This window comes from Corynebacterium afermentans subsp. lipophilum (genome assembly GCF_030408375.1).
Classification (GTDB): domain Bacteria; phylum Actinomycetota; class Actinomycetes; order Mycobacteriales; family Mycobacteriaceae; genus Corynebacterium; species Corynebacterium lipophilum.
The window spans coordinates 2,262,794-2,320,464 of the sequence record NZ_CP046530.1; the positions used below are offsets into that span (position 1 = coordinate 2,262,794).

Here is a 57,671-nt window from a genome sequence, read left to right on the forward strand (position 1 = left end):
CAAGAAGGTCCACGCGGCCTCCTCCATCTTCGCCGTCGGCGTGCTGCTGCTCATGATCGCCGCAGCTACCGGGCGCATCGACCACTCCACCGCGGACATCGAGTCCTCCGGCAACGCGTTCTACGACGAGCTGTTGATCATCGAGTCCCTGTTCAAGTCCCGCTTCGCCGGCACCGGCATGGCGATCATGGTGCTGTTCGGCTTCGTCGGCTACATGCGCCACATCGGCGCCGACGCCAAGACCGTGGTGGCGCTGTCCAGCCCGCTGCGCCGCTTCCACGGCTCCTACTGGCTCGTGCCCATCGGCTTTGCCGTCGCGACGCTTTTGTCTTTCGTCGTGCCTTCCGCCAGTGCGTTGTCGCTGCTGCTGGTGGCCACGCTGATGCCCGCGTTGATCGCGGCGGGGCTGACGCCGCTGACCGTCGGCGCGATCGTGGCCACCGCCTCCACCATCGCCCCCTCGCCGCTGGAGGCCGGCCTGATCCAAGGCGCGGACCTGACCGGCATGTCGGTGACCGAGTTCACCTTCGGCAACGTGGCCAAAGCCACCATCCCCGCGCTAGTGGTCATCGCGTTTACCCACATGTGGTGGCAGCGACACTGCGACAAGAAAGACCTGGTCAAGTCCGGCGCTGGCGCGTCGGACGCCGAGCTTGAGGCAGCCAGGGACGACGAGTCCGACCGCCGCATCCGCGAAGCCGTGGAACGTGCCGAGGGCCTGCCCGGCTTCTACGCCATCCTGCCGTTGCTGCCGCTGCTGCTGATCATCGTCTCCGCGCTGCTCAACCGCCTCGGCATCATCTCGTTTGAGGCCGGCATCCTGCCGGTGACCGTGGTGTCGCTGATGGTCACCATGATCATCGAGGCGATCCGCCTGCGCGACGTCAACTACGCCGCCGACTCGTTGCAGGAGTTCTTCAAGGGCCTCGGCGAGGGTGCGGCCGGCGTGGTTTCCCTCATCGTCGCCGCCGCCATCCTGGTGGAGGGCATCACCCAGATGGGCGTGATCGAGGGCCTGACCAACCTGGCGCAGGCCTCCTCCGGCGCCGCCGTGCTGATGGTGCTGGTGTTCGTGCTGGCCACCGCCACCATGGCGCTGCTGACCGGCTCCGGCGTGGCGCCCTACTTCGCCTTCTCCGAGATGGTGCCGGGCATCGCGGCGGACTCCGCCGTGTCCGCCCCGCAGATGCTCACCTCCATCTGGGCCGCCTCCAACACCATGCGCCAGGCCTCCCCGGTCAACGCCGCGGTGCTCATCGTCGCGGGTGCGCTTCAGGTCAACCCGATTGACGTGGTCCGCCGCACCGCCGTGCCGCTGACCGCGGGCGCGGTCACCGCCGTGGTGTGCGCCTTCCTGTTCGTGGTTTAGGCCGTAAGGTTGCCGGTATGACCGTTTCAGTGCTCATGATCGTGGAGGGCACCTCGCCCGAAATTTCCCGCTGCGTCAACGTCGAAGAGACCATGACGCTGGGCGAGCTCTCCCAGATCATCGACGCCTCCCTCGGTTTCACCGGCGCCGCCACCCACCTCTACGTCAGCCAGGAAGGCGCGCAGCGCTCCGTCTACACCGCCGCGCCCGGCCCCGGCGAACACCAGGAAAACGAGCTCACCGTCGCCGAGATGCGGCCCATGACCTACGTCTACGACCCGGCGGCCAACTGGAACATCCACGTCGAGGTTCTGGGTCCCTCCAACATCGAGGGGCCTACGCCCATGCTTATCGACGCAGCCGGGCCCGACGTCGTCGAAGCCTGCTCGGGGCCAGAGCTGATGACCACCTTCCGCCACCAGGCCCGCCTTTTGGCCGCCGGCATCGAGCCGGACCTGGAGACCATCACCCTGATGTTTTCCTACCTGCCCGTCATGCCGCCGGAGCGCATGCTCGACCGCATGACACAGGCAGACCCGGTGTCCGTGGCCACCCGCATCGGCAACGTGGCCGAGGAGATGTTCTTCGACGAAGTCGCCGCCGCCGATGAAGGCGCCGATGGCCCCGGCCTGGCTCAGCACTTCGACGACTTCCTCCAGTCCCGCCCGGATCTGCTCCAGATCATCGACATGGACCCGCACCCGGAGCGCAACCCCACCATGATCAACGCCGTGACCGAGTTCTTCGGCGAAATGCTCGGTGGGCCGGACGGGGTAGAGGTTCCCGACGTGCCGAGCATGCCTGGTCCGCCGGCGGTACAGAGCGTGCCGGGCGTGCCTGGCTTCCCCAGCTTCGGGCCAGACTCCTTCGACGATCTACCCGATCTCACCGATGTTTTCGCCGAGCTCATGCGCATTTTCTCCCCCGGGGTGCCGTACGAGCACGGGGGGATGCCTGCCTCGTTCGCCGTGGAAGTGCGCGACCTGACGGAGCTGCCGTTTCCCAACACTGTCGCTGACCTGCTCCTCGACGCCCGCCTGCTGAAAAAGCGCGGCGGCGAGCTGACCCCCACCAAAGCAGGCCTGGCTTTTCTCAACCACGACAACCCTATTCCCAAGGCCGCCGACAACATCCGACTCGGCTTTGAAAAACTGATGGGCGAGGAAATGTGGCGCTCCATCGTGGAGTGGGTCGTCGACGACGAACCGCTTAACCCAGAGGCGGAGAGCTGGCTGTTCTGGCTGGAGGCTTTCGGCATCCTTCGCGAAACCGCCCCTGCCCAGATTTTCTGCACCGAGCAGGGCCTGCAGCTGCTGGAGCTGCACTACGACCACTACACCAGCGGTCGGCGCTCGTAAAAGTTAACGGCTCGTTTTCGCGACCTGGGGGAACGCGGCGCCAAAATCGCCGAGTCGTCAACTTTTACGAAAGCGAGCCCGCTGACACCACCAGGTACAGACCCAGCCCGCCGGTGCCGAGCGTCATCGCGCTCAACAGGAACACGGCTGCGGCGTTGGGTTCGCTGCGCTCGTCGGCAAGCGCGGATGCCTCGAAGCGGTACGCCCGCCGGTTCAGCGCCACGATCACCAGCGCACCCGCGGCCAACGCCACCGCCGCCACCACGATCAGCGCGGGGTAAGCACCGGCCCACCGCAAAAGCGTCGCCGCACAGACGAGCATGGCCAGCGCGGTGCGCGTCCAGCTCATGGCGGTGCGCTCGGGCTGCAGGCCGGGGTCGGCGACGGCGATCATGCGAGCAGGCTCACCGCCACAACCACCGCCGCGACAAACACCACCACGCACAGGACGGGGATGATGGCGGGGGCGGGCAGGGGCTCGTCGTGACGCAAGGCCCGCTCGATGCGCACCCAGCGCACCGCGGCACCTGCGGAAATGGCCATCGCGATCAGGATGACCGCAGCGGCTGCGACTCGGCGCACGCCGGGGTCGATGCCGGGCAGCTCGAACGCCTCGAGCGCGATCCCGCCGGCGAGAAACGCCAGCGCGGTGCGGGTCCAGGCGAGGAAGGTGCGCTCGTTGGCGAGGGTGAAGCGCGGGTCGGGCTCCCCGCCGTCGGGGAAGACCCGCCTGGTAAACCATCCGCGCTCGCTCATGCGCTCAACCCTAGCGCCGCCCACACGGTGAGCACTACCGCGCCAGCCGCCGCGATGCTCCACAGCACCGTTGCGCGATTGCTTTTCGACGTCCCTCCGGCCACCCCGGCCCCCAGCGCCGCCCCGGCGGTGTTGCAGAGCACGTCGTCAGTATCGCTGTAGCCCCACGCGAACATGTACTGCGCGACCTCGATTCCGAGGCTGCAGACAAGCCCCACCAGCACCGCTTTGGGTACGGAGCCGCGGTATGCGATGAATCCGACCGGGGCGAACAGCGCGATATTGCCGAACAGGTTCAGCCACGGCCCCCACCACACGCGCGCGTGCTCGAAGGTCTCCAGCGGGTTCAGGCGTACCTGGCTGAGCTGGTGCGCCTCCGCCGACCACAGCCCAGGAATGGACACGAACGCCTTTCCCACCGTGAACGCGAGCACGACCAGGGCAGTCACGACCACCGCCGCGACGTGGGCGGCGGCGTTGTTGGTTTTGCTCGCTGGTTTCACCCGGCCCACCATAGTGTCGGCCTATGCTGGCGACCATGAACCGCAGCTTGATTGTCACTGAAAATGGACCGGAGATCGTAGAGCCGCAGGCGGCGTTCGCGGGTGAGGGCGACACCCTGATCAACGTGAGCCACTCCTCGGTGAACTACAAGGACGCGATGGCGCTTTCGGGCAATCGTGGCATCCTGCGTGAGCTGCCGACGGTGCCGGGCATCGACGCCGTGGGCACCCTCGAGGACGGCACGCTTGTCACCGTCAACGGCCGCGGCATCGGCGAGCGCCGCCACGGCGGCTACACCCCGCAGATGCGTATCGACGCTAAAGACATCACCCGCGTGCCGGAGCGCTTCACCGCGGAGGAAGCCGCCGCGATCGGCACCGCCGGCTACACCGCCGCCCTTTCGGTCGCAGGTCTGGAGCGGGCCGCACTTTCGCCTATCGACGGCCCCGTGCTCGTCACCGGTGCCACCGGCGGCGTCGGCTCCATTGCTGTGCAGCTTTTGGCCGCGCGCGGATATGAGGTGTGGGCGTTGACCGGGCGCGTCGATAAGCATGGCGCCTGGCTGAAGGAACTCGGCGCCGCCGAGGTGCTCGACCGCGCCGACTTCTCCGAGCCCGGCAAGCCGCTGCAGAAGGCGCGCCTGGCGGGCGTGGTGGACACCGTCGGCTCGACCGTGCTGGCCAACGCACTGACGCAGCTTCGCTGGGGCGGGGTCGCCACCGCGTGCGGCATGGCCGCCGGCAACGACCTGCCCGCCAGCGTCCTGCCGTTCATCCTGCGCGGGGTGCAGCTGGTGGGCATCAACTCCGTCGACGCGCCGAACGACATCCGTGACGAAGCCTGGGCGCTCCTCGACGAGTCCGTAGACACCAACGCCATCCGCACCGAAGAAGTCGGTTTGGATGGCGTCGTGGAAGTTGGGCGTTCGCTGCTCGATGGCGGGTGGAGCGGACGCGCCGTCGTTAAGCTGTAGCTTCTTTGGGCACCGGACCGCCGGAGATCTGGCGGTACGCGTGCGCCGCAGCCAGCGTCGTTGCCGGCGCGGTGACCACAAGGCCGATGAAAAACAGCGCCGCACCAACGATGTTGACCAAAAAGGCCAGCACCACGAAGCCCAAAATCTTCAGGTAGTTCGACGCTCCAGCCTTGAACCCGCCGGAAAAAGCGTTACCGAACGAGCCGTTATTATCCGCCGCGTACCACATCTGGAACATGAAAAACGGCGTGACCAAAAGGCCAATCACGCCCGTGACAGCCAACGCGCCCAGAATCGGACGCACCAGGTTCCACATCTCCTCCGGGGAGACATTATCCGGGTTATCCGGCAGCGTTGCCGGATCAATGGAGGTCAGCGCGCCGAACGCGAGCACCATGAGGAGGATCGTGGAAATAATCCCGGCCACGACGCCGATCAGCGCCGCCACACCCAGCGTCTTGCCATACGCCGGGGCCTTCGCGTCGTTGTAAGTCAGCTGCTTCACCAGCGTCTGCTGCAAGGCCACGCCAAGCATCCACGGGATAAACGCCAACATGCCGATCAGGCTGATCATCGAGCCCGCGCCCGGCAAAAACTGGCCCAGCAACGCTAGCGCCGTGTACACCACGCCCAGCGGGATCCACAGCTTCGCGTTGGAGAACACGGCCTTCGTGCCCCAGGTCAGCGCCTCGATGATCTCGAGCTTGCCCGTGCCCTTCACGTGGAACCAGCCGTTCGACGCCGGGTCGTTGATCGGGTGCGGCGAAGCGCCGTCGCCGGGGAGGTTGTCCGTGAGCTGCTGGCCGTGGAAACGCAGCGCCGAGGCGCCGGCCATCGACGCCGCGGTGTTCACCTCGAAGGCGTCGTAGCCCTGGCCGGGCTGGTTTTGATCAGCGTAGTTGTCGCCGGTGTACTGCGGGTAGTTGGTCGATCCGCGCTGCGCGCCGTAATTTCCCTGGCCGCCGGTGCCGTTTTCCGGGTGGCTGCCCTCCGGATGCTCCGGGTACGGCTCGAAATCGCCGCCGTTGTAAGGGGTAGACATGCACTCATCCTTCGTGATCGTTGGTCGCGTTCACTTGGGATTTTATCAGTCACACCAGTCACAGACCTGGGTGGCGGGCGGGGGCTCCGCGGCAGCTGGGCGGCCAGGGTCCTGACAGATTACGCCAGCCGTTTGCGTCGACCTGGGGTTTGCGGGTCGCCTGACAGATTCAGCCACGATGTGTCAGCGGCGGTGGCGCGGGGCCGTTGGCCCGGGCTCTCGAGGCGAATTTGTTCACCCCGCCGTGAACAAATCGGCGGGGGAAGCTCGGCGACCTGGGGAAAGTGAACAGCTCAACCGCTCAAGGGGGATTTGTTCACCAGGGGAGGCCCGGCGGGTGAACAAATTTGCAGGGGAGGGGCCAGACCCCGCCGGCCCCGGCCCAGAGCCCCTACTTCACCACCAGGTTGACCATGCGACCCGGGATGGCGATCACCTTGACTACGTTCTTGCCGGCGACCAGGTCGGCCACGCGCTCGTCGGCAAGTGCGGCGGCTTCGAGGTCGTCCTTGGTGGCGTCGGGGGTGACGTCGATGCGCGCCTTGACCTTGCCGTTGATTTGGACGGGGACCTCGACGGTGTCGTCAACCAGCCACTGCTCGTCGAACTCCGGGAAGGGCTCGAAGGTGATGGTCTCGGAGTGGCCCAGCACCGACCAGAGCTCTTCGGCGATGTGCGGGGCGAGCGGGGAGACCATCTGCACCAGCGGCTCGACGGCGGCGCGCGGAGCGCCGGAAGGGTACGTCTTGGTCAGATAGTTGACGTACTCGATGAGCTTGGCGGCGACGGTGTTGTCGCGCAGGTGCTCGTAGTCGTCGCGCACGCCGGCGATGGTGCGGTGCAGCGCCTTGAGGTCGTCTTCCGTCAACGAAGCGTCCACCACGGAGACCTCGCCGGACGCCTCAGAGACCACCAGACGCCACAGGCGCTGCAGGAAGCGGTGCGCGCCGACGACGTCCTTCGTCGCCCACGGGCGGGAGGTGTCGAGCGGCCCCATGGACATCTCGTAGACGCGCAGGGTGTCGGCGCCGAAGTCACGCACCACATCATCCGGCGCGACGGCGTTCTTCAGCGACTTGCCCATCTTGCCGTACTCGCGGTTGACTTCGGCGCCGTCGTAGAAGAACTTGCCGTCCTTTTCCTCCACCTCAGCGGCCGGGACGTACACGCCGCGCGAGTCGGTGTAGGCGTAGGCCTGGATGTAGCCCTGGTTGTACAGGCGGCGGTAGGGCTCCTGGGAAGTCACAAAGCCGAGGTCAAACAGCACCTTGTGCCAGAAACGCGCGTACAGCAGGTGCAGCACGGCGTGCTCGACGCCGCCGACGTAGAGGTCCACACCGCCCGGGTCGTTCGCGCCGTGCTCGTCGGGGTGCGGGCCGGTCCAGTAGCGCTCGTTCTCAATGTCCACAAAGGCGTCGGCATTGGTCGGGTCGATGTAGCGCAGCTGGTACCAGGAGGAACCGGCCCACTGCGGCATGACGTTCGTGTCGCGCCAGTACTTCTGCTTGCCGTGGCCCAGGTCCAGCTCTACCTCGACCCAGTCGGTGGCCTTGGCCAGCGGCGGGGCGGGCTCGGAGTCGGCGTCCTCCGGGTCGAAGGCCACCGGGTTGTAGTCCTCTACCTGTGGCAATTCGACCGGCAGCATGTCCTCGGGCAGCCCGTGCGCCTGGCCGTTTTCGTCGTAGACGATCGGGAATGGCTCGCCCCAGTAGCGTTGGCGGGCGAACAGCCAGTCGCGCAGCTTGTACTGGATCTTCTCGGAGCCCTTTTGCCTATCGACGAGCCAAAGGACCGCCTTCTCAATCGCCTCGCCCTTGCCCAGACCATTCAAATCCAGGCCGTCTTCATTGGCGGAGTTGATGTGCTTTGCGTCGCCGGTGAACGCCTCCTCGGAGACGTCGCCGTCGAGCACCGGGGTAATCGGCAGGCCGAAGACGGAGGCGAACTCGTAGTCGCGCTCGTCGTGGGCCGGCACGGCCATAATCGCGCCGGTGCCGTAACCGGTGAGCACATAGTCGGCGATGAAGATGGGAACCTCTTCGCCGCTGACCGGGTTCACGGCGTAGGAGCCGAGGAACACGCCGGTCTTTTCCTTGTTCTCCTGGCGTTCCACGTCGGACTTCGCGGCGATGGCGCGCAGGTAGTTATCCACCGCCTCGCGCGGGGTAGCTGCCCCGCCGGTCCAGCGGCTGTCTACGTCGGTGGGGTAGGAGGCGGTGACCAGCTCGTCGACAAGCTCATGCTCCGGCGCAAGCACCACGTAGGACGCGCCGAACAGGGTATCCGGGCGGGTGGTGAAGACCGTGATGTCGCCGGCGGGGGACTCAAAGACGACGTCCGCGCCGCGGGAGCGGCCGATCCAGTTGCGCTGCATGCTCTTGACCTTCTCCGGCCAATCCAGCAGGTCGAGGTCGTCGAGCAGGCGGTCCGAGTAGTCGGTGATGCGCATCATCCACTGGCGCAGGCGCTTGCGGAACACCGGGTAGTTGCCGCGCTCGGAGCGTCCTTCCGCGGTGACCTCCTCGTTGGCCAGCACGGTGCCGAGCCCCGGGCACCAGTTGACCATGGAGTCGGAGAGGTAGACGAGGCGGAACTCGTCGATAGCCTTGTGCTTCTCCTCGGTGGTCAGGTCGCGGAAGTTGCGGCCGTCCTTCGTCTGACGCGCGCCGGACATGAGGTCTTTGACCAGGTCCTCGATCGGACGGGCCTTCTGCAGGTCCTCGTCGAACCACGCGTTGTAAATCTGCAGGAAGATCCACTGCGTCCACTTGTAAAACTCCGGATCCGTCGTGGCGACGGCACGGCGACGGTCATGCCCCAGCCCCAGCTGGTCCAGCTGGCGGGTCATGTTCTTGATGTTCGCCTCAGTAGTCGTGCGCGGGTGCGTGCCCGTCTGAATCGCGTACTGCTCCGCCGGCAGCCCGAACGCGTCGTAGCCGAGGGTGTGCAGCACGTTCTTGCCCAGCATGCGGTTATAGCGGGCGTAGACGTCCGTGGCGATGTAGCCAAGCGGGTGGCCCACGTGCAGGCCAGCGCCCGACGGGTACGGGAACATGTCCTGGACGTTGAGCTTGTCCTTCGGCAGCTCTTCGCCGGCGGCAAGGTCGCCGACCGGGTTGGGCGCGTTAAACGTGCCGTGCTCGCGCCAGTGCGCTTGCCACTTCTGCTCGATGGTGTTGGCCAGTTCGGCCGTATAGCGGTGCGGGGTCGCCTCAGTCATGGTTAGACAGTGTAGTGAAGGGGCCTTGCCTATCGACGCACCTCCGGCCCTCCCCGCGCCCACCCCTTGGGCGTCGATAGGCTTCGGCGCCGAACTAGCAGATCTTTTGGGCACCGGTTTCGTAAGATCTGACATCCCGGACAGGGGTCCAGATTTAAAGCTGCAGGCCACAGACTTATGCGCGGTTTCGCATGTTAACTGTTACGAGCCGGGCGAAGGCAACCCCGCAAGGCGGCCGCAACCGCTACAGTCGCAAACATGCGGCTCTACACCATCGGCTACAGCAAAAAGACCGCGGAGGAGTTCTTCGACATCCTGCGGGACAACGGCGTGACCCAGGTCGTGGATATCCGGCGGCACAACACGAACCAGCTCGCCGGGTTTACCAAGCAGTCGGACCTGCCGTGGTTCCTCGACACCATCGCGGGCATCGGCTACTCCCACGAACTCGCGCTCGCGCCGAGCGAGGACCTCATGCGCGCGTACCGCAAGGAGGGCCTGCCGTTCGACGAGTTTGCGAAGAAGCTGCGCGCCGAGTTCGCCGAGCGCGAGATGCCCAAGCTTATCGACGGCTCCGCTCTCCTCTGCTCAGAGCCCGACCCCGCCGAATGCCACCGCTCCGTGGCCGCTGAGTACCTAGCCGAGCAGGGCGACGTTGAGGTCGTGCACCTCTAGGTTCTAGCCAGCGAACATCTGCCAGACGGCCACGCACATGATTACGATGCCCAGCACGAACACGAACCAGGTTTCCGGCTTGTTGGCGTAGCGCTGGTAGTCCTTGGCGTAGCGGAACAACAGCATCGGCACGATGTACACCAAGAATGTGATGAACACGCCGCCGACCACGGAGATCAGGTCCAGGATCGACGGGTTGACAATGCCGGCGATCACCGTGGTGACGAAGATGAACACGTAGATGCCCCAGCGCAGCTTCTTCGGGTCCAGCCGCTCTGCGGCACCCGGCGCGACGGCGCGCACCAGGTAGGTGGTGCCTTCCTCGGCGCCCATGACGTGGCCGAAGTAGGACGAGGCGATCGCGCACAGCGCGACGATCGGGGAAAGGACGGCCAAAAACGGCGTGTCGGTCTCGTTGGCCAGGTAGGACAGCACGGGGATGTTCTGCTCGCGGGCGGCGTCCATGCCGTCGGCGCCGAGTGCCAGGGTGCAGGACCACACGAAGAACATGGTGAATACCACCAGCAGCGCGGTGGTGATGAGCTCGGTCTTCGCCACGGCCTTCTTGGTGGACTCCAGGTCATCCGGGTACTTCTTCTGCACGTCCAGGGCGAACTGGGACATCGCCGGCATGTGGTTGAAGGAGAACACGAACACCGGCAGGATCAGCAGCATCGCCTTCCAGAACGGCACGTCGGACTCGTAGGAGCGGAAGCTGGCCAGGTCCCACTGGGGGATGAGGTAGAACGACACCGCGGCCAGCGCGATGATTAGGGGGTAGACCAGCAGGTTGGCAAAGGCCAGGGTGGCCTTCTTGCCTAGGGCGTAGGCGCCGGTGAGCACGCCGACGCACAGGAGGGCCATGAGCCAGCGCGGCACTTCGGGGCCGTTGAGCTGGTTGACCACGAAGCTGTCCATCGTGTTGGTGATGCTCACGCCGTAGATGAGCACGATGGGGTAGATGGACAGCCAGTACATCAGGCCCGTCATCAGGCCGCGGTTGCGGCCGGCGAGCGCGGTGACCACTTGCAGCACGTCCAGGCCCTTGACCGGGGAGGCGGCCACGATGCGGGCGTAGGTGCGGTGGGAGAAAAACACCATCGGGCCGATGAAGAGGGTGATCAGCAGCAGTGGGGCGAAGCCGAAGCTGCCGGCGTCGATGGGAAGGAACAGGATGCCGGCGCCGACAGCGGTGCCGAACAGGGTGATAGCCCAGGACAGGGTGCCACCATCGGGAACGGCGCCGGACCGGTTTTCCTCCACCTGCCGCTTGTCGGCGACGGTGAGGTGTTCCAAATTGAACTCTTTGCCCGCAGTGGTCAAAGGTACTCCTTAACACGTGAGTGGTATAAGCCACACGAATGATAAGGCAACGCGACGCGCAGCGATAACCGGGGAGCTAGGCGCGTTGAGCCCACTCCACAACCGGGTCGAGGAGTGTCAGGTCCACACGGTCCGTGTCTCGGCCGCAGCTGTCCACCATCGCCTGTTCGTTTTCGGTGCGCTGGCGCTTGAGCCGCAGCGCGCGCACAAGCGTTTTCATCGTCCACCGGTGGGCGGTGGTCAGCTCCGAGTAGTTCAGCCTGCCGGGCAGGTAAAAGCGGGTCACTTGCCCGGCGCGGTCACCGAGGAGGGCGCCGGAAGCGTCGTCGTGCCTTGCGACGTCGACAGGCGTCATGCCCACCGTGACCAAAGCCAACGGACGGTCAATCGCTGGCAGTGATTTGATGAAGCGCACGCCCGGATGCGAGGGGCCGTGGACGGGAGAGAGGACGACGACGGGGCCGCCGGTGGCGTCGAGGGCGGCGGGCAGCTCGCGCGCGACGGTGCCGAGGCGGCTGGCCAGGGCCTCGGCGTACTGGCGGGTGGAGCCGTAGAACGTGGTGTAGAAGACGCAGGTCATAGCCTTATTTTACGGCAAATAGACCCGCGCGCCTCCGCGAACCTACATCTGAGGCAGGAACGGGCGCAGCTGATCCACAAGCCACTGGAGCGCGCCGCCCGCCCCGGCGAGCACTGCCGCGAGCAGGCCAAGCACGCCCACCAGCACGCCGCCGGCGAAAGCGCCGATGCTGCTGCCCACGTTGGAGGAGCCGTCGGAAGAACCGTCCTGAGCCTCCGCCGGCTTCGGCTCTGCGGTGACGGTGGTCGGCACTGCCACGGTGGTGGTGGCGGTGGTCGGCGTTCCGGACACGGTGCTGGTGACGGTGGTCGGCACCGAAACGGTGGTCGTCACCGGAGCAGCGGGAGCGGCCGTGGTGGTCGGCGCGGTCGTCGGGGCCGGGGCCTTGCCGCGGGCGGTCAGCCACTGGTCCGGGCCGATCGGGTGGTCCACCATGCGGATCTCGCCAATGTTGCCGAACCAGCCGTCGACCTTGTCGTTGTCCCAGGCGGAGGTGCCCAGAAGCCACTTGTCGCCGTTGCCGCCCATGCCCAGCGGGCCGTAGCCGTCGCGCAGGATCGGGGAGCCGTCCACGTACATGGTCACGGACTTGTCTGCCGGGTCGTTGACCACGGCGATGTGCATCCACTTGCCCTTCGGCACCTCGTGGGTCCAGTTGGAAAAGCCCTCGCCGTTTTCGCCGTAGGAGTACCAGCGCAGCTCGCGCAGGCTGGACACGCCGAGCATCTGGATCGGGTCGCCGTCCTCGTTTTCCGGGTGGGTGATGGTGCCGGAGGCGTCGCGGATCAGGGCGTTGGACCACTTGTTGTTGTCGGCGTTCCAGTCCTCGTCGAGTTTGAGGAAGGCCTCCACGGTGTAGCCGTCCTTGAACTCTTGCGAGTTGATGTCGGCGCCGGTGGCGGTTTCGAACCAGGCGGTGGAGTGCTTGAACTTCGGGTCCTTCCAGCGCAGGGAGCCGCGGTCCGAAGACAGCGGGTGCTTGTCGTCGGAGAAGGTCACCGCGTCGGCGCCTGCCGCGATGCGGTGGCGTGCGCGGGTCATGTCGTCGCCGCCAGCGACGTCGGGGATGACGGCGCCGGCGGGGGCGGCTTCGCCGTCGTTAAGCAATGTGCCCTCGACCTTCGTCTGGCCGGGGCGCCAGTGCACCACGGTGCCGTCCACGTAGGCGTAGTCTTGCTCGTCCTTCGGCTTGTCCTTCTCTGTGACCTCGTAGGCCTTGTAGCCGTCGGTGATGGTCTGCTTTAGCGCCTCGTTGTAGTCCGGGTCGTTCGCGTCGCCGGCCGTAAACGAGGGCGCGAACCCCTTGAAACGCTCCGCGAAGTCGAAATCGATGGTGTAGGAGTCGCCCTCGCCCTCCATGATCAGGTGGTCGAAGGAGTTGAGCTGCTCGTACTTCTTGGACTTCACCCACGGCGAGTACGCGAGCATCTCGAGCTGGTTGTTGGTCAGGTCGAACTGCAGCTGGCCCATCAGGCCGTTGCCGCCCAGGTAGGCCATCTGGTAGTCCTGCAGGATGTTGATCACGTCGTGACCAGCGTCGTTCTTCTCCACGTGGTAGCCCGCACCGTGGTGGTGGCCGGCGATGGTGAGGAAGATCTGGTCGTTCTTACGGATCAGCGTGTCCCAGAGGTGCTCGCCGTACTCCTTTGTGAAGTAGGTGGAGCCGTCGCCGTTGATGCCAGAGATCTCGTGCGCGGTGAGGATCACGGGCAGCTCCGGGTGCTCGTCGATGACCTGCTGCGCCCACTCCAGCGTTTCGTCGTTGGCGCGGAAACCGAGCGCGAGCACCAGGTACTTCTGCCCCTCGGCTTCAAAGATGTGGTACTCCGAGTCGACGCTTTGGCCCGGGAAGGCGTAGCCGTCACCGCCGTTGTGGATCTCAGTGGAGGCGGTGCGGCCCATGTAGGTGGAGTTCTTCTTCGCGCGCTCCTCCGGGAAGTACTCGGTGAAGGCGGATTTCCCGTCGAACATGGTCAGGTCGTGGTTGCCCGGCAGCACGGAGTAGTTCACTCCGGCATCCTCGAGCGTTTTCATCGCGCGGTCCGCGATGTCCCAGCTGGCGCGGTCTTCCGGCTGGTCCACCACGTCGCCCAGGTGGGTGACAAACTGCGTGCCCAGCTTCTTGTGGTTTTCAGCCAGGAACTCGGTCTGCGCATCAAACGGGTTGGTGCCGTAGCGGTCGCCGAAGATGTCACCGGCGGCCTCGGTGCCGTAACGAGCGTAGAACTGGGTGTCCGGCATGACGCCGAGGGTGAAGCGGGAGGCGAGATCCTCCGCGTTAGCGACGGGAACTGGGGTGAGCAGGGCAAGGGCAGTAATCGCGGCGACGTGCTTGCGCATGGCGGTCCTTCGTTTCGCAGGGTTGGTAGGCAGTTGGAAACGTAGCGCCCTCAGGTTTCGCTGCGGTGAAATTCAGGTGAAACTTAAGCTTATCGACGTTTTGCTCCGCCCTTGCCCTGCTCAACACAAAGCCCGCCGCCCCGGACATGCCGGGCCGGCGGGCTGTGTAGCGCCCTAGGAACTAGGAACGCGCGTCGACGTGCGGGAGCACGGCCAGCGGTGAGAGATCCGTCAGGGACGCGATGCCGCGCTCCTCGTCGCGGAACCATGCGCGGACGTTGTTGATGAAGCCCTTCATGGCTCACCTCCTTTCGTTACCAGGGGAAGGTTGTTAACCTCCCGTTCATGTCGCGGTAACTCTAGGTTCGCGTAAATAGTTTGTCAACACCAACGATTGGCGCGCGTCCACGAAAAAGGACCCTGGCGCGTGCCAGAGCCCTTCGGAAACTAGGGATGAGCTAGAGGAACGGGTAAGGATCCCATCCGGTGAAGTACTCGATGCGCTCGCGGGCGATAAGCAGGATCGCGGCGATAACGGCAACGAACACGATGGCCAGGAAGATCCACCCCAGCACGCGGCGGCCGCCTTGCGGAGCGGAGCCGTCGCTGGCGGGGGAGAGGAAGTGGATGCTCAGGGCGTACAGGGCCGGCAGTCCGGCGCCGAGCAGGATGCCGACGGCGACTACGGAGAAGAGCGATTTCAGCAGTTCAAGCATGCGGGTTGTCCTTTCCGGCTAGCCGCGCGGGTGGTGGTCGTGGGTGACAGCGGTCGATCCCGGCGCGCTGAGGCCACGGGAGGTGTCCACAAAGTCTGCGGGTTCGCCGGAGTCGTGCTGGGTGGACGCGCTCTTGCGGGCGTCGCCGGTGGTGTGCGCCGGCGACTTGGAGTCGCCGTCCCAGTCGTCGTTGACGTTATCCTTGTGCACCGGCTTTTGGGATGCCTGCCAGAACATGTAGCCGCCGCCGAGGAGGATGATCAGCGCCAGGGTGATGCCGCCCCACACGAGGTCGCCGCCGAGCTCAGCAGCCCAGTGGCCGATCCACCACGTGACAAAGGAGACGAACGCGGCGATGGGCAGGGTGGTGATCCAGGCCAGGGCCATGCGGCCAGCCACGCCCCAGCGGACCTCGCCCTTCGGGCCAGTCAAGCCGGAGCCGAGGATGGAGCCGGTGGCCACGTGGGTAGTGGACAGCGCCATGCCCAGGTGGGAAGAGGTGAGGATGATAGCGGCGGAGGAGGTCTCCGCGGCCAAGCCCTGCGGCGGGTGGATCTCCACCAAGCCCTTGCCCAGGGTGCGGATCACGCGGAAGCCGCCGGTGTAGGTGCCGATAGCAATGGCGAGAGCACACGCCAGCTGGATCCAGAACGGCATCGGGTGGTCCGAGCCGAACTGGCCGGCGGCCACCATGGCCAGAAAGATCACGCCCATGGTCTTCTGGGCGTCGGAGGTGCCGTGGGCGAGCGCCACCAGCGAGGCGGTGCCGACCTGGCCCCAGCGGAAGTAGTTGTCGCGGTGCTCCTTGTCGGAGTTGGCGGTGAGCTTGTACACCAGCCATGTGCCAATCGCGGCGATCAGCCCGGCAACGAAGGGGGCGAACAGTGCCGGGACAATGATCTTGTCCAGCACGCCCTGCCACACCACGCCGTCGAAGCCGATAGCGGCGATGGCCGCGCCAATCAGGCCGCCGAACAGGGCGTGGGAGGACGAGGACGGGATGCCGAACAGCCAGGTGAACAGGTTCCACATGATGCCGCCAGCCAGGCCGGCGAACACCACAAGCAGGAGGCGTTCGGAGTCGAGGGTGTCGTTGAGGTCGAAAAGATCGAGCTTCACAATGCCGCTCGCGACCGTCTTGGCCACGGCAACGGAGAGGAAGGCGCCGATCAGGTTGAGTACACCGGCCAGTGCCACAGCGACCTTGGGCTTGAGCGCGCCGGTGGCGATGGAGGTGGCCATCGCGTTGGCAGTGTCATGGAAACCGTTAGTGAAGTCGAAGAACAGGGCAACGACAATGATTAATACGAGGAGGATAGTGATGCTCACGCGGGAGATTATGCGCCTGCCGTAGCACAAACGAGACGTTCAGAAGCTAAAGTTCGCGCAAAGTTCACCTGCGCGTCACCGCCCTACCCAACGAAGATGTTGCGCACCGCCACGCCCATAATCACCAGACCCACCACCAGCACGAAGATGGTGTCCGGGCGGCGGGCGTAGTGCTTGAACGCCGTGGCCTTGTAAAACAGCAACGACGGCATGATGTACACCAAAAACGCCACGAACACGCCGCCGACCACGGAGATCATGTCCAGAATCGACGGGTTCAACACGGCGACGATCACCGCGGTGACAAAGACGAAGATGTTCACGGCGAGGCGAAGCGTGGACGTCGATACGCGAGCCGCGAGGTTCGGCGCCACACTGCGCACCAGGTACGCAGTGCCCTCCTCCGTGCCGAGCAGGTGGCCGAAGTAGGAGGTGATGATCGCCGCGATGGCGATGACCGGGCTGATCCAGGCCATAAACGGCGCGTTGGTCTCATTAGCCAGGTACGACAGCACCGGCACGTTCGCCTCGCGTGCGGCGTCCATCCCGTCGGCGCCCAGCGACAGGGCGCACGACCACACGAAGAACATAGTGAAGGTGACCAGCATCGCGGCGGTGATCATCTCCACCTTGGACACCTCGCGCTCTGTGGCGGCGACGTCGCCGTCCGTCTTCTTCTGCACATCCAGCGCGAACTGGCTCAGCGCCGCCATGTGACTGAAGGAAAACACCAGCACCGGAAGGATCAGCAGCAGGCCCTGCCACACCGAATAGGAAGATTCGTAGTCGCGGAAGCTGGCGAAGTCCCAGCTCGGGATCAGGTTGAACGACACCGCCGCCAGCGCGATGATCAGCGGATACACCAAAACGTTGGCCAGCCACAGAGTGAGTTTCTTGCCAAATGCGTACGCGCCCGTCATCAGGCCTGCCGAGGCCGTGGCCAGCATCCACCGGCTCACCTCCGGGCCGCCGAGCTGGTTCACAATGAAACTGTCCAGCGTGTTAGTGATGGAGATGGCGTAGATCAGCACCGTGGGATAAATGCCCAGCCAGTACACCAGCGCGGAGGCTAACCCGCGCTTGCGGCCGGTCAGCGCCGTGATCACCTGCAGCACGTCCAGCCCCTTCACCGGGGAGGCGGAGACGATGCGCGCGTAGGTGCGGTGGGAGAAAAACACCATCGGGCCGATCAAAAGCGTGGCAATCACCAGCGGCCAAAACCCGAAGCTGCCTGCGTTGATGGGCAGAAACAGGATGCCGGCGCCCACGCCGGTGCCGAACAGCGTGATCACCCAGCGCATGAACGAGCCGTCCGGTTCGTCGCCCTCGCGCTGCTCCTTGATCTGCTCGATATCGGCGTCCGAAAGGTTCTCCCGGTCGAACTCTTGGCGCGAGAGCTCGAGATGCTCGTCGCTGTGTTGCTCAGGTAGCTGGGCGTCAGTCATGGTGATCTAGGTTACGCGTGGTGCTGTTGGGAGCGGTGTTTTGCATTCGCCTATCGACGTTCCTCCGGCCGCGCCCGATGTCGCAGTGTCGGCTGCGGTTCCCGGCGCAACCACGCCAGCAGCGCCGCCGAGCGCGCAGATGGTGAAAGGCTAATGGTGAAAATCCGAATATTTTCGCGGATTCACCATCCTCCATTCACCATCTGTGTAGTTCACCGGTTGATCGGGAGGATCTGCGGTACCCCCACCGAACATCCAGTTGTTTGCCAGGTTTTGGTGATCTAGATTTTTAAATCGTCACCCTTTGGCCTGTGTCCCGAGAGGATCGCACCACCATGTCCCGTTCCCGCATCGCAACCGCCACGCTCGCCTGCGCGCTCGCCGTCAGCACTGTTCAAGTCCCCGTCGCTGAGGCGCAGTCGTCGGGGAGTTCTACCACCACCGTCGACCAGCAAGGATTCGACAAAGCGACCGCAAAGTGGCAGTCGCTTTTTAGCGACGCATCCGCCTCCCTCCAACAGGCCGAACGCGACGCCAAAGCAGCGAAGGCGCAGCGCGACGCTGCGAACGCCGCCGTGCGAAACGCGGAGGCAGCAGTCGGGGAGGCGGAGGCTGCGCTGACCGCGGCTGAAGCTGAGCTCGCGTGGGCGCAGGCCGCGGACCAGGACGCGCTGGCGGCGGCGGTGGAGTCCGCCAGGGAGCGCCTGATCGAGGCGGAGCAGAGTGTCGAGGACGCGTACGAGCTTTCCGCCGCCGAGCAGATGACCCTCGACGAGGCCGAGGACTACGTCGCCGAAGCCGAAGCTGAGCTGGCGCAGGTCAACGCGCAGCGCCCGACTCTGGCGCAGTACACCACCACCGAAACCAACACCGCAGCTGTCGTGCTGGGTGTGCTGGCCGCGCTGGCGGTCGTGGGCATCGGCGTGGTGGCGTTGGCGCCGCGCCTCGGCATCGAGCTGCCCTGGCAGTAGCGGCTCAGACCCAGCGGCAACTGCCAAACTTATCGACGGCTAAAGTTGTCCCACGCCCGGTACGTGTCCTGCAGATTGAGCCACAGCTCTGCCGAGGTACCAAGCGCTGCCCCGACCAGCTCGGCGGACTCCCGCGTAAGCTCCCGCTCGCCCGAGATGAGCTCTTCAACGAAGCGCGTCGGCCGTCCCATGATCGCGGTGAAATCTGCTTCGCTCCAACCGCGTTCTTCCAGTTCCTCCGCGAGGAAATCTCCTACTGGGAACGCTTCTGCCAAGGGTTGAGTAGCCATTGTTCACCTCCGTCAGTGGTCGACCATTTCAATAACAACTGCGATGCGTCCATCTTCGCTAGTTTCAAATCGAATAACAGGGCGATATTGCTTATTCAGCCGTATTGATGAAGTCCCTAAACGGTCTCCCCGTGGCTGCTCCAAGTGCAATGACTTCATTCTCCGCAAATCTCGTTCATCGTGAGCAGTTTGGAGAATCTGAATTTTACGCCGGTAGGACCACGTAAGTTCAGGGCTCCAACGCTTTGAACGAAAATCGGGGTCTTCTGCCAGGCGCGCGAGCACAGCCCCTCACGTGCTCATTGCAGTGGACATCCGCCAATCGACGCACCAAAGGTTGCCACCCTCAAACAGTTGGTCCGCACCCAGTTGTCCGCAATGCGGAGTCCGCAAGGGCGGAAGCCCTCGAGCAGGTGGCGGATTTCTATAAATGAGCTGTTATAAGAGATACCTAAATCACACAACTTATCTGTTTCGCTGCAGGTGAGAGCGCCGTTATAGTGTCACGCGCAAATCCGATAGCAGGGAGGTGTTAGGTGGCCATTAGCGCCCTAGTGACCCTTATGGGCGTGTGGTTCGCGGCGATGGCCTCGCCGGGTCCAGACGTAATGCAAATCATTCGCTTAGGTGCGCACTCTACGCGCGCAGCCGTGTGGGCGGCACTGGGTAGTACCGCCGGCCTTACCATCTGGACCGTGGCCTCCTTGGCGGGGCTGTCCGCATTGATCACTGCGCACCCTGGCATCCTCGTGGCACTGCAGATTGTTGGTGGCTGTTACCTGCTATGGATGGCGTATACCGCAATTACCGACGGCATCAAAGAGCGCCGCGCGCCCGCAACTGTAGTGGGTACCGAAACCCGCGCCCCGCAGCCGCGCGGGTTTACACCGGACGGCATCATCAAGGCGGCCACCGCTTTTCGCATGGGATTTATCTGCAATCTTTCGAACCCCAAGGTGGTCATTTTCTTCGGCGCCATCTTTGCCAATTTCATCGATCCCGGCATGGGCATCAGTGCCAACCTCATGGTGGGTGCCGTATTGATTCTGGAAAGCCTCGTGCTCTTAGTGGGTGTGGCTTTGGCTACCCGCGCGGTTGCGAAGTGGATGGCTAAGAACTCCGCCTGGGTGGATATTTTCAGCGGTGTGGTCTTCCTTCTGCTGGGTGTGATTATCCTTTTTGAGGGCTTACGTTCTCTTTGAGAGCTTTTCACTTTCAACAAGGTCGCACAACTACGCCAGAAGGATTGAACTCGTCGAGCAAAGATGACGAGGCCGTCGTCTTCCAGCCTGTCCAGAGTATTTAGGGCAGTGCCTACGAGGGCGACTACCAAACTTATGCAGTTATCTTCGGTGGTTGCTCACGAACGCCAAACTTATCGACGGCTAAAGCGGTGCCCGGCACAGACCCCCTCACGCCGGTTGCGACCCCCAGCCCGCCAGCCGGTGCGCCCCCACTACCTCCTCCACGGCGTACACCATGTCCCGAAGGGCACCGTACCCGGCGAGTTTCGCCTCGAGGTCCACGATCACCTGCAGGCCATCGACCCACATCTCCATAACCACGCGCGGTTCCGCCGTCCCCGGCGCAAACAACGGCAGCGGGAAGTACGCTGAGCCGGAGTCTTTACCGATTTCGCTGCCATCCACCTCGCTGCATTTGTAGTTCAGGCCCATCTCCGCCAGGCCGTCGCCAGCCAATTCAGCGCTAGGTTCCGGGAACTCAACCTCCCGGATTTCCACCCGCATCGCGCGATCCGCTTCGCCTGCGTGGGAGAGAGGTTGTCAGCGCTCTTTGAAAAGTAGCCCAAAACGCTCCCCGAAAAGTAGCCCATCCGAAAAAGATTGGACGGGTGATTTCTTTGGAACAATGGGCACAGATCCGGTACCTGCGTGGGCAGGGTTTATCGATACGCAAGATCGCCAACGAGGTTGGCTGCGCGAAGAAGACTGTCGAGCGAGCACTCGCTTCGGATTCACCTCCGAAATACCCGCCGCGTCGGGCTAAAACCACAAGTTTCGATGCCTTTGAACCACAAGTACGAGCGCTGCTGGCTGAAACTCCACGTCTTAACGCAAAAGTCATCGGACAACGCGTTGGGTGGACTGGGTCAGAATCGTGGCTGCGCAAAAACGTTGCCCGGATCCGACCCGAGTATCTTCCCGCAGACCCCGTGGACACGCTCACCCATCTTCCCGGACGTGAAATCCAGTGCGACCTGACGTTTGCCGCCGGCGGGTTGCCCGATGCAAATGGTGTGCACCGGCCATTGCCGGTGCTGGTGATGGCGGCATCGCATTCCCGATTCGCCGCCGCCTGTCTGCTTCCGACTCGTAGAACGGATGACCTGATCGCTGGGATGTGGCAGCTCATCGAGCGTGACTTCAAAGCCGTGCCCGACCGGCTGGTATGGGACCGCGAAGCGGGCATCGGTAAGGCCCGTCTGTGTGAGCCAGTCGCTGCGTTCGCCGGTGCAATTGGCACCAAGATCGTCCAAGCCCCGCCGCGAGATCCGGAATCGAAAGGCATCGTTGAACGCACCAACGGCTATATGAAGCGCTCCTTTTTCCCAGGCCGGCACTTCAGCAACCCGCAGGACGTGCAAGACCAGCTCGATGAATGGTTTAGCACCGTGGCCAATACCCGCACCCACGCCACGTTGAAAACCCGCCCGATCGATCTGTTTCACACCGACCAACAGTCCATGCGTCCACTTCCGCCGTATACCCCAACGATCGGGATCCGTCCTGCGGTACGTCTGCCACGCAACTACTACATCACCGTCGATACCAACCAATACAGCGTCGACCCCACCTTCATCGACAGGCTCGTAACCGTGCGCACCTGCCTAGAAGAAATCACTGTCACAGGACCATCCGGCGAAATCGCCGCCTGCCACCGGCGCTACTGGGGCAAACACCACGTCATCACCGACCCCGCCCACCAACACGCCGCACGACGCATGCGACAGCTCATCACCGGAGCCCAACAACACACCCACACACCAGACAACGACGTAGAGGTAGCCGACTTGGCCATCTACGACTCAATCGCCTAGCCCCAAAGAAGATTGGATTCGACTATGCCCCACACACACGCCCACGACACCCAAGCAACGATTGCGCACCTGTCACAGACGCTGAAAGCCCCACGTATCAACACCGTCTACGCCACCATTGCCGAACAAGCGCGCGCAGAATCGTTTACCTACGAGGAATACCTCGCCGCGGTACTTTCAGTAGAAGCCACCGCACGCGCTGAATCCGGAGCACGCCAACGCGTTAAACGAGCCGGCTTTCCAGCAGTCAAAACCATCGCCGATTTCGACTTCTCCGCCCAACCCGGCATCGACCGCGCTGACATCGCCCGACTAGAAACCGGAGCCTGGGTCGCAACCGCTGAAAACGTCGTCCTTCTAGGCCCACCAGGCACCGGAAAAACACACCTCGCCACAGCCCTAGGCATAACCGCTGCTCAGCAAGGCTACCGAGTACTGTTCGACACCGCCGCAGGATGGATCAACACACTCACCGAGGCACACAACACCGGACGACTCGAATCCGTACTCAAACGCCTAAACAGATACCACCTGCTGATCATCGACGAACTCGGATACATCCCCGTTGAAGCAGACGCAGCAAACCTCTTCTTCCAACTCGTCTCACGCCGATACGAACACGGATCCATCATCGTCACATCCAACCTGGCCTTTTCCCAATGGGCCCAATGCTTCGGAGACATAACCGTCGCAACTGCCATGGTCGACCGCATCGTCCACCACGCAAAAATCTTCCAACACCGAGGAGTAAGCCACCGCATCAAAGGACGCGAACTCACTACACCACAAGCAAATCAGGCACAATAACTACGACCACACTGGGCTACTTTTCAAAGAGCGCCAGTGGGCTACATTTCGAAGATCACTCACAGAGGTTTCGGCAACACGCTGGAGATGGTGTCGCAAAACGGCCCCATCATGTCCAGACGGCCGGCGTCGGCGCATTCTCGGGCGGAGATCGCGAGCCCGTATACGCCTGCAAACCGCGGTTCCTGCGCGAGCGCCTCCCCGCCGATCTCCACCATCAACCTGGCCGCCGAACCCGCTGATTCGACGGTTGTCGCTTGCCGCATCAGCAGCAGCGGCAAGCCAGCCATCAAGACGATGCCTGCGAGGCTCTCAGCCACCTCACCTGCTTCCGGCTGCTTCCGGCTGCTTCATACTGACCCGCCGACACTTTCTAGCTGCCCGATTCAGTCCGGCAACAACCGCTTGCCCAAGCTCCCGCCCGGAAGCGTCAATCTCACCGAAACGGTTCGCAACAATTACCCGGCCCCCAACGTGCGTTCCCGCCGCCTTGGCCCCAATTTTCCAAGTTTTCATCCCCATGCCCGGCAGCCTACGTCGCACCCTGCGCGAGCACAGCCCCTCACGTGCTCATTTCAGTGGACATCCGCCTATCGACGCACCAAAGGTTGCCAACCGCAAACAGTTGGTGCGTCCCCACTTGTCCGCAATGCGGAGTAGTTGTTAGAGCCAGTCTGCGCCCATGTCATCGAGGTCGACCAATGGCGGCCCACCGCAGTCGTACGCAGGTAGCTCATCCGCAGCATTTGACCCCGCCGATTCCCCAGACCGCCCCAGTGCCTGACGGAGGTCGTTCTTTTCAGCCGCCACCTTGGCTGCCTCGAGAATGTCCGAGAAGAGATTGATGGGGGTGCTCATGCCGAAGAGACTATTAAGCGTCAACGCTTCAGGCAATAGCTCCATGTCCAGCAGTTTCAAAACTTGGCGGCCTCAAACAGTTGGTGCGTACCCACTTGTCCGCAATGTGGAGTCCGCAAGGGGCAACGCTCAAAATCACCCCAGCTCGTCAGCTCTATGCACGACGGGTTCAAGGTCGTACCCGAGCACGGCAAGAACGTCGATCACCTTGCCAATCTCGGCCGTCGGCTTACCGTGCTCCAGCTCCCGAAGGAACCGGTCCGACACGTCGGCAAGCTCGGCGACCTCCAGTTGGGTCAGCCTCCGCTCCTTACGCTGGGCGCGCACAAAGCTGCCGAGTGCCTCTATGTCCACGTGTCTCGTCCCCTCGCTGACCGTATGCTGTTACGGAACGTTCGCACCGAATCTGTTCCTATAGGCCGTGAGGTTAGCGCAAAACAGCGCATTTCGGTGTGTTCGCTCCGACTTGGAGGCACGCGCCCTCAATTTCAGATCGGCACGTTCGTTCCGCCAAAGGCAAGCTCGCAGGGTGGTCTCGGCCGCATACACGCAGCGATCTGCCTATCTACGCACCGGCTTAGCCCAGCGGCGCGTAGCCAAAGTCACCGCGCTGCACCTGACTGCGCGCATTCGGGTCGAAGGTTGCGCACAGGGCTGCCGCCACGTAGCGCACACCGCCTGCCGGCGAAGAGGAGCCGACGCGCTCGGCGCAGTTCTCCAGGGCTGGCAGGCCGATACTCTCCCCGGGCGAAGTCATGGAGAAGAAGGACGCGGCCATCATGGTGTTGCCATCGGCGCGCACGTATTCCGAAGAGCCCTTAATAGCTTGCCAAGCAATCGCCCCGACGGGATCGGTGCGGAACTGGTCCCGCTCAGTTGGGGTCAGCTCGGCGTTAGCAGCAGGCACGGACAGTGTTGTGATGAGTAGTGCTGCTGTTGCAGCAAGGAGAGGAAACTTTTTCATAGGAAAACTCTATCTCCCGCGCCACAGTTTTTCTCGGCATTGCCGACCCCGGCTTAACTGATGGCGCTGCGCAACTGTCGAATCTCGGCAGGCCCCACACGGCGCAATGCGGAGTCCGCAAGGGCTGACGCATCGGCGACCTCCGCCACCTCAAGCTGAGTCAGCTTGAGTTTCGGATTACGCTCAACTGCATGGGTTCGCCAAAGACGCTGCAGCTTTTCATGATGGACGGCACCGCTGACGGGCCGATCAAGGCCTCGATTAGAAATTGGGTCGGCCGGGTCTATTCAATCCCGCGCACCGAGCTCAATTCCGAAGAACTCCGAGGGCGTCCGGAGCTGAACCACCCCGCGGTGTATTTCCTTGTCGGCACGAACCCGGATACGGACAAGCCGCGCATTTACATCGGCCAAACCGCGCCCCGCCAGAACGGCGTCGCATTCGCTAGGGCCGCCGAGCATTCACGCAGCGCGGACAAAGACTTTTTCAACCGCATCATCTACGTGGTTGTGGTTGACGATTCCTGGGGCGCCACCGAGATCACGTTCCTGGAAAACGCGTTCCACCAGCGCGCTATTAAGGCGGACCGTTACGAAGTCGCCAACGGCAACACCCCGTCAGCTGGCAGTGTCAGCGAAGAGACCCAAGCGGAGCTGGACGAGTTTATTGAGAACACCAACCTCATCATCAGTGCTCTGGGCGTTTCCGCATTTCAGCCGAAGGCAACTTCGTCGAAAGCTCGCACCTCGACCAACACAGCTGCAGCCCCGGCGCGCCCGAGCGATGACGAGGAACCGGTCTTCGAACTCACCGTTCTCAGCCAAGGTGTTCAGGGCCTGGGCCAGCGCACCGCTTCCGGCTTCCTCGTCCTGGAGGGATCTACGTTGCGCCCGGAGCTGCGTCCCAGCGCCCCGCGAGGGGTCCACGCCACCCGGGAACGCTACGCGGACCAGATCCAAGACAACACGCTGACCTCAGACTTGGAGTTCACCAGCCCGTCCGCCGCAGCGGCGTTCCTGGTGGGCGGTGCCGCAAATGGCAGAACGATGTGGCACCTGCAGGATGAACCGTCCACCACGCTCGCAGCCTGGGAAGACCGCGAGGGTGGCGAAGCCGATCGGCTCAATTAAGGTCAGCTCCCGGGCACGGCACCGCGTACGCTTTCCAAAAGTCGGCGAAAGGCCCAGAACGACCGCATATTGCCAACCCGCTGCAGGCCGTTAAAACCCAGTTCCAAATTTGCGGATCCCTTTACCATCTAGGTCATGAACTATATGGTCTCGCCCGTTTGGCGAGCTTTGATTCTCGAAAACTTAAATGCCAGCAGAATGATCCAGGATGGCCTACAGCGTCTCTGCTGCGTTAACGTCGAGGAGATTTTCGGGCTAAGGCCCGTTGAGTGGGTCAGCCCGCTTTACCTCGGTCTGTTGGATTTCACCGCAGGCCTGGAGCGTTTAGCCAAAATCACCCTCAGCATCTCTGGACTGCTCCATGGGGATTCTTTCACTCCGGTTCGGAGATACGGTCACAAGATATCTAAACTGTTGGATGCTGTAGAAGCTATTCAGCTCCCTACTGGATTCAGCTGCGAGTTTTCTGCTCGACCGACTATTAGCCAAGAGTCAAAGTTATTGGAGCTCATCGACAGATTCTCTGTTGGAGCGGGGCGGTATGAAAATATCGATTTTCTTACGGTGCCGGATAGAACTCCTGAACTCTACGATGCGTGGTGCGAAATCGTACGAAACGAGCCCGTCCCAGAATTTGTCGAAGACCTAATCACTCTCCGGAAGGTCATCGCCGAACAGACGCTCGACGCAGCAAATTCGGGCGATTTCCCAATTGATCTGGAAACCATAATCTTCAACTGGACCGAGTTGGAGGATGCCCGCCCAGTTTTCGCACCGTCCTCTGCGGTGGCTGTTCAACTCTCTATTTTGACTCGCTGGGTGGCGGATGCGCAGGAGAGAATCAACCTTGCACTATTCCGTGCTAAACCAAGCACCACCGTTAAGATCCCCTATCTTTACGAAGCAACCGCCAACCTGCGGCTAAGCCCAGAGCACTTTTTCGAGCACGTGGTTATGGAGTACAGCAGCGCTGACGATCTTATTGAAGCGATAGGTATTTAGAACTCGAGAATCCAGAGGAAGAATCTTTTCAATCGAAACCGCCTTTTCCAATAGATCGTGATGCCACCCTAACCCTCCGGCAGCAGCTCCGACCGCTCGCCGACCGTGGTCACTACCAGCGCGTCGCGGGCGCGCGAGGCCGCCACGTAGAGCAGTGAGCGTTCCCGCTGCAGAGCTGCGCGGGCGTCCTCCTCGGAGAGGTTCTTCAGACGGAAGCGCAGCGGCATGATCTCCTTGCCCACGCCCATGAGGACCACGTGGGTGAACTCCATGCCCTTGGCGCCGTGCATGGTCATCACACTGACCTGCTCGTGGGAGGCCAGTTCGGCGTTCTTGGTCTGCACGGCGTCGATGCCGTGGTCTGCAAGACCGGAGACCACGCGGGAAAGCTGCCCTCGGGTGCGGCACATCACGCCGACGCGCACTTCCTTGTGCACGCCTTCCTCGGCCGCACGCTCGGCTTCCTCCAGCCACACGTTGATCAAGCCAGCGGCTACGGCAAATTCTTCGTCCTCGGACGCCGCGGTCACGATCATCGGCGCTGGGCCGGACCTCGCGGAGCGGTACTTCCCAACGGAATCCTTATCACCCTCCGCGTCCAGGAACTCCATGTCACCGCCGACCAGGATCCGCAGCGCGTAATCCAGGTTCTCCTTCGTGGTGCGGTAGTTCAGCGTCAGGCGCTGGGATGCTCGCCCGCGGGTGGAGATGCCGAAGTGCGACAGGGTCAGCGGATGGCCGTAGATGCGCTGGTGGGAGTCCTCGGCCAAGAACACGTCGTTAGGCCCATGCGCCGCACACGCGCGCAAAAACCGCCAGTGCCCGGCGTTGAAGTCCTGGGCCTCGTCGACCACCACGTGGTCGAACAGCGACCCGCCGCCGCGCTCGTAGCGCACGTTCAAAATCTCTGCGCCCACGGCGGACATGGTGGGCCAGAACAGCTGGCCATCGATGGCTTGGGTCTGCATCAACGACTCCAGCACGGCCCACACCTGCTTGCGCTGCTTGCGGTTCAGGGGCGTGCCGCGGCCGGTGCGCGCGACCTTCAGGTACTCCGCCAAAGACACAATCCCGTTGGCCAGCACCACGGTCTCGTACTCGGCCTGCAGGAACGCTTCGTTAGCAATCTCGCGCGGCAGCTCCTCCGGGGCGGACTCCACCGCGCCCTCCCACACCTGGCGCGCTGCCATGTCGGTGTACGGGCGCACGCGCGGGGCGGTGACGCCGAGCACGCGCCGGGTGGCCTCTTCCGTCTCCTCCACAGAGCCGAGGGAGACCACCTTGCGCACCACGGCGTCGATGTTGTCCACCCACACGCCGTCCTCGCCGGGCTCGTCTGCCTCCGGGTAGGAGGGATTCAACGCGTTGAGCTGTGACTTCAACCCCTGCGCCAGACCCTTCGTAAACGTGGTCAGCAGCACGCGCGGACCGGCCCCCGCAATATGCCCCGCGGCCAGGTTGTTCGCGCGGTGCACCGCCACCACCGTCTTACCGGTGCCCGCGCCGCCGAACACGCGCGCGGACCCGGAGTAGGAGTTTTCGGCCATACGGCGCTGCTCCGGGTGGATGTACACGCGCCATTGGTCGAAATTGCCAGACTCGATCACGCTGCGCAGGGACTCAGTCTCCACGTCGTCCACGTAGGCGAACTCCAGCTCCGCAGCCGCCTGCCGCAGACCCGCCAACAGGCGCGCGTCCTCGGACTCGGCAGCCTCCGCAGCCGAGACCTTGCGCAGCCCCAGCGACTCCCGCGTTTCCTCCACCGAGTACCCCGCCACCAGCGCGAGCACCGCTTCGTGCTCCCACTTCGGCCGGGGCGCAAGCAGCGCGTCCAGCCCGTCCTCGGACTCGAGTGCGAGCACCTGCTCAGTCAGCGCGGGATCAATGCCCAGCGCGTCCCACAGCATCGAAGGCGTGAGCCCATCCAGCGCCTCACGAGGCGCGGGCGATGGCTTATCCGCGAGCTCCGTTTCAACCCCCTGCTGCGCCGCCAGCTCACGCGCGGCCTGGGCGGCAGCCTCCGCCTTCGCCTTCGAGTCCTCGACAGGCTGAGCACTCTCAACCGCGTCTTCTTTAATCAGCGTCGTAATACCGTTGATCGGGTTGACGTCCAAGCGCAGCCGCGCCGGGTCCAGCCGTTCCGCCTTGAGGTTGCCCTCGTCGTGCGAGTCTACGTCTACAAGCACGAAGTGGTGCGTGTCCTTGTCTTTGATCTCAAAGAGCACCGCGCGGAACTGGTCGTTGATGCGGCCGGTGCGCACACGCTTGTCCACGGCGTTGGACAGGGTCTTGATCTTCAGCGACGGGTTCGTCGGGTCCACCGAGAGCTTCTGCAGGAAGTTCATCGTCGGCTTCATCAACGCGCCGTCGAGGTCCAACCCGCTGTACAGGCTAAACGTCACCATGGTGTCTTACTCCTTACCCAGCAGCGCGGCCGGGATCGTCTCTGGCGAGAGTGTATCGGGGTACAGCAGCGTCCAGCCTTGCTCGCGAAGCTTGGCTTCCGCGTCGGTGTAGGAGGCGTCCTGCTCGATCAACAGCGCGATGCGCAGCTCGGTCCAGGACACGGCGGTGGGGATGGAGCCGATCTCCTCGCCGATCTCCTCGGTCGCCGCCGCGCCCGCGTCCACGAGGGTGCGCAGCGCGGCGGCCACGTCGGCTTCGTCCTCGAACTCCTCGATCGCCTCGGCCCACAGCCCACCGACTGCGGCCTCGACGGCACTTTGCTTATCGACGACCTCCGGTTGCCCAACCATCTCCCCATCACCGACCGCAACAGTGACGGCGTTGTTGGCCAGCCACATGATGTTGGCGAAGCGCAGGAAGTCGCGCCAGTTGTCGGTGGTGATGGAGCCGGGTTCGGTGGCGTCGACGTGCAGGTGGCGCAGGGCCACCGCACCATCCGCCAGGGTCCCGTCGAAATGGACCTCGCTGCGGAAGGTCAGGCATGCACCACCCGGGATGCGCGAGGGGCGCAGCGACCCGCTCAGCATCCGCAGCAACGCCTCGTCCATGAGCGCGTACGAGGCCCTGTTCGGCTCCGCCAAGTAGGTCAGCAGCTGGGTGATGGGGGAGGCCTTGAGGAAGGCAATCTCGTTGTTGCCGATGCCCTCCATGTTACGCGTACGTTCCTCGGCGTCCTCGCTTACCCACGTCGGTGCTGCGGCACCGACCTCCACCTCCTGCGCGAACCAGTCCAGGCCGGCGTCGGTGACGTTCCACGGCAAGATCTGCTTGTCGCCGAAGTGCAGGCTGTTGCGCTTCTGGATGTCCGAGGGGAAGCGGTAGTGCTGCGGGCTGAAGTGGAACGCGGCGCCGTCGGTGTACACGGCCACCGGCCGCACAAGCGGGTTACGGCGGTGCTGGAAGAGGAAGTCCGGGCGGGTGTAGCCGTAGTCGTGCTGTTCGCGCATGGACCACTCCTCACCGGACGAGAACGTGATGTGCCACTCCACACCTCCGGCATTGGCGATGTCCTTGACGGTGGCGTGGCGCGCCTCCAGGGCCTCGCGCAGCATCTCGCGGAAGCGCACCTCCAGGTTGGAGGACTGATCTAGCTGCGGCGCCTCCGTCTGCGGCTCCCACGCCACCTGCAGGGGATCGGTCTCTGCCGAGGGGTGGTCCTGGTTAGTCAGGATCGCGCGCAGCGCGCGTTCCGCGGCGGCGCGGGAGGTGACATCGATCTGCTGCCAGCGGGTGTACGGCAACAGGCAGTCGGGGCAGGCGAGGCGCTCGTCGTCCTGGCAGGCGCACTCCGCAACCTTCGTAAACGCCTTTTCCAGCAGCCGGCGGACGTCTTCGGGCGAGGCGAACTGGGAGAGATACCCGGTGCCGCCGGGGACGTTGTCGTGCATGAGCAGCGCCTCGACGGTGCCGCCGCGGTCATCCGGCACGCGGACGGTAACCACACCCAGGTGGTCCGGGTCGCCGCCCAAAACCTCCTTGAAGCCGAGCTTGATCGCGGCGGTCAACGAGGGGATGGTCGCCTTGTCGCCCGCGGTGAGCATCACCGGCACGTGCAGCAGCACGCCCTGGGTCTGCAAGGTGCGAGACAGCGCGACGGTGACGGACTCCTCCTCGCGGGCGTTGCGCTTCGGGCACCAGGGGCGGTGGTCCCACTTGGAGTTCGTGCCCTTCTGCGAGTCCAGGTGCCCGCAGTAGTTGCAGACGGTGAACATGGGCGCATCGATCTCAGCGTTGGCGAAGATGCGCTTCATCGCGGGCCCGCGGCCCAGGTTGAACCAGCTTAAGTTCACGTACCGCAGGTACTCCGCGCCGAAGCCTTGGGAGAGGAACCATTTACCACCGTGGCCACCTTCCGGCACGGAGAAGCTCAGGGCGGTGTGGTAGTTCAGTTCGCGGCGGTCGTCGCGGGAGTCGTCGATAAGCGCATTGCCCCGATCCACCTCCGCTGACACGCGGCGCATGCGCACCGTATCCAGCACCTGGCCGTTGTCGGCGAAGGTGTCCGCACCGCAGGAAGGGCACGCGCCGGCGGCGGCCCCTTCGCGCACGGGCTCGGCGTAGGAGCACTCGGGGCACAGGCGCCACCGCTCGATGTCCGCGCCGTTGAAGCCGACCTCGACTGCGTCCACGGTGGCGGCGATGCCACGGGCGTAGAAGGTGTTGCCCGGCGCGAGCTCGTGAAGCGCGGAGGACACACCGCGGGAGAGCTCGAAGGAGTCCGGGTCGATCTGCATGGTGGTCGGGTTGAGCTGGGAGACCACCACGGACAGCTCCACCGCATCATCCAACAGCGTGAAGTTGGGCAGCAGCCCGTAGCGCTCCATGGAGCTGATCCAGTGTTCGCCGAGCAGGATGTCGTTGAGGTCCTTGGCGGTGCGGTGGTACGCCGCCTTCGTGCTGCGCTTGTCGCGCTCCAGCTCCGCATCGGCGTTTTCGGTGCCCGCGTTCGGGTCCACCTTGGCATCCAGCGCACTCAGCTGGTCTTGGAGGGTGCTCAGCCGCGCGGTGAACGCCTTGACCTCGCTGTCCCAGAGTCTGCGGGTGCGCTCCATCTCGCCCGTGAGTGAGTCGGGCCCCTGGCCGCACGCCCACGCGCGCACCCCGTCCACGGTGGCCGCGTCCACGGACCCTGCCACCGTGGCTAAAAACGCGTCCACGCGGTCCTCCACGCCGGCCGCGATGTCCTCGCCGAGCACCTCCACCAGCGAGACCTTGCGGGTGCTGAACACGTCGCGCGAATACTTCACTTCCAGCCCGTTATTGCGGAACGACAGTGTGTCCACCAAGTACGCCGTGGTTTGCCGCCGCAGGATCTCGGTGGCGGAGAGGAAAGCCACCGGCGGCACCACGGTGCCTGCGATGACGGATAGCGGCTGGTTCAGCTTCGGCAGCGTGCTCCCGCGGCCCTGCACGAAGGCGAGCACCAACGAGTTGCCGGTGAGACGCCCGGCGCGACCCACACGTTGCACGTACGAGGAGACGGTGGTGGGCAGCGAGGCGAGCATAACCGTGGACAGGTCGCCGATGTCGATGCCCATCTCCAGCGTCGGCGTTGCCACCAGCACGTTCGGCGCGTTCGGTGCCTCAGCGCCACCGCGGAACGCCCGCTCGAGCGCGAGGCGTTCCTCCTTCGGGATCAACCCGGTGTGCTCGCGTGCCACCACCGCGCGCGGGTTGGTGGAGGTGTACAGCTGCGAGTAGTAATTCGCCTCGATCGGCTCCTCTTCGAGCTCGCCGGGGCAGCCGGGCGTGGGGCACGGCAGGCCCTGAAGCAGCGAGCGCAGTTGCCTATCGACGCCTAACGGTGCATGACACACCCCACACTGCAACATCGCAGGTTCACCTTCACCAGCCACCACCACCTGCTGCGACGCAATGGCGTACATCGTGCCGCCGGTGTCCGTGGACACGGCCATGAGCACCTCGCGCCGGGCGAGCTCGCGGAACACGTTGGTGAGCACCGTCGCCGCGTCGTGGGTGCCGATCCCCAGAACCTTGGAAGTCCACCGGGCGTAGCGCCCGCGCGGGCTGCCCAGCGGGGTCACACCGCGGTCCTTGTCATCTACCGCCGGCCCGGAGCGCGGGAACTCCGGCGCGCCCCCCTTGGCAAACCGGCGCATGCCACGCGCCTTGGCGTAGCGGTTGTGCAGACGCCACGTGTTGCCGTCGTCCTGGAGGTAAGACTTGAACATTGGCGTGTATACGCCGCCGCGTGCGCGCACCTGCTCCAACAGTCCGCGCATCCAGCGCAGCCGCACCTGCGGGTCGGTGGCGTCCACCACCTCGAATAAGCCGCTATCGATGCTGCGCAGCGCCTCTTCCGCCGCCTCGAGCAGCACCGCGTCATCCACATCCACCCGCGGTGTGAGCGCACCGGTGGACACGAGGGAACGCGGCAGGTCCGCTTGCTGGCCGAACTCGAGCGCCGCGTCCAGCTCAAGGCGCTCCAGCACCGCCGCGGTGGCCGCACGCCGGGACGCGTCGTCAGCGTCCTTCTCCCAGAACGCGCGGAACGTGGGCGTCTCCGCGATCTCCTGGGGCAGCAGTTCAAACCGCGCACGCAACGGGTCCTCAGCGGCGTCTGCGTGCTCGAGGATCCGCAGCGGCAGCTGCGCCACGGAGACCTCACCTTGTACTCCATTGCCGGAGCTTGCGACGACGCTGCGCATCAACGCGCGGATGCCAAACGCGCGCGCCCTAGCCTGCACAAACCCCGCGCGGTGCGCTGCGTCCTGCACCGAGTCCGCGAACACGAGGGTCTTCTTCTCTTCCTGCTCCAGCTGCGGCATGCCGAACAGGTTGGACAGCCCCACCGACAGCAGCGTGGCCACACGCGAACCGATGTAGCGGATGGTGTCCGTCTCCCCGCACGACGGGCATACCTGTTCGCGGGCGTACTCGCCAGCGTCGAGCCCGGCGTAGGTGATCACGGGCACCGACAGGCCCTCCGCCCGCTCCCGCTCGTCCGGCTCGCTCGCTGACAGCGTGCGGGTCTGCGTGTGGAACCACATCAGGGCCCGCTTGCCCTCGTCGTCGCCGAACTCCTTCATCTCCTTGCCGTCTTTGAGCGCCCGGCGGTACTCATTGGTGGCATCGATGAGAGGGCGTACGAGCTCAGGCTTATCGACGCTCGCCTTACGGATCTCCCCGCCACCCAGCACCACCGCGTCCGTGCCGGGCTCCAGCGCCGTCATCCACCCGGCGCGCCCGCACTCGCGGCAGTAGATTGCCGGCAGCCACACCGCGGCGTCGTCCCCGCCGAGCTGGCCGTCATCCGCGAAGCGAAACACCTCGCCGTCCTCAGTCGGCGTCACCGTGCGCTCGATGCGGGAGACCTCACGCAGCCACAGGTGGGTTTCCACACCCGGCAGGCGCTTGCCACCGAAGCCGTACTTCTCGCCCGCCAGCGCTCGCACGTGCGCGACCGCGGTGAGCAGGTGGGTGACAAACTCCCGTGCCGGACCCTCCTTGAGGCTGCGCACCACAATCTCGCCGAGTACCGCCGCCGGGACCGTCGTTTCCTTCTCGCCCTCGCGCTGGATAAGCGGTGCCGCGTTTTTCGCCGCCTCCAGCAGCGCGCGGGTCAGCGGGTGCGCCGCGTACGCCGCGATGATCTCTTCCAGCGTCTCGCCGGCGTCCCACAGCTGCGTTCGGAAGACCTCAAGCACCACGTCCGCATAGTCGCGGCCCGAGGCGTCGTCCGCGATCATGCTGTTGATCTGCTTGATCTGGTCGATGTCCGGCAGCGGAGTAGGGGAGTGGCTCCCGAATGTCTCCGCGATCTCGTCCACCCACTGCTCGTACGTCAGCGTACGTTCGCCGACCAGCGCGTCCGCGCTGAACTGCTCCCCGAAAATCGTGCCCGCGAAGTCCAGCACCTTCTGCGTGTCGTCTTTGCCGCCGAGCGTTGCCGACGTTGCCACCGGCGTGACCCGGCCCAGCGGATTGGATGCGTACTCACCCAGGAACCCCTCCGGCTGGTGTGCCTTAAGCATCAGCCCCAAGCGGCGCAGCAGCAGTGCCACGTCCGTGCCCTGCGCACCGTCGTACGTGTGAAACTCATCCAGCACCAAGTACTGCAACGATGTTGCCGAGCGCTTCCAGATCTCCCGGTCCTCTTCACGCAGCAGCAGCTGGTCCAGCATCTTGTAGTTGGTGAGCAAGATGTCTGGCGGATCCGCGCGCATCTGGTCACGGTCGGTGACCAGCGATTCCCGCGTGACCTTGCGGACGCTACCCTTCGACTCACCCGTGTAAATACCCGCCGTCACCCCCGCCAACGCCGGCTCGCTGGTAAGCAGCTTAGCCAAGCGGTCCGCCTGGTCATTCGACAGCGCGTTCATGGGGTACAGCAACAGTGCCTTGGTTCCGCGTTGCCCCTCCGCTCGGGCCCGTGCTGCGTGATCCAACACCGGGTAGAGGAACGACTCAGTCTTACCTGAACCAGTACCCGTGATCACCAACGTCGGCTCCGCGCGACGAGCACCCTGCTCATCCCGGCTGCGCAGGCGCCGGAACGCCTCCGCCTGATGGTGGTACGGGGTGAACCATTCCGGCATCCAGTCCAGAATCCCGTCCCACCCGATCGCGCGCGCGTACGGCAGACGCGTACGCACGTACGGGCCGTGGAACATACCCCGCTCCGTGTCCTCCAAGAACGCCTTCAGCGCGTTGGACGTCTCCGGGTTCGCAAGCGAAAACGCAGTGGCCAGATACTCGGACACGCCCCCGAGGACGTGTTCCGATGCGTGGACGGGGATGAGGGTAGACATGGGGGTAACTTTATCTGGGTTCAGACAAGCGTAGACAGCGATGCGCAACCTTAACTTTTGTCTTTACAGTCGGGCTACGCCGTGGAAGACGCGTAAATCCTCAAAAGATTATCGACGCGTCGTAACAGAACTAGTTGCTGTCGTATTCTCTAAATGCACTCGTATCTATACGTCGGGAAACGTTCGTCTCTCCAAAAATGTGGTTCTTGAAGCCGTCATGTACGTAACGGATGATGTTTTGAGGTTCCGGAAACAAAGTGGAGAAGTTGATGTTAAGTCGGTCAAGCTGCCGTAATATCCTAGACTTGGATTCACCAGTCACAATGATGCGCGGTTCATGAATCTGCAATGTCGTATCTCGCCCAGTGTCCTCGCCGATGCAACCACGATGAGGCCTAACAAACAAGTTTTGTTCTGCGCGCCTGTCTATCTCCAGCCCAGCGATTAGGAAGGCACCGCTCTGCGCTTTTAATCGCTCGTTCGTGTGCATGGGCCTGACAGCTGTGAAGCGTTGCGTCAAGGCTTCAATAGGTTCCGAATGTTCAATGAGAGCGCTTCGATTCTTAGTGGAATCATACCCCACTGCTTGCATCAGCGAACCCTCTGAGGTTGGACCCCAGGTGCCGTTTATGGCCCATCGCGAGAGCCATTCGACCTGCGCAGAGTCCTCCCTGTACACCGATTGATTCGGGAAAACTACCACTTCCCCATCAACTTCCTCGGACCCACCACAGGCGAAAAATAGCGCAACCAAAGGATTCGTTGTCACATCCAGTAACCGTGTGGGTAGACCATAGTGCTGCAATTTTGCAAGGATTTGAAACGCACTCAGCCGTTCGAACTCCGTCGGCATCAGGCGTATGACTTCCTGAATCATCAGCTGTTCATTGGTATAGAAAACCGATTCGCCCTCAAAGTCCCGATATATTGCAGGTTCGGGTTGATATAGCTCGTCATTGTGCCCTCGGAACAAACTCCAGCGACTCACGCTGGGATCCCGCAATTCAGGCCCGTAGATAGCCTCTAGTTCGTCGATAACCCGAATGAAACTCTGCACGCTGTCAATCCAGTTGTATGGCAATATTTTTGTAATCAACGAGTCGGCACTCCTCTATTCGGCCAAGTGATCGTAAATGATGCGCGGATCTGGTTCTCTTCCGTATTCCTTTTGAAAGAGAGTGACGCTCTCGCGGTAGGATTTACGGGCCTTCTTCAAAGCAACATTCGCGCTCCGATACGAGGCCTCCGCTATTGAGCGTTCTTGCCGAGCTTTCTCGATGTGAGCTAAGTCAACCAACGTGGTGTCGTCGCCAAGGAAGTAAAAGTCTTCGGCCACGCGAAGGGCGCGGTCAGCAGCGTGATTTCTAGCTCGCGCTTGGTAAAGTGTCCGCTCCGCATCTCGAACTGTTTTCCACGCATTCGCAATTGTCAGCTCGGTTTCCCGTTCAGCAAGAGTCACTCTTGTTCTTTCTCCTTAAACAGGCTTCCATCAGGGAGTAGAAAGCTTACAAAGACACGATTCGATCGTGGGGATTTCTCGGGTATCAGGTCTTCGAGGGCAGCTTAATTCTCCCATTTCGAATGGTCGAATCCCAGTCCACGAGGTAAGCGCTTTTTGTTTACAAACTTCCTTCCCAGTCACACCATTTCTTTGGGGCACTGTAGAGGGTCGTTGATTTGACGACGATAGAACAATGGCAAACCCCATCTTTAATCATTTCCGTATTCAGGAAAGGCGACAGGATCCTCATCTGAAAACGTCCCGAACGACTTATTCAACCCTGCAAGCTCGATCAAGTCGTAATCGTCTAATATCAAGTAGCATTCGTCGCAAAAGAATCGGTCCGGCAAAAAGCTAACCTCTATCACGGGGAACTCCGGATCGTCCAGATTTAAGCTTTTACTCTCAGCCTCATCGGAGCCGACAATTCCGTTTCGCTCACACGCCGGGCATTGCGCTTCGGTCTCATAGTACGAACGGGAAACCCATCTCCTGTTGGCCTCCCACCGAGCATTCTCTCCAACAGAGGCCATTCCACTTTGGCGTCGTTGGTACCGAGACTGAGCAGAAGCAAGAAGTGCTTCGTAATGAACTTCAAGATTTCGTTTGTTAGCCGCAAGCAGCGATTCAATCTTGTTTGCCATTGCCGAACCAACGAAATCATCAAATGTTCGTTGACCGGACAGCAGGAGAACATTAAAAAGAGACCAGATCCTAGGCCACCAAATCTGATTGGGCAGAAGGAGTATGTCTACGCCTGCCCCGTGCAGATAGTCATTTCTAGCCTCTGCGATTTTCAATGCTTCCTCACGGTTGAATGGACGCAATGCGCTTCCACACCTAGTGAAGATTGTAGAGGCCTGCGCAGTTATTGCTTTGTTTGATTCTTTGAGTTCTAGGGCTTGAAGCAATTGAGACCCGCCATCTCTTTGGGGATCGACCACCAGTGCAGGGGAGATCTCTGCTAGAGCCCACTTTGCGGCTTGCTCAAGGGAGAGCGCTGCCCAGAACCGCCGTTCATCCTCGCTTCTTCCTTCGCCAGGTTCAGTGGCACGGTTAATGAATAGAATGGCTTTATTCCAGAAGCCCTCGGCGGCAAAGGGATTCACCGTTGACACTTCCTTAACATGACCCGTTGTATTTCTCTCGATGATTGATCATCTGTTACGTGTGATCTTCCATGAAGGATCATCCGGTTGCGAAGTAGCAGCACTAGATTGGGCCGGTCCCAGCGGAACTCTGTGACCTCTTCAGGTGGGGGAGCCGAGAAACGCTGTACAAGCTTCGTCGCGAAATGGTCCACTGGGCTCATGCAACTCGGATCAAAGCGCAGACGACCATCGAGGCCATAGGCGGAAGCAAGCCACACTTCTCTTCCACTCCGGACCGCAAACATACCGCGCGCTTCATCGAAAGGTACTGTCCGCGGTCGCCACATTCTTGTAGGCACTGAGCTCGGATTTTTTGACCAAAGCAGTACTATATCTGGAACGTTTCGAAGGTGGGCGCCGTCCGTGTGGAGCGGCTGTTCCCCGTATCCAAATCTGGAACTAATAGAGTTCGAAGGAGCTTCGTGCTGGAGCATCGGTCTTAGGGTATCCACCTTCCCTTGTCCCACGCGATTGGCAACCAACTCGAAGTCACTATGTTGAGCCAAATAACTACTTAGCCCGCTCAATCGAATCGAACTCGCCTGCCCCACACTCCACCCCTTTTCAGCAGATTCGCTGAGCATGCGCCCGAAGTTGAAAGACTCGCATGTACCCAAATTCACCACGCCTCCTGAAATGAAATGTCGCGAGCCATACACCACATTTGCTGGTTCTACTCACCCTCGGCAGAAGTATGTTATCCGTTGTAATCGGTACTTTCTCAAACTCGATTTGGAATTCGATCCCATCAATCTCTCAAACTCTTATACGCCTCCCGCATATCCGTCTCCCGGTCCAGCTGCCTAAAGGGATACTCGTAGACGTACTCCACACCGGACTGCGGATGCATCCACGTCCGATCCGCCACCGACAACTCCGCGCCGTCCTTCAACTTCGCGTCAGCCTTCACAATCTCCTTCGGCACCTTCCGACCATTCGCATCAAACCGATCCTCCTGGTCATAACGCCGCATCACCGGAAACTGCGTCCGGTAAATCATGCACAACTCATCCGCCGTCACACCCAACGACAACGCCACAATCGCATCAATCTCCACCTGCGCAGCACGCCACTCTTCATCCTTACGCAAAGGCGTATCGACGTCCCAAGGTTCCCCCACAACCTCCTCCGACACCACTTGCTCTTTGCAGACCAAGTTTTCCCTACCATTTTGCGTCAATCACTCGTGGAGAGAACCCTGCCGGAGGCGTGACTGAGAATCCGAGCTCCTCCAACGACTTTGCCGCGGCTTCCGGGTAGTCCCGTACTGCGGCAGCCGTTTGCTTGAACAACCATTCTTGCCGCCGCCGCAGCAAGGTCGGCTCCCAGCCCGGTTTGCCCCGAAACCCGCACTCAGCGATAACGAAGTAGAGGAATTCTTCAACCGACGGACGAAACCGCCTGCCACCCACCGGCAAATGCAGTTCTTCCAGCCGTCCTTTCTTCCTCGGATTTCCAGACTTCCCCTGGAAGTTCTGCATTAAAGCCGGGCTCAGCAATCCAGTGACTCCCGAGTAATGAATGTGGGCGCATGGAGCGCTGGTGTACCCCCGTTCGTATTCAAACCGAATGCCTGGGGACGTAGCCACCCGCAGCTCGAATTTGCTTCTTTCCACGGCGAGGAACCTGCCGGTGGAATCGGAAGTTAATTCGTAGCGGACGATGACGCGGAATAGCTGGCTGTAGTCTTGGCTATCAATTTCGCTTTCGAGCTGACCGGCACCGTGGATAACCGGGGCATCAAATTCACCTACAACGATGTTCGTATCGGCGTTAAGCCACGCCTCTGTTTCGATATCCCCTTCAGATGCGAGTGGGAGAGCATCTATAAGCGTGCTTCTCACCTCATCGAGAAACAGCTCAGCCTCGTCACGCAGATTCAAGTTGTCCCTCACCCAACAGCATCAATACGACGCTTAAATCGTCGTACAAGGCCCGCTCGGACTTATCTAGCATGCCCGAGTGGGCGAGCGTACGTAGTTCTTCAATGCTCGCAGAGGGCTGGCGTGTAGACCTGCGGAGAGCAGCGAGATAGTCTCGCTTCTTCTCCCAGAGTTCCTTGTTGTTGGTGGTCTTAATTTCAACTGCCATCTCAATCACCTCAGCTCGCTGGGCTATCGTTCTAGTCCCGAATAATAGCCAACACCGCGCCACCAACAACCTGCACTGTCGAACACGTGTTCTACAGTGCAGGTCGAGATGCTCGAACACAGCACCGATCTCGACGAGACAGATGCGCTCGTGTTTCACTCATTGCCGGGCGTTTAACCCATCCCCTCAAACCGCGCATACGCCTCCCGTGCCCTGGGCACCGTCGTAGGTGTGGAACTCATCCAGCACCAAGTACTGCAACGATGTTGCGGAGCGCTTCCAGATCTCCCGGTCCTCTTCACGCAGCAGCAGCTGGTCCAGCATCTTGTAGTTGGTGAGCAAGATGTCCGGCGGATCCGCGCGCATCTGGTCACGGTCAGTAATCAGCGAATCCCGCGTGACCTTGCGGACGGAACCCTTCGCCTCACCCGTGTAAATACCCGCCGTCACCCCCGCCAACGCCGGCTCGCTGGTAAGCAGCTTAGCCAAGCGGTCCGCCTGGTCATTCGACAGCGCGTTCATGGGGTACAGCAACAGTGCCTTGGTTCCGCGTTGCCCCTCCGCCCGGGCCCGCGCCGCGTGATCCAACACCGGGTAGAGGAACGACTCAGTCTTACCTGAACCAGTACCCGTGATCACCAACGTCGACTCCGGGCGACGAGCGCCCTGTTCATCCCGACTGCGCAAACGCCGGAACGCCTCCGCCTGATGGTGGTACGGCATGAACCACCCCGGCATCCAGTCCAGAATCCCGTCCCACCCGATCGCGCGCGCGTACGGCAAGCGCGTGCGCACGTACGGGCCGTGGAACATACCCCGCTCCGAGTCCTCCAAGAACGCCTTCAGCGCGTTGGACGTCTCCGGGTTCGCAAGCGAAAACGCAGTCTCATGGGCTTTAGGCCACCCAGTTAAGACAGAACACAATCCACGGCAGCGCCACGATGTCGATTAACACTGCGCCCGAAAGTGGCACGACAATCATGCCCACGCGCGACTGCAGACCATGGCGGCGGCCAATCGCGTCCATATTCGCCACTGCGTTGGGGGTTCCACCAAGACCATGGCCCATCATGCCGCCGCAAATCACTGCCGCGTCGTAGTCCTTGCCCAGCATGCGGAAGACGACCAACACAACGAACAGGACGAGCGCCACAACCTGCACAACCAGGATGATGAACAGCGGTAACGCCAGGCTGTACAGATCCCAGATCTTCAGACTCATCATGGCCTGGGTAAGGAAAAACCCGAGGGAAAGCTCAGAGATGAGTGACAATGACTTCCCGTGCAGTGAAAACCACCCCAATTTGTCATTGAGGTTGCGAAACACAATTGCGATGAGCATCGCTCCGACATAGCCGGGGAGCGAGTAACCAGTGACGTCGCCGAACCAAGACCCTAGGAACACACCGATCACCACGATGAAGCCGATTAGCGCGGCCGTGGCAATGAGCGAGCCTTCCTCGACCTCCGAGGTTTCGTCAATCCCCGTTTCCTCGATCGCTTCAATCTCGCGCGTCTTGATGTCCAGCCCGTAGTGCTTAATCAGCCACGTGGCAAGCGGCCCGCCAATGAGCGAACCCGCGATCAAACCGAAGGTTGCTGCAGCGATCGCGACAGCAGTAGCACCCTGCGCACCGAGCTCTTCAGCGGTTGGGCCGAATGCGGCTGCCGCACCGTGGCCACCCTCGAGGGAGACAGAACCTGCCATGACGCCGAGCAAAGCGTTTAAGTCGAGCGCCTTCGCCAGCCCAATGCCGACAAGGTTTTGGAAGATTGCCACACCCCAGCACGCCACGAGGTAGATCAGCAAGAACTTCCCGCCAGCGCGCATCAAGCCAAGCGATGCGCCAAGTCCAATGGTCGTGAAGAACGCCAACATTGCCGGGCTTTGAAGCGTGGTGTCGAGTGTGAGCTCGAAGGACAAAGCCTCTCGCAGGAACAGAACAACCAGGGCGAATAAGAAGCCACCCACCACTGGCCCTGGGATCGCGAACCTACTGAAGATTTTCCAACTTCTCGCGGCCCAGTTGCCGAGGAGCAGCAATGCCAGGGTCAGCGCAACCGAGCTGACCAGGTCCAATTCAAATTCCATTTCACCCTGTCTTTCTCAAACTCTTGTGGGGCCGCTAAAGCCCACCCGGCGTGCGGAACCGCACACCGGAAGTTGACTTAAGCCTCGGAGATCTTATCGTGTGCCCTTAGACACACCGAGAAAGGTGCAGGGGTCAGCCCACATCGACAAACTAGTTCTCTACATCATTTGGGCTGCACAATTCTCCGTCCAGCCGGTAGTGCCATCAGTGAAGAACGTGGTGCCCGTCTGGTGAATGCTCGGATCCCCACAGGAGGCGATCTGCTTCTCCATCACTTGCGGTTCCACCTGCCCCGGCGCTTCGGTGTAGCCGATCACTGGCTCCGCTTCCTGTGGCGCCGGGGCAGGAGCTTGGACGGGGGCTTCCGCTTCAGCAGGAGCCTCGTAGACCGGGGTTTCTGGTTCCACCGCCGAGGCCTGCTCGGCCGCCTCGGCCGGGCTTGCAATTGCAGACGGCGCCCCAGAACTCGTCGATTCCTCTGGCGCTGGGGTTATCTCCTTGAGGTCAAACTTGGAGTTGGCAATACCGAGCACCTGCGCATCATCTGAGATCAGGAACGTGCCGTAGCTGCGAACCTTTTCGCCAACCCTCGCGGGAGTAGCGGACCACTGCTCGTACCCCTGTGGGACTCCGCAACCACCGCCCCACTCGGCGGTGGATTTAAACTGCTCCGAATCCCACGCCTCTGGGACCTCCTGCCTCACACCAATTTCCGCGCCAGTGCTGTCCTTGATTTCTTCAACAGCGGTAAGAACACCGGTAATCTGCACCAGCTGGAAACCGTCCGGAATAGCTTCTTCCACCAAGCGCGTCTTGCAATCCCCACCGAGCTGGATTTCTTCAACTACCAGCTCGCCTCCGCAATTATTTCCTTGGCAGTCAACCGGGATCGTATCTCCGACTTGAGCGAACTTCTTCTCCGCTTCAGTCGTTTGCGAGGGCTGTTCACTGGTTGGTGTCCCTTCATCCTCGGACGAAGTAGAACAACCGGCGAACAGGAAACTTGCCACAAGAACGGCACCGAAGACTCGTTTCATCTTCTTTACTTTCAATTTCGGGAAACAATGCACGACTTACATTAGGACTTGCAGCAGATAGCTACGACCAGCTTCAGAAAGGATGTTCGGCCCCTCCGGGTTCGTAACTGGACACCGTTTACCCCGGTTAAGGGACTCAGCCCACCGAGGAGATCAGAACGGTGGATCGTCTAAGGACCTGAGCGAGTCTTCTTTCACAGCTTTCGTCGGCAATGCCATTTCAGATACGGTGTAGAGGTTAAGAATGTCATCTCGATCCATGAAAATAATTTGGCTTCGTTTAGATGCATCAAGTGCCTCACCCAACCATTGCCGCGCTTGCTTTGTGATTTTCCCGCCTGAAACAATGAACGCGTGATCCACCAGAACCCTGCGATTCAGCTCCGGATCAAAGATTGGATGTGCCAGCATCATCACAGCTTGATTGTGAATCTCGGCAATATTCGCACTGCCTGTCTTAGTGCGTCCAGATGAGTCAATCTTGCCTCGCTTCGCTTGGAGGCCGAAGTACAGTACGTGTTTTGTTGGAAGTATGTAACGCATCCACACGTCTTTTCCATACTCAAGAGCTTTGTCCGAATGCCCAGCTTCCATGATGCGTTCAAACCCCAGCTGTTTGAAGAGTGGTATCAGTACATCTCCAATTAGTTCATCCTCGCTGCAACGATCTAGATACTGATCCAGTTTCTGCCGTTTTTTGTTTTCTTCAGCCGTTAGCGGCCGATAAGGATTTAACGATGTACTTGTAAGTCTGTTCGCTCCTATCTTTCGGAGGGTGTGACGGCCAGCTTCGCAGTAGACCTCCAAACCTTCGCGATTAAGCACCATATTTAGCTTGGAAAGCGCGTTAGGACGATCGGGGCCTTCGTTGAGTGCATCAGCGGGATTCATGAGCTGTTCAATGAGGCGACAGAAGGTTTGAGGTGGCATATCTTCGATTTCACCAGGCTGGGAAAGAATATCCGCTATAACGTCCGCCACCCATCGGTTACGTGTCGTTCCGTCATGCACATAATTAGTACCCAAATCCTCGAAGAACTCTGTGATGTAAGAACTGGAGCGGTAGGGAAAGTAAGATTCGCCGTTAGCTGGCGAATTTCCGACAACAAGGTCGGACAGCTCCATAAGAGTTCGGCGTCTAAATTTCAAGGAAGCTCCTTCGTTCCAAAGACCTTATAGCTGGTCCCAACTCTTTACTGCCGATAATCCATTTGTCTCTCGGGCGCCTGCCCATCCCCGCGATGAAGAATCTGTTATTCGTTTCCAGGTGGATTTCCGGCAATGGACTTGAAAGGCCCCGACTCGGCCTCCAGAACCTTCCAGTAAGCTTTGTCAACCGAAACGTCTGAACCCATCGGTCGGGAAGTATGTGTATTGGGGATAAACTCGCTGGTTAATGAGCTCAAATCGCTGATCCTTTTGTCTCGGAAGGTGGATTGTCTTTCGCTTTCCGGCAACAAGCATGTGAAGGCTTGCCTTCCACCGGTACGCATACGCATCATCGTCGTGATTCTCAAAACCGGTTTGCAGTTGAAGTCTCAGGGGATCGCCAGGCCGAATAGTGGCAGCATGTTCCACCAACGTTTGTCCACCTGGCTGCACTGCTCTTGCGCTTGAGGCGAAATCCCACAGTCCGATCTCAAATCGCCTGAATTCAAGACTAGCGCCACCCACTGGCTGATTAATGACTACGCCCGGACCTGGGGAGAACTGCTCGGCTTTAACCGAAACCCGATCAAACACTACTTCCACAGGGCTTTTCGAGCGGACTGTCATTTCCATCACGCTATTTCCGGCGGGTATACCTCCGAGCTCGTTCCGTGCCCACATCGCCAGTCCAAGCGGATCAGAAGTAGGAGGATGGAGATCGTGAGGAGAGTCCGGACCTAAGACTTCGATCCCTGGTAAAAAGGTTGGCGCACTAATCCAAGGTGGGGTATTCGCGAAGATTATTTCGAGATCATCCTCCACGTGGACAGCCACTGGCCATTCTCTTGATTGCCTTGCGCGTAAATTCCTAGCAACTTGCGATGCCTTCGTGAGAGCCACGCCAAGCACGAACGACGCCACTTCACCGCCTAACTCATCGAACATTTTCAACCCCTGCCTTAGTCCCCTCAAACCGTGCATACGCCTCCCGCATATCCGCCTCCCGGTCCAGCTGCCTAAAGGGATACTCGTAGACGTACTCCACACCGGACTGCGGATGCATCCACGTCCGATCCGCCACCGACAACTCCGCGCCGTCCTTCAACTTCGCGTCAGCCTTCACAATCTCCTTCGGCACCTTCCGACCATTCGCATCAAACCGATCCTCCTGGTCATAACGCCGCATCACCGGAAACTGCGTCCGGAAAATCATGCACAACTCATCCGCCGTCACACCCAACGACAACGCCACAATCGCATCAATCTCCACCTGCGCAGCACGCCGCTCCTCATCCTTACGCAAAGGCGTATCGACGCCCCAAGGTTCCCCCACAACCTCCTCCCACAACGGCGCATAGGCCTCGGTGAGGCAGTTGAGGCGGAGGTAGAGCTGAATCTGTTCATCGTTAAGAGCGCCGTCGGCGAACGCCAAAGAGATGAAATCGCCGGCGACGATGTTCGCTTTGCCGGTGGCACGCAGCATAAAGTCAATCAGAATGCTCGAAGCGCTAGCACCAGCTATCAGCGTTCTCTCGAGGAAATCACTACCCGCACTCATTACGCCATTAGTGTGAGCTACCCCGGGAGGTAGAACGGCAGGATAAAGCGTTCTGAAGCCGGTTGTTGCCGCCATGAGACGCCAAGCGATCCTATAGAAGCCAGCGGACGATTCGGAGGCCCCGCGACATTCCCAATGCGTGTATGCCTGGTCATAATCAGGCTGGTGTTCTCGGTCAGGCTGGTATGCCGTTGCCGGGATAAAGTCAGCGGGTATGGCTTCGAGATCGACCTCGGACCAGTCTTGGTTATGTTTGAGGGTCGGGTTGGGTTGCTTAATCATCGGCGTAGATACGCCGAGGTGTGGGCCCTGAAGGATGACGTCGTCCCAAGAAGCTGGGTGGGCCCAACCCGTATCGAAATAACCGGCTTTCTTGTCAGCAGTCTCGTGCCAACCCGCTGAAAACTGGAGGCTAAGTTCCCGAATACGTGGTGCTGCGGCTAGCTTTTCCAGAACAGCTGCTGCTTCAGTGTTGACGGTGTACACCATTCGAGACTCGATGAATGGCACCGAGTCATCTTCTAGGATCGAGTGCCACACTTTGAGCACGTTCTCGTCGACAGTTTGGATGCGATCACGGTGGGGACGCAGATCCCAATTTGCACTGTCGTCCTTCAAGCCCGGCAAACTTCCAGCTCCATTATGGGAGAGCGACTCCTGCACGGTGGAAGGGTGGTACAGGGAGGCCGCATGTGCAAAGTTCGGCGACTTTCTTTGCGGCCCGTATGTGTGAACTCCGTACGCGTTGTGGTGATCAATGTCGAAAAGCACCAGCTCGTTAATGAACTGCCAGTGACGCCTCAACCGCAGATATGCGCCTCGACGCAGAGGAGCAGCCTTCTTCTCTGTGAAATGGGACTCCGGGTGAATGAGCGAGATAACGCCTTCTGACGAAGTATTTCCCCAGGTGCGTTCCATGAATCCACGGTAGAGATCTGGCTGCTGACCAGTGAGGTGCGGATATCGGGTCACATCGGTCAACACCGCAGATGTCGCTACTGACTCGCCGAGGCCTCGGTACACGACTTCGCGAGTCGGCCCATCATCGTTCCACTGTTCCCGGCGCGCTTTCTTCGCTGCTTGCGTGGGCTTGTGTGCCAGTGAGAACCACGGGTCACCCTCGGAATAGAGCGCATCCAAGTCCGTACGCGGCCGCACCCACGGCGGGTTACCCACCTGCAGGTCGAAGCCACCGCGAGCGAAGACGGCGGCGAAGTCCAGGTCCCAGTGGAAGAAGCCCTGGTCGGCGGCGACTGACTGCACCACGCTAAGCCACGGGTGGTTCTCCAGCACGGTCTCGATCTTTCGGGCGCCGGAAAGGCCGATCTCGGTGCGCTCGAGCTGGACAAGCTCGTCCCAGTCGGTAGCGCTGGCCAAGCGGATCTGGCTGGCGTCGCGGGCTTGGGTGTCTACGCCGAGGAGGCCCGTAAGCGTGGCGATCCACTCGTCAAGGTCGGGGAGTGCCTCTACCTCCGTCAGAGGCCAGAAGGTCAGGGCGTTCCAGGCGTCCATGGCCAGGCGGAGGCGCAGGTAAGCACCTTCGGCGTCGTGAAGCAGCTCCTGCTCAATCTGCTCGCGGCGCACATTCTTCCCGGTGTGCTCGGTCTCGCGGCCCCACAGATCAATGTCGCGGCGGATCTGGTCTTCCGCGATGCGCATCTTGGAAAGCGTGATCGCCCACAGGGACTCCACGCGCGCGGCCAGGTTGGTCAGCTTCTTCGCCTGCTCCTTGGTGGGGGCCTTGCCGGTGACGGAACGTCTCCACGCCTTCATGGCTTTGATTTCGTCGGCAGCCAGTTTCTTCAGGTCCTTCGCGTCCGCCGCAGCTCCCCAGGTAGAGGAGGGGAGCAGGAACTGGTGGATGCGGCCGGCGGCGTTGAGGTCGCGGGTCTCGCCGGCATCGATAGCCTTGGCCAGGTTCTCCACCGGCTCCCGGCGCGGCACGGAGTTCAGCCACTCGCGCTTTTTCAGCTGCGCGGTGGAGTAAGTAGAGCGCAGCGCGCCGATAAGAGAGTTGCCGCGGCGCAAGTGCAGGCCGAACCAGGGGGCCTTGAGCTGGCTGGTCATGGTGTCCAGCCAGAGGGAGATCTCGGCGAGCTCCACCGCGGTGGGGTTCAAGTCCACGCCGTAGACCTGGTGCAGGGCAATGTGGGCCTTGACCTTCTGCAGCTCGACGGCGCGGGTCTCGGGGTCGACTTGGGTGTCCAACTCGTCTTCGCGCAGCTTCAGGTACAGCTCCGCAAGCTGGCGGACGGCTTCCACAGCGAAGGCGCCGGAGCCCATGGCGGGCTCGCAGATGGTGAGGCTGAGGACGCCGTCAGATGTTTCGATGCGCCCTTCTTCCTGGAGCACCTCGATGGCCTGGCCGACGGTGAACTCGGTGAGCACCTGCGGGGTGTAGAAAGACGCGGAGCGCTCGCGGTCGCGGCTGGACTGGCGGAATACGAAAGATCCCTCCGGGTGGAGACGGCGGGTCTTGGCGGTGCCGCCTTCCTCCATCTGCTTGGTCTCCATGACAAAGCTGTCCTGCGGGACGGAGTCCGCGGCGTGGGTGGGAAGCACCCAGGAGCCCTTGGAGGCGTCGCCCTTCGGTGCGACCTCGTAGAGGTCTTCCTGGGCGATGAAGCCGTGGTAGGACATCAGGCCCTCGTAGACCTGGCCGAGTTCGGTCACACCCAGGGTGGCGTACGAGATAAAGCCGCGGTCTTTGCCGGCGGAAACCTTCGACAGCAGCAGGTTCTGCAGGACGCGGGTGAGTGCGTCGTTGGAGAGCTTCACTTCGTCGATGAGCGAGGTGGCTTCACGCTTGAACAGGTCCGCCTCCAGGTTGCGGAAGGTCAGGCCCTCGTTCTGCGCATCCTCGTCGGCATCAGCGACTTCGTGTGGGTCGTGTCCGTCGTTGACCTGGGTGAATAGCAGCTGCAAGGAGTCGTACAGGTGGGTGCCCCGGCGCGCCTTGTCGGTTACGGGCGGGTTGAGGATCTGGTCGCGGAGGCGGTCCAGGCCGTAGCCCTCCACGTACTCCGGTGCGCCGGTGGGCAGGATGGCCAGCTCCGGAGAGGCTTCGGCGAACAGGAGGAAGAGGATCCGGTAGAGGTAGCGCAGGGACTGGTGCGCGAGCTCATTGCCGTCGACGCCGTCGATGGGCAGGTTTTGCTCCCGGCGGCGGTCGAGAACGTCGTTGCCGATGATCTCGATAGACTCGCGCACCGCGTCGCGCAGGTCGCCGGAGACCTTCACGGCGTGCTGCTGGGATTCCTCGCGGGTCTCGGCCCACCAGGTGGTGCCATCCGCGGCGCGCTCGAGGTTCTCACGCGCGAGGATCACCGCGACGCGCTCGAGCTCCCCGGCTTTCTTGGTGTCGTTGCGTTCGACCGCAAGCTGCAGGTTCACGGCGAGGTAGCGGCCCAGTGGCCAGGACTCGCGTTCGGCAACGACTGCCCACGCGCCAGCGAGTACCACGATGAACGCCGGTGGTTCGGCGGCGAGGAACAAGTCACCGACGAGCTTGGACACCTTCACTTTCTCGGGCTCCTTGCCCTCGGCGGCGAGCCCGCCGGTGACCCGGAGTGTGGTCAGGTCTTCCTCGGTGGTGTTTTCGTTCGGCTTGACGCTGATCACCACCAGGGTGCCGGCGTTGCCCACCCAGCCCTGGTAGGTGAATTTCTCGCCTGCGCGGGTGTAGGTCTGCGCTGTGGGTGCGCCGTAGCTGAATGCGGTGCGCACCAGGGCGTCGGTAGGCGATTGCGTCGCAAAGGCTTGCTGTAGCTCACCGCGCGCGGCTTGGAAGCGCTTGATGGGGGAGGGGGAGTTGGATTCCTCCTCCAACTGTGCCCACTCCTTGGTGCGGTTTTTCACGCGTTTGGTGAAGGATTCGCCCTTGGTCTCATCGGTGGTGAAGTAGTGGTCGCTGATCCACTCATCGACGTTGATGATTGAGTCGTAGGTAGCCATTGATCTACTGCTCCTTCGGCAGGACGAGGACGAGCGGGCGGATAAGTTCACGGTCTGGTTCAAGCGAGGCGATCAGCGCACGCTCCTCGGCGATGAGGTTCGCGGAGCGGCCTGCGCGCAGCACTGTCTGGCTGTCGTCTTTGGCGTGCTGCCAGTGGTCCGCGCGGTCGATCCAGTACCCAATGCGGCTGGTTGCGTGGTTGCGGGCGGCGGCCATCATCGGCTGGAGCTGGTTGCCGGCGATCTCCACAGACTTTGCGACGAGCTCTTGCGCGTTGTCGGGCAGAGTGAGCGTCTCCGGGTTGATGGCGTTTTCCGTCAGACCGATGCCGCGCAGCCAGGCCACCGGGTCCTCGATGGTCTTGGGCAGCATGCCGCCGGCAACGGTGACAAACGCGCGGGAGACCACCTGGCCGCGCTTGTTAGTCAGGGTTGCCATGAGCAGCACGGTGGGCATGTCCACCTCGCCCGCGATAGCGGTGATCTGACCGGCGGACAGGGATGCCAGAGCGCGGTCGGCGGCCCAGTCCGTCACCGGGTGCAGCGGGCCCAAAAAGTGCGCCTTGGGCCACGTGGAGCCGTCCTGGCCCGTGCGGGCGTTGCGAAGGATCTCGTTGCCCACCGCGGTGTTGGTGGCCAGCAGGAACTTCTCGCGGACCTTGCGGTCTGCCAGGTAGTCCTGCGGCAGGATGTCCAGGCGGCGGCGCAGGTCCTCGGGCGGGGCGAGCTCGGCCACGCCGTTGTTGCCCAGCTCGTAGGCGACACCGTTGGCGCCGAGGGGTTTTTCCGGGGCGCCGTAGAAGGCCTCTTTTAAGGCGTCCTCGAGGTAGCTGATCTCCGAGGCGTACAGGCTGGTCGTGTGCGGGGCACTTGGGTCGGAAGCGGGGCTTTCCGAAGGGTCGTCGCTAAGCCCAAAGCCCGACAACCAGAAGTCGATGAGGTCCTCCTCCGACTCTGCGTCGGTGTTGGCGATCTGCTCCGGCGTCTTCACCACCTCGTCGAAGCCGGCCTGGTTTTGAATGACCTTGCGGATCTCCTCTTCCTCGCCGTTGACGGTGTGCTTGCCGATGAGCGAGCCGACGTCTCCAAGCAGCGCATGCGCCTCGTTCTCACGGTTGATCAGCTTGGTCAGCACATGCAGCTCGCCCACGTAGCCGCCCTGCTTCGTGTCCAGCAGGAGCGCCGCGATCTGCGGGGGCTCCGTTTGCCCGTAGCGGTCCACGCGGCCGTTGCGCTGCTGGATGCGGATCAGCGACCACGGGATGTCGTAGTGGACCAGGTTGTGGCACAGCGTGTGCAGGTTCACGCCTTCAGACGCCACGTCGCCCGTGACCAGGATGCGCAGCTTGGAGTCCTCGCGCTTGAACTCGTCTACAAGCCGCATCTGCTCCTCGTCCGAGAGCCCGCCGTGCATGACCTCCACCGACCCGGCCGGCATCTTCAGATCCTTCGTCAGGTGCTCCTTGAGCCAATGCAGCGTGGCCACGCGCTCCGAGAAGACCACCGCGCGGGTTTTCTTGCCCTTGCCCACGCCGATCTCCTGGAGGTAGTTCACCAACGCGGCGTACTTGTTGGAGTTCTGACGAGTGACCTTGGCGTTGAGTGCTTGGAGACGCTCCAGAGCCTGACGCTGGTTGGTATCAGATTCTGGGACGCGCTTGAGGCGGTTGTCGATGGTCTCGCCGAGAGCGGCGGGGGAGGAGAGGAAGGCCTTCACCAACGTCCAGGGGAACAGGCGGTCCTTCGCCGGGTTGGCGTTCGTGTGGATCCAGGTCTGCTCCAGCTCGCCTGCGACGGCGTTTTCCTCCGCGGAGGCTTCCACCGGAATGTTTTTCGGCTCCTTGCGCTCCGCCCACTGCTCGCCGACCACACTGGCCACCTCGTCGCTGTGGCGGTGGCGGCGGATGAGCAGGCGGGACACTGCGTCTTTGTCGATCTCCCCGTTGGGCAGCACCGCCGTGGGATCGAGCAGGCGCAGGATCTCTTTGAAGCTCTCCGGGTCGCCGTTGTGCGGAGTGGCGGAGGCCAGCAGCAGCGCCTCGGTGGTAGGGGCGAGGGTGCGGGCAAGCTCGTTGTTCTGGGTGCCCACGTTGGTGGCGTTGTGGATCTCATCGATCACCACCGCATCCCAACGCACCTTCTCCAACTGAGCGCGGTACTTCGGGCTCTTCAGCGTGTCCATGGACACGATCACACGGGGAAAGTACGTAAACGGGTTGCGGCTGGCCGGCAGCATCTGGCGCACCCGCTGGATGCCGGTGGAGTCCAGGCGCACAAGCGGGATGGCGAAGCGGGACCACAGTTCCTGCTGGAACTGCTCCATGATGTGCTTCGGCGTGACCACCAGGATGCGCTCGCCGCGGCCCCGACGGATCAGCTCTGAGAGGATCATGCCGATCTCGAGCGTCTTGCCCAGGCCGACGGCATCGGCGATGAGGACACGGGGGCGGAGGTTGTCGTCGGAAAGCGCCTTGCGTACGGCGGTGAGCTGATAGTCCAGCGGATCCATGAGCATCTGATCCGCCACCGACAGCTGCTCCTGGTAGAGGGGCACCGGGGTTTGGCGCAGGGTGGTCTCCAGCCACAGGCGAGTTGTGCGGTAGCCGGGGGAGCGGTCCGGGACGACCTCCACCTTGGCGGGATCAAAGACCTCCACGTCATCGATGGCGGTGTAGAAGCTCGCTGTGGTGTCGCGCACGTAATCCGACAGGCCGCGGACCTTGAGCAGGTACCCGTCCACGGACTGGGTGACGCTGGTGATCAGCCACAGCTCGTCGCGGACCTTGACCATGAGGCCCGGCGCGTAGGCGATGGAGTTCGCCGCGTTGTCGGTGCGCGCTTCCTGCGCTGCTTCCTGCGTGGGAGAAGACATACTAGGCAGGTTATCCGGCGCGCGTGATGCGGGGGAGGTTTATATCGGACGGGTGTTTGAGTGGGGGTTGATTGAGGGGTGTTTCACGTGAAACGGTCGTTGTTTGCTGACATTGCATGAAACTGCGCTTTCCTTCATTGCGACGGATTAAGTTCATCTTGTCTGTTTCCCGTTTCACCGAAAGGCATTTCCCACATGCGAAACCGCATCATCGCTGGACTGACGGCGACCGCCCTCACGTTTGCCGCCGTCACTCCCACGGGTGCTTCTGCCCAGCCATTCACAGTTGTTCCGGTCACCACGGTCCCGGAATCCGGATCCTCGCTGACCGAGCCCACTGCGCAGTGGCAAGCTCGCTACGACAAAGCACTGAAACAGTTCAAGGACGTGGAGCAGAAGCTGCAAGCGGCCAAGCAGGCCGAGAAGGAGCAGCAAGAGGCGCAAGACGCGTACTTCGAAGCACAACACAAGGCACGCTCCTTCGAGTACGAGCTTCGCACCGCCCGCCAGGAGACCCAATGGGCGCAATACAAGGCCAAGCAGGCCGAAGAAGATGTCTCCGCTTGGGAGGATGAGGTCCAGCGCCTGACGGAGTACGCGAACCAACTGGATTCGACAGGACCGGCAAGTGCCGTAATGGAAAACCAGGTAGCGATCGGAGACGCAAAGAAGGGGCTGGCCGCCGCAAAGCGCAACCACAAAGACGCGCTGAAGGCCGTCAAGGCGGCCGAGGCTGAACAGGCCCGCGCTCAGAAGGAGTACGACCCGGTTAAGGCGGTGGAGGATCAGAAGCTCGAGGCGCTCACGGAACTGCAGGCAAAGTATCCCGATCCAGATACCGCCAAGCGCACGTACGCCAAGCAGTGGTCTGAGGCAGGCGCCAAGGTCGAAGCCTTGGTAAAGGAGCGCCAAGCTGAAGAGACCGAAGCGCAGACCAAAGCTGGCATCGCCGCCGGGGTCGTGTTGGTGTTGCTCATCGCCGTCGTAGGTGCAGCCGCGTTTGTGCCGCAGTGGGGAGTAACCCTCCCAATTGCGCTGCCCTCAATCAAATAGCGCGAAAAGACCCCCTCCCACCTGCACCGAAAAACTTTTTTACGCTTCGTGTAGACACACTGGGGGCGATAGTCTATATTCGCTTTTGGGCCCCTCCGCCCACGGTCCACCCCCCCGAGACCGGTTGAGCACTCACCCACCCCCCCATTTAGAGTGCGAGCAGGCGGAGGGGTTTCCGCTATGCTTAGGCGTTTTTAACAGGACACCCGCATAAAGGAGTGGCCCGCCACCTCGTGTTCTTAGGTGGCGGGCCGCGCTTCGAATTTCTCCGTGTCTAAGTATAAACACGGATTGATTAAAGGAAAGTTAAAATTCAAAAAGTGGGGCAAATCACTCTTTTAGAAGCTGGAGCTGCCACCCCCGGCGCTAAATCCCGAGGAAGACACGGAGCTGCTGCTCGATTGCGCCGCCTGATCCGCCTTCACGTTGGACTCGTGCCAGGCGTGCATGTGCACGTACGGGACGTACCCGCCGTACCAGAACCCGGATTCGTAGACCGCCGGCGCGGTGAGCTTCTCGCGCTCCTTGACGTCGCTGAACTGCTTCTTCTTCACTTGGTCCAGGATCACTCGGTAATCGCCCAGCACGCGCACGAACTCGTCCAAGTACGTGGGGGAGGAGGGGTTGGCGTCCAGCGCCTCGATGCGCTGCATCAGCAGGTCCAGCTCGCGGCGCAGCCCGGAATCTTTCACCTCGCTGCGGGCGCGAAGCACGTCCTCGCGGATGGTGCTCAGGTCCGCCCGGCGCGTGGCTGGGTCGCCGTGTTCGACGCCGAATAGGCGGTCGATGTTGTCCTCGGCGTTGGAGACGTGGTCCACGGACTCGGCGGCGTCGGCAAGCTGCTTGCGGTGCTTGTACACGTCCTTGTCGTCGTCCATGTTGATCGAGCTCAGCCCCTGCGCGCCGTGCACCAGCTCGTTCATGCCTAGGAAGCGGTCGCGCACTTCGGCCCACTGGCGGCGCAGCGTCTCGTCCGCAAATGCGGACGACAGCGAGTTCGCCCGCACATCCACCTCGTCCAGGCGGCCCGCGAGGCGGGTGTACTCGTGGGTGACAAGCTCGTAGTCCTCGCGGGCTTTCGCAATTGCCTTACGACGATTGCTGCGCACCGCCACCACACCCGCACCAACCGCGGTGGCAGCGCCGAACCCACCCATGCCGGCGCCGGCGATCGCCCCGCCGCGGTCGTTTTTCGCGTCGTTGAACTTCCGGTCCGAAAGCCCGTCCGCGTCCATGGCCAAGTTCGCCGTGCGGAACAGGCCCGAGGGAATGTTGCCTTCCTTCACGCCGGGCTTCATGGCGTCGAGAAGCGACTCGCGGTAGGAGTCGTCGTCGAGCATGAGGGTCTCGGTCACGTCGTCGCCGCCGTAAATGAACGCCTGGCGCGGATCCAGGCCGACGCCCACGATGAGCACGCCGTCGGCCGGGCGGCCGTTTTCGCCCTTGGACTGGTCGATCAGCTCGGGGTACTGCGAGCGCAGCAGCTCCTCAACGTCGTCGAGGATGTTTTCGTGGTTGGTTTCGAACACCATGTAGTGGAAATCCGTGACCACGTCAGCCGCGTTGATGTTGGCGGTGTCGCGCTGGAGGTGCTGCTCGTCTTCGGGGGTGAGGACGTCCTGGGGGTCGTCGATAGTCGCGCTCGGCGCACCGGCGGCCTGCACGGTGAATTGATCGCGCTCCGGGACGTCGATGGCGGAGTATGCGGCACCCGCCCCACCCAGGCCGACGAGCGCGGCGACGCCGAAGATGGCTGCTATCTCCTTCATCATTCCCATGTGCCCAGGGTAACTCGGTGTAACGCTCCATGACGAGGACACGATATCCCACATACACGTGTCAGATAACTGGCAGGTTTCATCGAATTAATTCAGGAGATTGCCATGAAGCGCATCGCCACCGCTGCCGTCGCAGCAACCCTGTCCCTGTCCGCTCTGTCCGCTCCGGCATTCGCAGCCGACGCTGACACCGCTCCGGCCAAGGAGAACCAGGGCAGCTCCGCCCAGGCAGAGGGCGACCAGGCTGCGGGCGAGAAGGTCGGCTCCTCCGAGGTGTACAAGAAGTGCAAGGAGGAGAAGAAAGCTGAGGCCGAGAAGGGCAAGGAAGCCACCGCTGGCAAGGACGGCGACAAGGCCGAGCCGGGCAAGGAGAAGAGCTCCAACAACGCCACCGGCGAGTGCATCCAGCAGCTCATCGACAACCCGGACACCAAGCCCGGCATCCTGGGCCTGCTGATCGGCGTCCCGGTTGCCCTCGTTGCACTGCTCGGCGCAGCAGCAGCATTCTCCGGCGCCATCCCGGGTGTTCAGCTCCCAGCCCTGCCGTTCTAATTCGGCTCGCCTGAGCGATCCTCGGCCCGTTCCCCACTCAGGGGAGCGGGCCGTTTTTTCGTGTCACGGTTTGGGCACATTTCCCTGAATCGCTTGAAAGCTTTTCGTGGACACGTGTTAACTGCGTTGCAGGTAACTCAACCTACATAAGGAGAAAACCATGAAGCGCATCACTTCCGCTGCCCTCGCAGCAACCATGTCCGTGTCCGTTCTGACCGCACCGGCCTTTGCCGCTGAAGGCGATGAGAAGGTTGGGTCCTCCGAGGCGTACCAGAAGTGCCTCAAGGCTCAGAAAGAGATCAAGGGGGAAATCGACAAAGCTCCGACCGCAGAGCAAAAGCAGCGTCTCAAGAAGATTGTTGACGAGTCCCGCGAAGAGGCTGGAGTCGGCAGCTCCACCGATTCCGGCGTCTGCATCAAGGGTCTGACCCACGAGGACAGCGAGTACCGCTCCTCCGCACTGGGCGTCCTGATCGGCGTGCCGCTCGCCCTCGTTGCACTGCTCGGCGCAGCAGCAGCGTTCTCCGGCTCCATCCCGGGTCTTTCCCTCCCGGCCATTCCGGGCCTACCGATGTAAATAGGGTTCATCCGGCTTAGCCGCGTACCCGAAATAACCCGGTTCCTGCTGCGTAGGGGCCGGGTTATTGTTCTGCTACGTACCAGTACGAGAGTTCTCCCTCCGCTCACAAGGGTTTCGCAGATAGGCCCCGTAGAAAGTTTGTGATCCGGGCGAGACACCCCGGGATGAATCCGACACGAGAAGGAGAATTATGTCCGCAAACACTCGTATTGCCGCATCGGCTACCGCACTCGTGCTGGCTACCGCCGGCCTCACCGCCTGCAACGACAGCGACGGTGACACCGACACCACCGGGGTCAACCCGTCCGACGCCATCACCTCGGAGGACCCGGTCTCCGGCGGCTCTTCCTCCGGCGGCTCCGCATCCGACGGTTCCTCGGTCGGCGGCTCTTCCGCGGGCGGGTCCTCGGTCGGCGGCTCCTCCGCAGACGGCTCCGTGTCTGACGGTTCCGCTGGCGGCGCCGTGTCCGGCGACTCCTCCGTCGGCGGTTCCTCCGCGGGCGGCTCCGCATCCGGCGACACCGGCCTCGGCGGCGCAGAGATGACCGACTCCCCGCTGGGTGGGGCAGAGGCTCCGGAGCAGGTTGATCCGCTGAGCCCGCAGATGACGCCGTAAGCGCAACACGAGAAAGGCACCGGCACGGAGTATCCCTTCCTCCGCGCCGGTGCTTTTTTCGCAGTTAGAACGGCTCTTGCACCGCGCGGGTGATCACCACGGCGTCGGCGTCGATGCGTTCGTGCAACTGCCTATCGACGTCCTCCGGTCCATCCGACGTCAACAACCATCCCGCCCACGCATCCTTGCCGGGGGAGAAGTGCCCGTCGCCCTTACCGATGATGTTTAACGTGGC

General features: G+C 62.2%; 48 protein-coding genes and 1 pseudogene (2 of these 49 running past the window's edge). 14 read left to right on the forward strand and 35 right to left on the reverse strand.

What is annotated here, in order from left to right:
• Positions 1–1,369, forward strand: the 3' portion of a protein-coding gene (gene dcuC, locus CAFEL_RS10785; RefSeq protein ID WP_194561095.1) for a C4-dicarboxylate transporter DcuC. The gene continues 56 nt to the left of window position 1, outside the view; the window shows 1,369 of its 1,425 coding nt (coding positions 57–1,425); its start codon lies beyond the left edge, outside the window; it ends in the stop codon at positions 1,367–1,369.
• A gap of 17 nt (positions 1,370–1,386) precedes the next feature.
• Entirely contained in the window at positions 1,387–2,727 is a 1,341-nt protein-coding gene (locus CAFEL_RS10790; protein ID WP_194561094.1) for an IS1096 element passenger TnpR family protein, read from the forward strand.
• A gap of 64 nt (positions 2,728–2,791) precedes the next feature.
• Here CAFEL_RS10790 and CAFEL_RS10795 read toward each other — a convergent pair whose 3' ends face one another.
• From CAFEL_RS10795 to CAFEL_RS10805, 3 genes are read right to left on the reverse strand one after another with little or no spacing between them, the layout of a single operon-like run.
• Positions 2,792–3,121, reverse strand: a complete 330-nt coding sequence (locus CAFEL_RS10795) for a DUF202 domain-containing protein (RefSeq protein ID WP_194561093.1) — start codon at positions 3,119–3,121, stop codon at positions 2,792–2,794.
• Entirely contained in the window at positions 3,118–3,483 is a 366-nt protein-coding gene (locus CAFEL_RS10800; RefSeq protein ID WP_194561092.1) for a YidH family protein, read from the reverse strand. The genes CAFEL_RS10795 and CAFEL_RS10800 overlap by 4 nt, the downstream gene beginning before the upstream one ends.
• Positions 3,480–3,986: a VanZ family protein gene (locus tag CAFEL_RS10805; protein WP_194561091.1), complete on the reverse strand. Its 507-nt coding sequence runs from the start codon at positions 3,984–3,986 to the stop codon at positions 3,480–3,482. Before CAFEL_RS10805 ends, CAFEL_RS10800 begins: the two co-directional genes overlap by 4 nt.
• Before the next feature lie 35 nt (positions 3,987–4,021).
• Here CAFEL_RS10805 and CAFEL_RS10810 point away from each other — a divergent pair, with 35 nt between their 5' ends.
• Entirely contained in the window at positions 4,022–4,960 is a 939-nt protein-coding gene (locus tag CAFEL_RS10810) for an acrylyl-CoA reductase family protein (RefSeq protein WP_194561090.1), read from the forward strand.
• On the opposite strand, the gene CAFEL_RS10815 is transcribed toward CAFEL_RS10810, so the two are convergent.
• Both CAFEL_RS10815 and leuS read right to left on the reverse strand, forming a co-directional pair.
• Positions 4,950–6,005, reverse strand: a complete 1,056-nt coding sequence (locus tag CAFEL_RS10815; protein WP_194561089.1) for a hypothetical protein — start codon at positions 6,003–6,005, stop codon at positions 4,950–4,952. The two genes, CAFEL_RS10810 and CAFEL_RS10815, sit on opposite strands and share 11 nt — an antisense overlap.
• A 391-nt stretch (positions 6,006–6,396) precedes the next feature.
• Positions 6,397–9,225 (reverse strand): leucine--tRNA ligase, encoded by a 2,829-nt coding sequence (leuS, locus tag CAFEL_RS10820; RefSeq protein ID WP_194561088.1) that lies wholly within the window; start codon positions 9,223–9,225, stop codon positions 6,397–6,399.
• A 258-nt stretch (positions 9,226–9,483) separates the two neighbouring features.
• Here leuS and CAFEL_RS10825 point away from each other — a divergent pair, with 258 nt between their 5' ends.
• Positions 9,484–9,900, forward strand: a complete 417-nt coding sequence (locus CAFEL_RS10825; RefSeq protein ID WP_194561087.1) for a DUF488 domain-containing protein — start codon at positions 9,484–9,486, stop codon at positions 9,898–9,900.
• Between the two features lie 3 nt (positions 9,901–9,903).
• Here CAFEL_RS10825 and CAFEL_RS10830 read toward each other — a convergent pair whose 3' ends face one another.
• The 6 genes from CAFEL_RS10830 to CAFEL_RS10855 all read right to left on the reverse strand — a co-directional run bounded on the left by CAFEL_RS10830 (position 9,904) and on the right by CAFEL_RS10855 (position 17,633).
• Positions 9,904–11,223, reverse strand: a complete 1,320-nt coding sequence (locus tag CAFEL_RS10830) for an amino acid permease (RefSeq protein WP_194561086.1) — start codon at positions 11,221–11,223, stop codon at positions 9,904–9,906.
• A 76-nt stretch (positions 11,224–11,299) separates the two neighbouring features.
• A complete protein-coding gene (locus CAFEL_RS10835) occupies positions 11,300–11,803 on the reverse strand; it encodes a flavodoxin domain-containing protein (protein WP_194561085.1) in 504 nt (167 codons plus the stop codon).
• Positions 11,804–11,845: 42 nt separating this feature from the next.
• Positions 11,846–14,143 carry a LamG-like jellyroll fold domain-containing protein gene (locus tag CAFEL_RS10840; protein ID WP_194561084.1) on the reverse strand — a complete coding sequence of 766 codons (2,298 nt, stop codon included), beginning with the start codon at positions 14,141–14,143 and terminating at the stop codon, positions 11,846–11,848.
• Between the two features lie 458 nt (positions 14,144–14,601).
• Positions 14,602–14,859: a hypothetical protein gene (locus CAFEL_RS10845; protein ID WP_181889353.1), complete on the reverse strand. Its 258-nt coding sequence runs from the start codon at positions 14,857–14,859 to the stop codon at positions 14,602–14,604.
• A gap of 18 nt (positions 14,860–14,877) precedes the next feature.
• The gene (locus CAFEL_RS10850) at positions 14,878–16,188 is read right to left on the reverse strand and encodes an inorganic phosphate transporter (protein ID WP_194561083.1); all 1,311 of its coding nucleotides are present in this window, start codon (positions 16,186–16,188) and stop codon (positions 14,878–14,880) included.
• Positions 16,189–16,271: 83 nt separating this feature from the next.
• Complete coding sequence (locus CAFEL_RS10855) at positions 16,272–17,633, reverse strand: amino acid permease (protein ID WP_194561082.1); 1,362 nt, start codon at positions 17,631–17,633, stop codon at positions 16,272–16,274.
• Positions 17,634–17,968: 335 nt separating this feature from the next.
• Here CAFEL_RS10855 and CAFEL_RS10860 point away from each other — a divergent pair, with 335 nt between their 5' ends.
• Positions 17,969–18,604, forward strand: coding sequence for a hypothetical protein (locus CAFEL_RS10860; RefSeq protein ID WP_194561081.1), 636 nt, complete (start codon positions 17,969–17,971; stop codon positions 18,602–18,604).
• Between the two features lie 29 nt (positions 18,605–18,633).
• On the opposite strand, the gene CAFEL_RS10865 is transcribed toward CAFEL_RS10860, so the two are convergent.
• Entirely contained in the window at positions 18,634–18,894 is a 261-nt protein-coding gene (locus tag CAFEL_RS10865) for a helix-turn-helix transcriptional regulator (protein ID WP_194561080.1), read from the reverse strand.
• Between the two features lie 12 nt (positions 18,895–18,906).
• Positions 18,907–19,179 (reverse strand): type II toxin-antitoxin system RelE/ParE family toxin, encoded by a 273-nt coding sequence (locus CAFEL_RS10870; RefSeq protein WP_194561079.1) that lies wholly within the window; start codon positions 19,177–19,179, stop codon positions 18,907–18,909.
• Between the two features lie 299 nt (positions 19,180–19,478).
• Between CAFEL_RS10870 and CAFEL_RS10875 the strand changes: the two genes are divergently transcribed.
• On the forward strand, positions 19,479–20,096 hold the full coding sequence (locus tag CAFEL_RS10875; RefSeq protein ID WP_267238694.1) for a LysE family translocator: 618 nt from the start codon (positions 19,479–19,481) through the stop codon (positions 20,094–20,096).
• A gap of 210 nt (positions 20,097–20,306) precedes the next feature.
• Here CAFEL_RS10875 and CAFEL_RS10880 read toward each other — a convergent pair whose 3' ends face one another.
• Complete coding sequence (locus tag CAFEL_RS10880; RefSeq protein WP_194561077.1) at positions 20,307–20,642, reverse strand: hypothetical protein; 336 nt, start codon at positions 20,640–20,642, stop codon at positions 20,307–20,309.
• A 104-nt stretch (positions 20,643–20,746) separates the two neighbouring features.
• Between CAFEL_RS10880 and istA the strand changes: the two genes are divergently transcribed.
• Both istA and istB read left to right on the forward strand, forming a co-directional pair.
• On the forward strand, positions 20,747–21,952 hold the full coding sequence (istA, locus tag CAFEL_RS10885) for an IS21 family transposase (RefSeq protein ID WP_194561164.1): 1,206 nt from the start codon (positions 20,747–20,749) through the stop codon (positions 21,950–21,952).
• Positions 21,953–21,976: 24 nt separating this feature from the next.
• The gene (gene istB / locus CAFEL_RS10890; protein WP_194561163.1) at positions 21,977–22,759 is read left to right on the forward strand and encodes an IS21-like element helper ATPase IstB; all 783 of its coding nucleotides are present in this window, start codon (positions 21,977–21,979) and stop codon (positions 22,757–22,759) included.
• Positions 22,760–22,818: 59 nt separating this feature from the next.
• On the opposite strand, the gene CAFEL_RS10895 is transcribed toward istB, so the two are convergent.
• The 4 genes from CAFEL_RS10895 to CAFEL_RS10910 form a co-directional block, all read right to left on the reverse strand.
• The gene (locus CAFEL_RS10895) at positions 22,819–23,079 is read right to left on the reverse strand and encodes a hypothetical protein (protein WP_194559872.1); all 261 of its coding nucleotides are present in this window, start codon (positions 23,077–23,079) and stop codon (positions 22,819–22,821) included.
• Positions 23,080–23,422: 343 nt separating this feature from the next.
• Positions 23,423–23,617 carry a hypothetical protein gene (locus tag CAFEL_RS10900; RefSeq protein WP_194559873.1) on the reverse strand — a complete coding sequence of 65 codons (195 nt, stop codon included), beginning with the start codon at positions 23,615–23,617 and terminating at the stop codon, positions 23,423–23,425.
• A gap of 135 nt (positions 23,618–23,752) precedes the next feature.
• Entirely contained in the window at positions 23,753–23,971 is a 219-nt protein-coding gene (locus CAFEL_RS10905; protein ID WP_290172052.1) for a helix-turn-helix transcriptional regulator, read from the reverse strand.
• A gap of 223 nt (positions 23,972–24,194) precedes the next feature.
• The gene (locus tag CAFEL_RS10910; protein WP_063937039.1) at positions 24,195–24,581 is read right to left on the reverse strand and encodes a hypothetical protein; all 387 of its coding nucleotides are present in this window, start codon (positions 24,579–24,581) and stop codon (positions 24,195–24,197) included.
• A gap of 191 nt (positions 24,582–24,772) precedes the next feature.
• Here CAFEL_RS10910 and CAFEL_RS10915 point away from each other — a divergent pair, with 191 nt between their 5' ends.
• Together CAFEL_RS10915 and CAFEL_RS10920 are read left to right on the forward strand one after the other, a co-directional pair.
• Positions 24,773–25,711, forward strand: coding sequence for a GIY-YIG nuclease family protein (locus tag CAFEL_RS10915; RefSeq protein WP_194559874.1), 939 nt, complete (start codon positions 24,773–24,775; stop codon positions 25,709–25,711).
• Positions 25,712–25,846: 135 nt separating this feature from the next.
• Entirely contained in the window at positions 25,847–26,713 is an 867-nt protein-coding gene (locus CAFEL_RS10920; protein WP_194559875.1) for a hypothetical protein, read from the forward strand.
• Between the two features lie 68 nt (positions 26,714–26,781).
• On the opposite strand, the gene CAFEL_RS10925 is transcribed toward CAFEL_RS10920, so the two are convergent.
• From CAFEL_RS10925 to CAFEL_RS10995, 15 genes and pseudogenes are all read right to left on the reverse strand, one after another.
• Complete coding sequence (locus tag CAFEL_RS10925; RefSeq protein ID WP_194559876.1) at positions 26,782–29,118, reverse strand: 3'-5' exonuclease; 2,337 nt, start codon at positions 29,116–29,118, stop codon at positions 26,782–26,784.
• 6 nt (positions 29,119–29,124) lie between these two features.
• Positions 29,125–35,451 carry a DEAD/DEAH box helicase gene (locus CAFEL_RS10930; protein WP_194559877.1) on the reverse strand — a complete coding sequence of 2,109 codons (6,327 nt, stop codon included), beginning with the start codon at positions 35,449–35,451 and terminating at the stop codon, positions 29,125–29,127.
• Positions 35,452–35,581: 130 nt separating this feature from the next.
• Positions 35,582–36,547 (reverse strand): FRG domain-containing protein, encoded by a 966-nt coding sequence (locus tag CAFEL_RS10935; protein WP_194559878.1) that lies wholly within the window; start codon positions 36,545–36,547, stop codon positions 35,582–35,584.
• A 15-nt stretch (positions 36,548–36,562) separates the two neighbouring features.
• Positions 36,563–36,910: a hypothetical protein gene (locus CAFEL_RS10940; RefSeq protein WP_194559879.1), complete on the reverse strand. Its 348-nt coding sequence runs from the start codon at positions 36,908–36,910 to the stop codon at positions 36,563–36,565.
• A gap of 251 nt (positions 36,911–37,161) precedes the next feature.
• On the reverse strand, positions 37,162–38,061 hold the full coding sequence (locus CAFEL_RS10945) for a hypothetical protein (protein ID WP_194559880.1): 900 nt from the start codon (positions 38,059–38,061) through the stop codon (positions 37,162–37,164).
• A 790-nt stretch (positions 38,062–38,851) separates the two neighbouring features.
• The gene (locus CAFEL_RS10950; protein ID WP_194559881.1) at positions 38,852–39,238 is read right to left on the reverse strand and encodes an SPRY domain-containing protein; all 387 of its coding nucleotides are present in this window, start codon (positions 39,236–39,238) and stop codon (positions 38,852–38,854) included.
• A 28-nt stretch (positions 39,239–39,266) separates the two neighbouring features.
• The gene (locus CAFEL_RS10955; RefSeq protein WP_194559882.1) at positions 39,267–39,986 is read right to left on the reverse strand and encodes a hypothetical protein; all 720 of its coding nucleotides are present in this window, start codon (positions 39,984–39,986) and stop codon (positions 39,267–39,269) included.
• Positions 39,973–40,194 (reverse strand): hypothetical protein, encoded by a 222-nt coding sequence (locus CAFEL_RS10960; protein ID WP_194559883.1) that lies wholly within the window; start codon positions 40,192–40,194, stop codon positions 39,973–39,975. The genes CAFEL_RS10955 and CAFEL_RS10960 overlap by 14 nt, the downstream gene beginning before the upstream one ends.
• Before the next feature lie 207 nt (positions 40,195–40,401).
• Positions 40,402–41,118 (reverse strand): annotated as a pseudogene (locus CAFEL_RS10965) (DEAD/DEAH box helicase); the annotation flags it as partial.
• Positions 41,090–42,286: a sodium/glutamate symporter gene (gene gltS, locus CAFEL_RS10970; RefSeq protein ID WP_194559885.1), complete on the reverse strand. Its 1,197-nt coding sequence runs from the start codon at positions 42,284–42,286 to the stop codon at positions 41,090–41,092. The gene gltS and the pseudogene CAFEL_RS10965, both read right to left, overlap by 29 nt.
• A 159-nt stretch (positions 42,287–42,445) precedes the next feature.
• Positions 42,446–43,339, reverse strand: a complete 894-nt coding sequence (locus CAFEL_RS10975; protein ID WP_194559886.1) for a hypothetical protein — start codon at positions 43,337–43,339, stop codon at positions 42,446–42,448.
• Positions 43,340–43,477: 138 nt separating this feature from the next.
• Positions 43,478–44,449, reverse strand: coding sequence for a hypothetical protein (locus tag CAFEL_RS10980; protein ID WP_228496311.1), 972 nt, complete (start codon positions 44,447–44,449; stop codon positions 43,478–43,480).
• 207 nt (positions 44,450–44,656) lie between these two features.
• On the reverse strand, positions 44,657–45,418 hold the full coding sequence (locus tag CAFEL_RS10985; protein ID WP_194559888.1) for a hypothetical protein: 762 nt from the start codon (positions 45,416–45,418) through the stop codon (positions 44,657–44,659).
• Complete coding sequence (locus tag CAFEL_RS10990) at positions 45,408–49,985, reverse strand: Eco57I restriction-modification methylase domain-containing protein (protein ID WP_194559889.1); 4,578 nt, start codon at positions 49,983–49,985, stop codon at positions 45,408–45,410. The genes CAFEL_RS10985 and CAFEL_RS10990 overlap by 11 nt, the downstream gene beginning before the upstream one ends.
• Before the next feature lie 4 nt (positions 49,986–49,989).
• Complete coding sequence (locus tag CAFEL_RS10995; protein WP_194559890.1) at positions 49,990–52,857, reverse strand: DEAD/DEAH box helicase; 2,868 nt, start codon at positions 52,855–52,857, stop codon at positions 49,990–49,992.
• A 195-nt stretch (positions 52,858–53,052) separates the two neighbouring features.
• On the opposite strand from CAFEL_RS10995, the gene CAFEL_RS11000 reads away from it, so the two are divergent.
• Positions 53,053–53,910 carry a hypothetical protein gene (locus tag CAFEL_RS11000; protein WP_194559891.1) on the forward strand — a complete coding sequence of 286 codons (858 nt, stop codon included), beginning with the start codon at positions 53,053–53,055 and terminating at the stop codon, positions 53,908–53,910.
• A 338-nt stretch (positions 53,911–54,248) separates the two neighbouring features.
• Here CAFEL_RS11000 and CAFEL_RS11005 read toward each other — a convergent pair whose 3' ends face one another.
• Entirely contained in the window at positions 54,249–55,688 is a 1,440-nt protein-coding gene (locus tag CAFEL_RS11005; protein WP_194559892.1) for a DUF5129 domain-containing protein, read from the reverse strand.
• A 105-nt stretch (positions 55,689–55,793) separates the two neighbouring features.
• On the opposite strand from CAFEL_RS11005, the gene CAFEL_RS11010 reads away from it, so the two are divergent.
• The 3 genes from CAFEL_RS11010 (at position 55,794) to CAFEL_RS11020 (ending at position 57,436) form a co-directional block, all read left to right on the forward strand.
• Positions 55,794–56,240, forward strand: a complete 447-nt coding sequence (locus tag CAFEL_RS11010; protein ID WP_194559893.1) for a hypothetical protein — start codon at positions 55,794–55,796, stop codon at positions 56,238–56,240.
• A 160-nt stretch (positions 56,241–56,400) separates the two neighbouring features.
• Positions 56,401–56,817: a hypothetical protein gene (locus CAFEL_RS11015; RefSeq protein ID WP_194559894.1), complete on the forward strand. Its 417-nt coding sequence runs from the start codon at positions 56,401–56,403 to the stop codon at positions 56,815–56,817.
• A 193-nt stretch (positions 56,818–57,010) separates the two neighbouring features.
• The gene (locus tag CAFEL_RS11020) at positions 57,011–57,436 is read left to right on the forward strand and encodes a hypothetical protein (protein WP_194559895.1); all 426 of its coding nucleotides are present in this window, start codon (positions 57,011–57,013) and stop codon (positions 57,434–57,436) included.
• Between the two features lie 64 nt (positions 57,437–57,500).
• Here the strand turns inward: CAFEL_RS11020 and CAFEL_RS11025 are convergent, their stop codons facing one another.
• Positions 57,501–57,671, reverse strand: partial view of a hypothetical protein gene (locus CAFEL_RS11025; protein ID WP_194559896.1) — the final stretch only. Its footprint extends 537 nt past the window's final position; the window shows 171 of its 708 coding nt (coding positions 538–708); its start codon lies off the right edge, out of view — the gene reads right to left on this strand; the stop codon is at positions 57,501–57,503.

Coding starts and splice junctions, on each gene's coding strand:
- CAFEL_RS11010 (WP_194559893.1), top strand. CDS start 55,794: ATGAAGCGCATCGCCACCGCTGCCGTCGCAGCAACCCTGTCCCTGTCC.
- CAFEL_RS10925 (WP_194559876.1), bottom strand. CDS start 29,118: ATGGTGACGTTTAGCCTGTACAGCGGGTTGGACCTCGACGGCGCGTTG.
- CAFEL_RS11005 (WP_194559892.1), bottom strand. CDS start 55,688: ATGGGAATGATGAAGGAGATAGCAGCCATCTTCGGCGTCGCCGCGCTC.
- CAFEL_RS10980 (WP_228496311.1), bottom strand. CDS start 44,449: ATGGAGCTGTCCGACCTTGTTGTCGGAAATTCGCCAGCTAACGGCGAA.
- CAFEL_RS10800 (WP_194561092.1), bottom strand. CDS start 3,483: ATGAGCGAGCGCGGATGGTTTACCAGGCGGGTCTTCCCCGACGGCGGG.
- CAFEL_RS10910 (WP_063937039.1), bottom strand. CDS start 24,581: ATGAAAAAGTTTCCTCTCCTTGCTGCAACAGCAGCACTACTCATCACA.
- CAFEL_RS10915 (WP_194559874.1), top strand. CDS start 24,773: ATGGGTTCGCCAAAGACGCTGCAGCTTTTCATGATGGACGGCACCGCT.
- CAFEL_RS10995 (WP_194559890.1), bottom strand. CDS start 52,857: ATGTCTTCTCCCACGCAGGAAGCAGCGCAGGAAGCGCGCACCGACAAC.
- gltS (WP_194559885.1), bottom strand. CDS start 42,286: ATGGAATTTGAATTGGACCTGGTCAGCTCGGTTGCGCTGACCCTGGCA.
- CAFEL_RS10810 (WP_194561090.1), top strand. CDS start 4,022: ATGAACCGCAGCTTGATTGTCACTGAAAATGGACCGGAGATCGTAGAG.
- CAFEL_RS10825 (WP_194561087.1), top strand. CDS start 9,484: ATGCGGCTCTACACCATCGGCTACAGCAAAAAGACCGCGGAGGAGTTC.
- CAFEL_RS10985 (WP_194559888.1), bottom strand. CDS start 45,418: ATGTTCGATGAGTTAGGCGGTGAAGTGGCGTCGTTCGTGCTTGGCGTG.
- CAFEL_RS10960 (WP_194559883.1), bottom strand. CDS start 40,194: ATGGCAGTTGAAATTAAGACCACCAACAACAAGGAACTCTGGGAGAAG.
- CAFEL_RS11000 (WP_194559891.1), top strand. CDS start 53,053: ATGCGAAACCGCATCATCGCTGGACTGACGGCGACCGCCCTCACGTTT.
- CAFEL_RS10795 (WP_194561093.1), bottom strand. CDS start 3,121: ATGATCGCCGTCGCCGACCCCGGCCTGCAGCCCGAGCGCACCGCCATG.
- CAFEL_RS10845 (WP_181889353.1), bottom strand. CDS start 14,859: ATGCTTGAACTGCTGAAATCGCTCTTCTCCGTAGTCGCCGTCGGCATC.
- CAFEL_RS10880 (WP_194561077.1), bottom strand. CDS start 20,642: ATGCGGGTGGAAATCCGGGAGGTTGAGTTCCCGGAACCTAGCGCTGAA.
- CAFEL_RS10875 (WP_267238694.1), top strand. CDS start 19,479: ATGGCCTCGCCGGGTCCAGACGTAATGCAAATCATTCGCTTAGGTGCG.
- CAFEL_RS10815 (WP_194561089.1), bottom strand. CDS start 6,005: ATGTCTACCCCTTACAACGGCGGCGATTTCGAGCCGTACCCGGAGCAT.
- CAFEL_RS10840 (WP_194561084.1), bottom strand. CDS start 14,143: ATGCGCAAGCACGTCGCCGCGATTACTGCCCTTGCCCTGCTCACCCCA.
- CAFEL_RS11015 (WP_194559894.1), top strand. CDS start 56,401: ATGAAGCGCATCACTTCCGCTGCCCTCGCAGCAACCATGTCCGTGTCC.
- CAFEL_RS10860 (WP_194561081.1), top strand. CDS start 17,969: ATGTCCCGTTCCCGCATCGCAACCGCCACGCTCGCCTGCGCGCTCGCC.
- CAFEL_RS10900 (WP_194559873.1), bottom strand. CDS start 23,617: ATGAGCACCCCCATCAATCTCTTCTCGGACATTCTCGAGGCAGCCAAG.
- leuS (WP_194561088.1), bottom strand. CDS start 9,225: ATGACTGAGGCGACCCCGCACCGCTATACGGCCGAACTGGCCAACACC.
- CAFEL_RS10835 (WP_194561085.1), bottom strand. CDS start 11,803: ATGACCTGCGTCTTCTACACCACGTTCTACGGCTCCACCCGCCAGTAC.
- CAFEL_RS10855 (WP_194561082.1), bottom strand. CDS start 17,633: ATGACTGACGCCCAGCTACCTGAGCAACACAGCGACGAGCATCTCGAG.
- istB (WP_194561163.1), top strand. CDS start 21,977: ATGCCCCACACACACGCCCACGACACCCAAGCAACGATTGCGCACCTG.
- CAFEL_RS10920 (WP_194559875.1), top strand. CDS start 25,847: ATGAACTATATGGTCTCGCCCGTTTGGCGAGCTTTGATTCTCGAAAAC.
- CAFEL_RS10990 (WP_194559889.1), bottom strand. CDS start 49,985: ATGGCTACCTACGACTCAATCATCAACGTCGATGAGTGGATCAGCGAC.
- CAFEL_RS10930 (WP_194559877.1), bottom strand. CDS start 35,451: ATGTCTACCCTCATCCCCGTCCACGCATCGGAACACGTCCTCGGGGGC.
- CAFEL_RS11020 (WP_194559895.1), top strand. CDS start 57,011: ATGTCCGCAAACACTCGTATTGCCGCATCGGCTACCGCACTCGTGCTG.
- CAFEL_RS10865 (WP_194561080.1), bottom strand. CDS start 18,894: ATGGCTACTCAACCCTTGGCAGAAGCGTTCCCAGTAGGAGATTTCCTC.
- CAFEL_RS10790 (WP_194561094.1), top strand. CDS start 1,387: ATGACCGTTTCAGTGCTCATGATCGTGGAGGGCACCTCGCCCGAAATT.